This is a genomic window from Streptosporangium sp. NPDC005286, from assembly GCF_040607515.1.
Classification (GTDB): Bacteria; Actinomycetota; Actinomycetes; order Streptosporangiales; family Streptosporangiaceae; genus Streptosporangium.
Genome location: NZ_JBEXGU010000050.1, coordinates 1 through 55086, shown reverse-complemented (window position 1 = coordinate 55086; position 55086 = coordinate 1). Strand labels below are relative to the sequence as shown.

Here is a 55086-nt window from a genome sequence, read left to right as displayed (position 1 = left end):
GCGTGATCGGCGAAATTCCCCACGGTCACTCCCGGCACAGGCACTCGATCAGGTACCGGCTTCACTTCGGCGCCCATGCCCGCCAGCTCCGGGCTTGATCCACAATCGCGCGCCGTTTATCCCGAGATCGCCGGGCGGACCGCTGCAAGCTCCTTACGCAGGCTTTTGGTGTCGTGGTTCATCCGCCGCGCTCACGACAAGTAGCGCTCAAAGGAATTCCCCCTGCTCGTTCCGTCGCTGTGCGGACAGCCACGGTCGAGCTGGAACCGGCCGGCCGGCCTTCCTCGGTGGATCGCGACAACCTGTGGCCATGAGCGTGCCGCGACGCGGTCGCTACCGGTGAGATAGGACCAGGACGCACCCTGGTCCTATCTCACCGGCGGGCCACGCCGAGAACGAGATAGGACAACGGCGTGCGAACGTCGGAAAACAGGAACCGTTCCAGCCTCTCAAGGGTGAATCCGGACCGCTCGATCACCGCCGCGGTGTCGCGGCCGGTGTGGCAGCCCCCGAACAGGCCGGGCCATATCGTCGCGTCCAGCAGACGCTGGACGCGAATCATGCCGGGCGAGTCGGCCCGGACGTGCTCCAGGAAACGCAGCTGCCCTCCGGGCTTGAGCACCCGGCGCACCTCCCGCAACGCCGAGCCCTGGTCGGGAAGCGAGCACAACACCAGCGACATGACCGCGGCGTCGAAGCTCGCGTCCTCACCCGGCAGCCGGTCGGCGAGGCCGTCGACGACGTCGATCGGAACGAGTGCCTTGCCGGCATTGGCCCGTGCGAGCCGACGCAGACACGGCTCCGGTTCGACCGCAAGCACCCGGGTGACGGCCGGCGGGTAATGAGCAAAGGTCAGCCCGTTGCCGGCACCCACCTCGATCACCTTTCCCGAGAGCCCGGCCAGCAGCGCCTCGCGACGCTCGGCCAGCCCTGCGCGTTCCACCACCTGGCTGACGCGGGCATAGAACCGCGCGAAGATCGGATGGCTTATGCCGGTCTTCGTCATCATCTCCTCCCGCTCCCATCATCACCTGCCGGCTCACCGGCGGCTCTGCCCCCCCTCCCCCCGAGCTGGAGCGATCGAGCCACGGCCCGCGGGAGACCTCAGCTCGAGGCGGGACGGTAGATCACGGAGAACCGGCGTCCTCCGTCTGTTGACTCCACGACGGTTGCGTCCTCCATGGCCGCGAGGAGACGCTGCCGGTCGACAGCCGCGAAGGCGGCGACCTGGCCTGGCAGCCGGCCCGCCACCTGCCAGGTCCTGCCGGAGTCCCTGCTGGTGTGCACCTGGCCGTCGGTCCCGGCTCCGACGAGATCGTCTTTGCCGACAGAGTCCACGTGGGACATGAGCGGGGAATCGGCGAGCGCGGTGAAGTTCACGCCGCCGTCATCGCTGACCCGGAGCCCGGTCGGTGTGGTCGCGTACACGCGATTCGGCTTCTCGTGATGAGCGGCCAGATCGATCACCTCTGCTCTCGCTCCCGGCACCCAGCTCTTGCCTTGATCACCGCTGCGCCGTATCTGCCCCTTCTGGCTGTCGTAGGCGTAGAGGGTGGCGCCCGCCGGTTGAATGGCGTGGAAGTCAGCGGTGCCCGCCTCCGACACCGAGGTCCAGGTGGCGCCGGCGTCCGTCGTGCGGATCAGCCCCAGGTGCGGGGAGACCCCGGATGAGGCATCGGCCTCCCCCGGGTGTCCGCTGGCCAGGAAGGTCCTGGGCCCGACGACGGTGAAACCCATGTGGTCCTGGATCCGATCGGCCATACGCCGAGCCGTGTTCGTGGACCGGATCTGAAACAGGCCGTAATGCCCCGCGACATAGACCGTGCCATCCGCCGGATCAACACCGAGACCGTGAACGTGCCCGATTCCGGGATCGGCCGAATCGGCGGCGCCCGATGAGGGCTCCTCGGTGCACGCCGTGCCGGCAAGAGCCAGGAAGGCCAGGGCGACGCCCGTACGCAGGCAAGGACGCCGGTTGATGGAGACCATGACAGCACCCTACCGCCACCTACTATCTACCATCGTAGTTAGTAGGTGGCTAGAACAGTGAGACGCCGTGGCAGTGATGGGCCAGGAACGAGCCCACCCCGGGAATCGCCGCCACGGCCGCGGGGCCGATGAGAAGGAGGGCGACCGCGGCCAGACCCGCGACGCGTTCCCGGGCTCCGAGCGGAGCCGCCGGGCTGAGCATGCGCCGAACACGGGTGAGGGCCGTCTCGCCACCCGCGCCCAGCGCGAACGCCGGTGCCCGCCCCGTGGCGAGCCGGACCAGCGCGGCGGCGATGTGGATACGCGGGTGGCGGCGGGCCGCGACGTCGTCGGCGAGGAGCTCGATCAGCCGTGCGATCTCGCTCCGGGCCCGGGCGAACAACGGCAGATAAGGGAGGGCGCGACAGAAGGCCTCGGCGGCGGCCAAGACGAGATGATGGCGCCCGCGCAGGTGCGCCTGCTCGTGAGCGAGGACAGCGGCGACCTGCTCGGGAGCCAGGGACCGCAGGGCCGCGGTCGTGATGACCGCTCTGCCGTCGCGGCCGGGCAGGCAGTAGGCGGCGGCCTCGTCGTGATCGAGCACGACCGCGTCCAGCGCGCCGTCGTGGCGGCCGAGGAGGTTCAGCATCTCGGCGTGACGTCGCCGTTCCCGTCGTGCCCTGACCAGGATGGCCGCTCCGCAGTAGGCGATCCTGCCCGCGATCAGCCCGGCGCCGAGCAAGGCGGCGCGAGCGCCCGGGGCGGCAAGGGACGAGCCGTCGGAGAGCATGTCCGCGCACGCCTCGAAGAACTCGGCCAGGCCATGGCCGATCACACTGGCCGGGATCGCGACAGCGAGCATCGAGAAGATCGCAGAGGCGGCCACGGAGGCGCAGCCGGCCAGCCAGACGGAGATCGCCAGACGAGGTGCGCGATCAGCCCATTCGCCCCGGCCCAGCAGGCGGGGCAGCACGACCACCGCGACCACCGCGTACAGGGCCAGGACGGCCGCGGCCATCATGTGCGCCCCCCGGGCGGATACACCTTCAGGGCGGCCTCCAGCGCGGTCGCCTCCTCGGGGGTCAGCCGCTCCAGGAAGTGCACCAGCGTGGCCGCCTGGTTTCCGCTGGAGGCGAGACTGCTGCGCATCAACTCGGCGGTGTATGCCTCCTTGCTGGCCACCGTCTCGTAGACATACGCCCGGCCGTTCGGCTTCCTGCGGAGCAGGCCTTTCTTGTGCAGCTTGTCCATCACCGTCATGACGGTCGTGTAGGCGATGTCCCGCTCACGACGAAGATCTTCGAGCACGTCCCTGACCGACGCCGGCCGGTGATACGACCACAGGCGCTCCATGACCGTGGACTCCAGGTCTCCCAGACCACGCATCAGGTGAGACTCCCATCTACCAGCGGATCACTCAATGCTACCGGCCGTCGTAGATGTCCGGCCGTGCATCACTTCCACCGTCGGCCCGCGAATCGCCGGGATCGCGATCCGGGTGAGCCCGAGTCCCGGGGGCCTTCCGGCGGAAGAGACATCGCCCGTACACCTCCAGCCGTATACGGCAGCCGGAATTACCCAGTCGGGTTGCGCAAGGTAGGCGCCGACTGGCACCAGGAGATCGTCGGCGTGGACCGGACCGGCAATCGGTCGCGGCTGCTCGCGGCCGGCGCACCTGGTGGTGGAGGACCTGGTGGCGATCTTCTACTCACAGCCCTTTCTGTCCGGGGTGCAGAGCTTGACCTCGAGGTAGCGTGGCGACGGCGGGTGACTCATCGCGGCCGGAGCCGATCGAGTCGCCGCCGCTGATCGCCGCTCAGCCGCAGGTTCGCCGCGGCGACGTTCTCCCGCAGGTGGTCGATGGTGGCGGTGCCCGGAATCGGCAGCACGACCGGTGAGCGGTGGAGCAGCCACGCCAGCGCGACCTGCGCCGCGGTGGCGCCGAGTTCGGCCGCCACGGCGGCGATCTCGGCCGTCGCCGCCGATACCGCGGGGTGGACGGGCCGCCAGGGCAGGAAGGCGATCCCCGCCGCGGCACAGGCCTCGAGCACGGCCTCGTGCTCGCGATCGAGCATGCTGTAGCGGTTCTGCACACTCGCGACGTCGATGATCTGCCGTGCCTCCTCAAGCTCGGCGACGGTGACCTCGGACAGTCCGATGAGGCCGATCTTTCCCTCGGTCTGGAGCTCGCGCAGCGCCCCCAGCTGGTCGGCGAGCGGCACCTCCGGATCGATGCGATGCAACTGGAGCAGTTCGAGCCGTTCGACGCGAAGCCGGCGCAGGCCCTGCTCGACCTGATCCCGCAGGAAGTCCGGCCGGCCGCAGATCGCCGCATCGTGCGGAGGGTTCGGCGGCGCGATCCCGACCTTCGTCGCGATGAGCAGGTCGTCCGGATAGGGGTGCAGCGCCTCGGCGAGGAGCTCCTCGTTGGCGCCCCACCCGTACAGGTGCGCGGTGTCGATCAGTGTGACGCCCAGGTCGACGGCTCGTCGGGCCACAGCGATGGCTGCTTCCCGAGCCGGTCCGGGTTCGGTCGGCAGTTGCATGGCCCCGAAGCCGAGCCGCCGTACGTCGATCGCGCCCCCAATGCGGAAGGTACTCGATGTCATGTGTCGGTTTCGCCTCTCGCTCAAAGTTGATCAAGATAACAGTGCCGGTGATCGTCATATCCGGCGGAGGGTCGCCAGACGAAGGCCTGCTGACACCGGCAAGCGATTACACAGAGCCACTTTCCGCTTCATGGCACCCACCCCGAGTGCCGAGCTCACCAGGAGGACAGGCCGGCCCCGGCAGGCGGCCTTCTGCGGTCAGCCGTTGACGACGCGGAGCGTGCCGGGGTGGCGGCCGGCCAGGCGATCGAGCGCGGCCGACGACGCCTCGTCCGCCGGAAGGTAGGCGATCAGGCGCTGGTCGTCGGCGAGTTCGAGGGCCTCGTACGCGAGGCGCAGTTCCCCGGCCTGCGGATGCGCCCAGCGCTGGACACCTGCCCGCTCGGGGACGCCCGGCGTCGTGAGCCGCTCGGCGAAGGGTCCGCCGGCCGTGACGGTGAGCTCGTCGGTGAGGGCCGCCACGTGCGGGTCGGCGAAACCGGCCGCGCACTTGAGGGTGGCGACCTGCTGGGTCGCGACGGCGTCCCAGTCGGGGTAGATGTCGCGGGCGCGCGGATCGGTGAACACGAATCGTACGAAACTGGGCTCGGCCGCGTCCAGGAGGCCGGTGGGCCGGGCCAGGCGCTCGAAGCCTGTGGTGTACGCGAGCACCTGTGTCATCCGGTTGATCAGCACCGCCGGGGCGGGTTCCAGCTTGTCCAGCAGCGCCCGCACCGTCGGCCGGACGGACACGACCGGCGGCTGCGCCGAAGGGCAGACGAACACGCTGCCGCCTTCGGTCGCCTTCGCCAAGAGCCTGAGGTGAAAACGTTCGTCGGTGGACATCCGCAGGGCGTCGGCGAGCGCGCCGAGCACCTGCGGGGACGGATGCCGGTCGCGCCCCTGCTCCAGCCGTGCGAGGTACTCCACGCTGATCCCCGCGAGCGTGGCCAGCTCGGCGCGGCGCAACCCGGGGGTCCGCCACCGGAACCCGGCGGGGAGCCCTACGTCGGCGGGACTGATGGCCTCCCGGCGGCTCCGCAGGAACGCGCCCAGCTCGTTGTCGCTCACACCCGCAACCTACCGGCCCCCGGCGCGCTCATCGTCGCCCTGTCAGGGCCAGCCTCAGCCCGGCCTCGTTGGGAGCATGACTGCCAAGACCACCACGACCACGACCGCTGGAGGGACCTGCAAATAGCCGCGCTTACCTGCGCGAACGTCAACGCGCGTAGCCGGCGACAGCAGTCTTCCGGCTCCGCTGCGGCCGTCCGGGCGTCCCTCGCTCGGTCAGACGCCTTCCGCGAGGAGGCGGAGGCTTTCGCGGGCCCAGTCGGCGCGGGCCTGGGCGACGGCGATCTGGCCCGTGAAGACGTGCGCCTTCAGCCCGGCGATGCGGTCGTGCTCGGCCGGCGGGCGGTTCTTCAGCCGCTCCTTGAGCAGGTCAGTGTCCTTGGCCAGCAGCGCTTCCCGGTGCGCGCGCCACTCCGTGATCAGCTGCTCCTGCTCGGCGATGTACGCCTTGAGCACGGACGCGGCCCGATCCGTGTCGATCATGTCGAAGAAGAGTGCCTGCAGGAAGAACGAGTCGCGCACCGGAGCCAGGGCGTGGCCGGTGCCCAGCCAGGTCCTCAGCTCCTCAAGCCCGCGCTCGGTGATCGAGTACACCGTCCGCTTCAGCCGCGTGCCACGGATCTCCTTCTGACCTTCGATGAGCCCGGCCTGCTCCATCTGGCGAAGCGTCGGATAGATCTGGCTCTGCGGCGCGGACCACACCCAGCGCGGGGCGGCATCGAAAAAGCGGGTCAGTTCGTACCCATTCATCGGGCGCGCCTCCAGGACGCCGAGCAGTGCGTGCTGAAGCGACATGCCCTCAGCATAGGGGCGTCCAACTTGCCCTAGAACATGTACAAATATACATGTATTGTCCTGCCTGTTTTTGTAGATGCGCACGGGCAGAGAGGTACTGGTGTGAACACAGGGCTGGCGGACGCCGGGCGGGCGCTGGCAGCAGCCGGGCTGGTCACCGCGTTCGGGCACGTGTCGTTACGAGTCGGGGACGATCGGCTGCTGATGACCCCGCCGGTGCCGCTCGGGACGCTCGGGCCTGACACGCAGCACGCCGAGGTCCCGCTGGATGCCACCGACCTGCCCGACGGCACGCCGCGCGAGGCGTGGATCCACCTGGAGATCTTCCGGGCGCGACCCGGCGTGCGGGCGATCTGCCGGGCACAGCCGCCCACTGCCACGGCTCTGGCCTCGGCGGGGGTGCCGATCCTGCCGCTGCACGGGCAGGGGGCGTTCCTCGGGCCCGAGGTGCCCGTGTTCGACGACGCGACGCTGGTGCGCGACCGCACGCGCGGGCGGGCGCTGGCCGAGCGCCTGGGTGAGGCGCCTGCCCTGATCATGCGGGGCAACGGCGCCGTGACCGTCGGCGAAAGCGTCGGCCAGGCCGTCGCCCTCATGTGGGTGCTGGAGGCCTCCGCCCGCATGAACGCCACCGCCACCGCCTCCGGCACCCCCACCCCCCTCACGCCCGCCGAGCAGGAGGCGTGGCGGGCCGTGCGATCCGAGTTGTCCAACCGCATCTGGTCCTATCTCCGGGAGTTGTCATGATCGAGCTCGACGACATCGCCTACGTCCGGTCCGGCGCCGCCGACCTGGACGCCGCTATACGGTTCGCCGTGGACATCGTCGGCCTGGAGCTCACCGCCCAAGAGGACGGCGTCGCCTACCTGCGCGCCGACCAGCGCCACCACTGCCTTGCCCTGGTCGAGGGGGAGTCCGGGGTCATCAGCTCCGGGTTCACCGTCCGGGACGAGGACGCGCTCGCCGCCGCCGAGACCGAGTTGGAGAAGGCCGGCGTCACCGTCGTACGGGGCGACGCCAAGGAGGCCAACTCACGCCGGGTCCGGGACTTCCTGTCGTTCGACGACCCGTTCGGCAACCGCATCGACCTGGTGATCGACCAGGTGGCGCTAACCGCACCGGTCCGCTACGGACGCGAGGCCGGCATCACCGAGTTCGGGCACCTGTGCCTGGACGCCCCGGACGTGCGCGAGGCGTACCGCTTCTGGTCCGGCCTGTTCAACGCCCGCGTGTCGGACTGGATCGGCGACTGGGCCTGTCTCATGCGCATCGACCAGGTCCACCACAAGCTGGCCGTGTTCCAGGGCAGCCAGCCGGGGCTGTGTCACATCAACTTCCAGGTCGACTCGCTCGACGCGTTGATGCGCAACTGTCACTTCCTGGAGGCCAACGGGGTCGAGATCGAGATGGGCCCCGGCCGCCATCCGCAGTCGACGGCGGTGTTCGTCTACTTCAAGGGGCCGGAGGGGATCACGTACGAGTATTCCTGGGGCGTGCGGCTCATCACCGACGAGGACGCCTGGCGGCCCCGCTACTTCGACCCGGCCGAGCCGGGCTCGATCGACATGTGGCAGGGCCCCACACGCCGCGTCCACAGCCAACCTCAGATCCGCCGCCCTCTCGGCCAGAGCTGAGCCCTCTCCCCTACTCCCCCGCGCCTCACCCGGCCGAAACGGCGGCCACCGGAAAGTGATCGATCGCATGAGTGAATGGACCATAGAACGCACCGCCGAGGTGCTGCTGGAGGCCGGGCGGAACCGCGCCGACCACGGCCCCACCACCGAAGAACGGCCGGGTCCGGACCTGGCCACCGCCTACCGGGCGCGGCACGCGCCGCTGACGAGCGAGATGACCGGCGCGATGCCGCTCCAGCGCGGCTCGTCGGTGACCCTGCGCTTCAGCGGCCTCGGCTCCGTGTCCGTGGCGGGGGTGTGACATGCCGCTGGTCGAGGTGACCTTGACCGAGGGCCGCGAACCCGGCGCAATCCGGGCGCTCATCCACGAGGTGCACGCCGCCGTCGAGCGCTCGCTCGGCGCCCCTGCTCAGAGCATCCGGGTGATCGTACGCGAGGTGCCGCGCACCCACTGGGCGGCCGGAGACCAAACGCTCGCCGAACGCGACGAGATCAACAAAGGTGATTGACATGGAATTCTTCGGACACGTGATCGACGGTGCTGAAGTGAAGTCCTCCGGCGGCGAGACGTTCACCAGCGTCGACCCCTACACCCGCGAGCCGTGGGCAGAGGTCGCGCTCGGCGGCGCGGCCGAGGTGGAGCGGGCCGTGGCGGCGGCGCGGCGGGCATTCGACGAGGGGCCGTGGCCGCGCATGGGCCGCGCCGAGCGCGGCAGGCTGCTGCATCGCCTCGCCGACCTCATCCTCGAACACGCCGACGAGCTCGGCCTGGCCGACACCCGCGACATGGGCAAGCCGATCGCCCAGAGCCGCGGCAACGATGTGCCCCGCGCCGCCGACAACTTCCGCTTCTTCGCCGACCACGCCCGGCTGACCACGGCCGAGACGCTGCCGATGGACTCCGGCCATCACGCCTACACCCGCTACGAGCCCGTCGGGGTCGCCGCCGCCATCGCCCCGTGGAACTTCCCGCTGATGCTGGAGACCTGGAAGATCGCGCCCGCACTGGCCTGGGGCAACACGGTCGTGCTCAAGCCCGCCGAGGACACCCCCGCCTCCGCCACCATCCTCGCCAGGCTCGCGCTGGAGGCGGGCCTGCCGCCCGGGGTGCTCAACGTCGTCCACGGCCACGGCCCGGACTCCGCCGGGCAGGCGCTCACCGAGCACCCTGGGATCGACCGGATCACGTTCACCGGCGAGTCCGCGACCGGCCGGGTCATCTCGGCCGCGGCGGCGAGGCACCTCGTGCCGGTCAGCCTGGAGCTCGGCGGCAAGGGCGGCAACGCGGTCTTCGCCGACGCCGACCTCGACAACGCGGTGAGCTGGTCCATCAAGGCGATCTTCACCAACGCCGGGCAGGTGTGCCTGGCGGGTTCGCGTCTGTACGTCCAGCGTCCGGTGTTCGACGAGTTCATCGCCCGCTTCACCGCCGCGGCCGAGGCGATGTGCCTGGGCGACCCCAAGCTGGACTCCACCCAACTCGGCCCGCTGGCCTCGGAGACCCATTACCGCAAGGTGCGCGGCTACGTCGAGACCGTCGCCGAGGAGGGCGGCTCCATCCGCTCCGGCGGCCTCGGCGACGGCTGGTTCGTCCGTCCCACGGTGATCACCGGCATGCCCGCCACCGGCCGCCACCAGCGCGAGGAGATCTTCGGCCCGGTCGTCACGGTGACACCGTTCGACACCGAGGACGAGGTCGTGACGCTGATGAACGACACGCGCTACGGGCTCAACGCGATGCTGTTCACCGAGAACCTGTCCCGGGCGCACCGAGTCTCCGCCCGCCTGCGGGCCGGGACCGTCTGGGTGAACTGCTTCTTCGTCCGCGACCTGCGCGCCCCGTTCGGCGGGGCGGGCGACTCAGGTGTCGGGCGCGAGGGCGGCACCTTCAGCCGCGAGTTCTTCACCGAGCCGAAGGCCGTCGTCATGCAGATCGACTGATCCACGGCGGGACCTGACTGCGGCGAGTGGCGTTTGCGGCGTCACAACCAGGTGGGTGGGGCCGCCGGCGAACCGTTGCCCGCCACCGTCAGAGCGGCAGCGGGATGCGATCGAAGAACCAGTACAGGCTGACCGCCACGACGGGGACCGAGATCGCGGCCACCACCCAGCGGGCCGCGGACGCCCGGCGCAGCAGCACCAGCAGCGGGAAGAGCACAGCGATGATCGCGAGCTGCGTCGCCTCGATGCCGAGGTTGAAGCTCAGCAGCGACAGGAGCAGCTCCCACGATCCGCTCTCTTTGATGTCCAGCGCGCCGGCGAAGCCCAGCCCGTGCACCAGGCCGAAGACGAAGACGATCGGCAGCCGCCATCTGCCCAATCTGTCCTCCCCACGGCCCAGGAGGTTGGCGACCGCCACGACAATGATCGACGCTGCGATGACGGGCTCGACGATCTCCCCAGGAACGTCCACGACCCCCATGGCCGCCAGCAGAAACGTGATGCTGTGGGCGGCAGTGAAGGCGGAAGCCGTGACGACGACGTCACGCAGCCGGCGCGCGCCGATGAGCAGCGCGAACAGGAAGAAGAGATGGTCGAGGCCGAACAGCAGGTGCTCGGCACCGAGCAGGAAGAACTCCCGGACCTGATACGACGCCGGATACTCACCGATCCGCAGCGTCGGGTTCTTGGCGACCAGGACCGCAGAGCCCTGCTCACCGTCGAGGTCGTAGCGGACGATCGTCTTCGTGCTGTGCACGAAGCTCTCGGCGTCGGGGAACAGCGCGCTTGAGATCGCGTGGACTCCCCCATCCCCGCCCGCGCAGGCGTAGGCGTAGGTCAGCACCGCGAAGGCCGCCTTGCCGCGGACACGGACGTCCGCGTCGCCCACCGGCGTGGGCGCGCACGGCTCGTCGTGGTACGCCACGGCGAAGCGGCCCGTGACATAGCCGGTCACGGCATCGCGGTTGATCTTGAGCTGGTGGAGCTGCTCGGTCCGCTCCTTCGCCTCATATGCCTCCGCGTAGAGCCAGGCCGACTTCATGAGGAGGTCGTACTCGAGGTCGAGCACGACCTCGACGTTCGCGCCCGTGCCGGTCACCTCGGCGTGGGCGGCCGTGGTCGCGTCGTGCGCCGCCGCCGCCGGAGCGGGACGCACCAGGCCGGCCGGCACACCGCCGAGAATGACGGCGAGGACGACGGCGAACAGCCAGCGCCTGCGGGACATGTCTCGTCTCCCCAGATCCGGGATGAGTGAATGCCGCCCCGGACCCGGTCCGGGGCGGCGGTGATGGGTCAGCGGCGGAACCAGCGGTACATGGGCGAGTCAGGTCCCCACTTGCCGGGACGGCCGCGCTCGTCCTTCGTGACGAAGACGCTCGGCTCGGAGGCGGTCACGCCGCCGCCGGCGGAGCGTGCCGTGACGAACCAGGCGTAGGCCGTGTCGTCCTTGAGACGGTCCCAGGTCACCGAGGCGACCTGACCCGACGCGACCTTGCTCCTGCCGACGACCCGGGTGGGCTTGTAGAGCGCCAGCGAGTCGGTCTGGAAGCTCGTCGTGCGGGAGGTGAGATCGACCGGCAGCACCATGTTGTCCTCGTGCCCGTTGTAGCGGCGCAGCGGGTCGAACTCGGTGGCGCCGAAGTCGTTGAGCAGCGGGGAGTAGGTGTCCACGGTCAGCTCCGCTCGCTCGACGTCGAACTGCAGCAGCCGGAAGAAGCTCGCGCCGAACTGGAGCTGGTCCGTCGGGTTGTACCCGCCGATCTCGGTGAGCCCGAGCCGGTCGGCCGACACCGTGTAGAACTGGTAGTCCGCCAGAAGTTCGACCACGCCCTTGCCGACCTGGCCGACCTTCGGCTTCACGTTGGTGCCCACGCCGTGCTCGTGTCCGGCCAGGATGAGGAAGACGTTCGAGTTCTTCTCAACCACCGTCTTGTAGAGCATCGAGCCGTCGGGGGCGGAGAATCCAGCGCCGCGCCCGTCGGGGTTGGTGCTCGGCACGATGTAGTCGTGCGAGAGCAGGATGCCGTTGCGGTCGGGGAACTTCTTGAAGATGGAGTCGGCCCATTCGGCCTCCTCCCTGGTCACGCCGTACGACAGGCCGACCACGACGAAGTCCAGCCCGCCCGCGGAGAACAGGTCGTAGTGGTTCTGGTTGTCGCCTTCCCTCCACGGCCCGCCGTAGTTGGCGTGCTGCCAGCCCTGTGACGCCTCCTGATACCGGCTGGGGCCGTAGTACTTGTTGTAGATCGCGTCCGGCCCGTTCTCGGTGCCCGACTGGTTGTCGTGGTTGCCGGCGATCACGCCGTTCGGGATGTCCGCGTCGTCCAGCACGCGCTGCTGCCTTGAGGACACCTCGAACTCGCCGACGACCTGCTGCTGCATGGCCTCGTCGGCGGGCTTGCGGATGTTGTTCTCGATGATGTCGCCGGTGTGCGCGACGTACGAGATCTTGCGCTGGTCCTTGTTCGCGCCGATCCAGTCGACGATGCCGGCGTAGGCGGACTCCCACACCGCGCGCTCCTCGGCACTCTCCTGCTCCACCGCACCCTCGGAGATGTACTGCGTGTCGGTGAAGTGGACGATCGAGAAGTCGTAGGAGGCGGGGTCGGCGAAACCGTTCGGGTCACCGGGCTCGATGTCGTCGGCGAACGGGTCCTCGCCCGTCACCATGACGTGAACCTGCTGCTTGTCGATGTGGTCCCCATCGACGACGGCCGTGAGAACGGTCTTGCCCTCGGCGGCGCCACGGGCGCTCGTCAGCAGATCCCATGCCTTGGTCCTCGTGTTCCACGCCCGCAGCGAGGCCAGGCGCTCGGGGTCGATGACGCCCTCCCAGCGCAGGACCGGGGAGTCCACGTGCCCCTTCACCTGGACGTCGTACCGCTGGTAGGTGACGTCCTGGCCGGCGGGCGCGTCGAGCGTCCTGCCATCGGCGGGTTCGAGCCCTTCGGCCTTGACCTTCCTCTCGCCCGGGACCTTCAGGGTCGTGGGGACGGACCTGGCCGTGCCCTGGAACACCTGGTTCGGCGTCAGGATCTCGGCCTCGGAGAACGTCGCCGTCACCTGGCCGCCATCAGGTTCGGCCACCTTCGCCGAGAGGGTGACGGGATCCGACACCCCGACGGCCCCCAACGCCGGGGTCAGCTCGGTGGGGACGTCCGGGATACCCGCGGATTCGAACACGATCTCGCGGCTCGTGGTGTTGCCGAGCCCATCTGTGCCGGTCACCGCCAGGGTGTGCTTACCGGCGTGCAGGCCCGGGCCCACCTGGGCGCCCAGTTCGATCGGCCGGCCGTCGAGTTTGACGTCCGGCCCGGACACGACGCCGGAGGCGTCCTCGAGCTTGACGTCCAGCACGACCGAGGCGTTGATCTTCTCACCCGCGGCCGGGACGCTCTTGGCGACCGCCGGCGCCGAGTTGTCGGTGATCAACAGGCGGGTGGCGACCTCGCCCGTGGTCGACGCCGCGGTGAGGGTGTGCTTGCCGTCCTTGATGGCGGTGGTGTCGAGGTCTGCACGCAGGCCGCGGGCCGGCGCGTCCACCAGGAATTCGAGGTCGATCTCGGTCAGCGGGTTCACGTTGTCGCCGCAGTTGCCGTCGCCCATGCCGTACGAGGTCTTGAGCATCTGGCCGGTCGCCGTGCCCCGCACCGGGGTCAGGACGATGCTCGAGATCGCGAAGTCGTCGCGGTTGTTGCCACACGACGTCGGGAAGGTGCCGGTCACGAAGTCGATCGTGTTCCAGCCGGGCACGAGGTACTCGTTCGGAATCGTGAGGTCGACGCGCCGGCTCACGAAGTCGCCGTCGAGTACGACCTTCTGGCCGTTGACGAGGACGAAGTTCTGGTAGCGCGCCTCGATCGAGTTGCTGCCCACGTTGAAGCTGAGAGTGGCGTTACCCGAGCCGAGCGTCTCGATGACGTTCACCGCCGGGGCGTCGATCGTGTAGCGCAACTCGACCTCGCGAAGGAGGGTCTGGCTGCTGCCACAGTCGCCGTCGCCCATGTCGTACGACGGCTTGACGTCCTGGCCGGTCACGGTGGCGCCGTCAAGGGCGAGGTCCAGGTTGGCGATCGTGAAATCGTCGCGGTTGTTGCCGCAGGACTCCTTGAAGTCACCGGTGACGACCTTGATCGTGTTGTCGCCGGGCACCAGGAACCGGGCCGGAACCGCGATGGTCACGCGCCGGCTCGCCCAGGAGCCGCCCAGGTCGATGCGTTTGCCGTTGACGAGCAGGAAGTTGTCGAACTTGTCGTCGATCGAGTCCGATCCCACGTCGAAGCTGAACTTCGCGGCGCCGTTGCCGAGCGTGGCCTTCGCCGCAGGCTTGTCGCCGTCTACGGTCAGGGACGCGACGCCGCCCTCGCCGCCGGCCGGGACCGTCGCGAAGACCGGCTTGGTGCCCGCCACGAGCGTGCCGTCCACGGGCAGCAGCCACGGTGCCCCGGCCGGTGCGTTGTTCACGGTCACGGTGTTCTTGACGGTCGCCCCGGCCGCGGTCGTGGCGGTGATGACGTGCTCGCCGTTGGCCAGCTCCGTCGTGTCCACGTCCGCGGTGAGACCCGTGGTGCCCTGCGGGTCGGACTGGACGAAGAACTTTAGCGTGGCGCGCTTCAGCAGCGAGGAGTTCGTGCCGCAGCTGCCGTCGCCGAAGGAGAGGGTATAGGGGTTCTCCTCGCCGTCCGCGACCTCACCGAGCAGTTCGAGGCCCACATCGGACAGCACGAAGTCGTCGTAGTTGAGGCCGCATGAGGACTGGATCGTACCGACGACGATCTCGACGGTGTTCTCTCCCCTGACGAGGTGCTCGTTCGGGATCTCGATGGTCGCCCGCTCGTTCACATGGTCGCCGATGTCGCTGCGGTACCCGCCGTTGACGAGCACGTAGCTGTGGTACTGCGCCTCCGTCGAGTTCGAGCCGACGTCGAAGCTGAGCTTGGAGACGCCCACCGTCCGGGTGGCGTCGAGTGCGGTGTCGTCGATGGCGAGTTTCGTGACACTGTCACCGGCCGCGGCCGGGACCGCCGCGACCTTCGCCGTGCCCACGAGGTACGAACCGTTGGCGGGGGTGAGCGTCGGAGGGATCTGCGAGCTCGTCGGCGTCGGGCTGGGCCGTCCCCGATTCTGTTCCCCCGGTCCCGGGTCGGCGTAGGCCGCTGTCACAAGGCTGCTCACCAGCAGCACCGCGATTGCGCCGGCTGCGGCGAAACGCCGTCGGCTCCCCAGGCCACCCAGTAACTTTCGCGCTGCCACTGGCTGCATCAGGTGCAGTCCCTTCTATTCCGACAAGCACCGACCGAGCGGTTTGCCCTTCGGGCGGACACACTGGAGCGGGCGAGTGAACGGTGTGCATGAAGGGACTGAAGGGAAGCGAAACTATCGACTCATTCTGGTCATCTATTACGAGGCGGGACCAAATAGGTCACAAGGTCGGCAAATAGCCATATATCTGAACATTGACATCGGCGGCTGACCGAGAAACCCGTCACCATCAGGCCCCCGGATCGGCGGCGCTGGAGTACCGCGTCGCGGAGAGGGTGGTGGTGTGGCCGTCCTGTTCCAGCAGCGAAGGCCCAGGACTCCCGAAGCTGCTAATCCGCGCGTAGGCACCTGGACTGATCGTGGCCATCCGGCGACGTAAGCGAGCCTGGGATCGACGAAGAATCCGCACACGACTCCCGGCGGTTTCCGAAGGCGGCGAAACGCTCCCAGCGCCGGCGACTTCAGGCGCGGTCGTGTTTCAGTCCTTCCAGCCCCACTCGCCGGGGTTCAACTCCGGGAAGTACTTTTGTCTGGGGTCACGTTCGGGAGGGGCCCCAAACGCTCGGTGCGCCACGTCAACAACATCCTGGCCGCCCTCGACGACTTCCATGTCCGGCGCGGCCTGGGCAAGGCCGACATCGCCCGCGAGGACATCCCCAAAACAGCGCCCAAAGCGATGAACGTCCCCGCCCGGATTCGCTGGCTGCGCGCCATCGAGGACTGGCCGCACCCCGCGACCGCGCCCTGGCCCCCCTGGGAGAAACCGGTCACCATGATCCGCTTGTCGAGCGTGACCTGCTGCTGCCAGGCGAGCCTTCGGGCGGCCTTGAGGAGGTCGACGGAGGCTCCGGCCTCGGTGGCGGTGTGCATGTACGGGTGCGCGCCAGGCCCTTCGCCCAGGCCGAGATAGTCGGCTGCGGCCGCGGCGAAGCCGTGCGTGGCGAAGTAGACCGGCAGGTAGCGGCCCTCCCCCGTGGACGTCACCGAGGGTGCCTCTCGCCTGTCTGCCATTGTGCCGTGGCTGTAGCTGACGACGGGAAGCTCGTGGGCGGGGGTCTGGGGCAGGACGAGCGAACCTGTCGCCGTGGTGGGCCTGCCCTTCACGTCAACGGTGCGGTAGGTGACACTGTAGACGTCGACGCCCTTGGCGTTCTCGATCGAGGGAAAGCCCGCCTGGCCGAGGAATGCGTTGACCTCGCCGCCTGTCATGCGGGCCAGAAGACCTGGGTGTACGGTGGCCTGCGCATCGCTGACGGTCACGCGGTCACCATGACCGCCGCATCGCGCAACAGTATCGGCTGGCAGCGCTTCCTGGCCCTGCTGGAGAAGGCCAACCCGGCCGGCTCAATTGTGGTGATCACCGACAACCTGTCCAGCCACAACAGCGTCTCCACCCGCGACTGGCTCACCGAGCACCCGCGGATTCAGCAGGTGTTCATCCCCAAGGGGGCCTGCCGGCTCAACCTGCAGGAAGCCTGGTGGCGCATCTTCCACCGCCAGGCCCTGGCCGGGCAGACCTTCGCCGACCCCGACGAGATCGCCTACGCCACCGCTGTGGCGACCACCCAGCTCAACACCCGCGCCCGCCCCTGGACCTGGGGTCGCCCGGCCCCCGAGCCTCGTCAGCGCCGACGTCGTTTTATCTACCTGCTTTGAGGAACGGAGCACTACATCGGCCAGGTCAAGATGACGGCCCCGTCCGACGAGCAGGCAAGCGCACATGGAAGCGTCGAGGCCCTCTCCTGGGGCTGGATCGGTGATACATCAGCGCCGCTTCAGCACGCCGATCAAGCTCGTGAGGCTGTTCTGGCTGTGGCCGGCGGTGACGCCTTGGCGGAAGATCTTCAGGACTGCGGCGGGAAGTGAGTCATCAACGCCGGATGCCTGGGTGGTGCGCAGCACGTGTTCCACGCTCGCCACGCCCATGGAGATTCGGTCAACGTCCCCCTCGTGGTTGCCCGCGGTGATGCGTGGCGCGTAGAACTCCAGGAAATAGCGGAGGTCCATGGTCTTGGATTCCGGTGGTATCCAACGAGTTTCCAACGTAAATACCGGCCAGGAGCTCTTCCAAGGTTGGCCTTGGAAGGTCGTTCGCCGAGGGTCTGACCAGCATATACGTTGCCTTTGCGGCGATTACTACCCGGACTCCGCCACCGGTCGCGCCCTCGTCAGCCGAGGTCGAGGTCAAGGTCGAGGCCGCGAAGCTCAGCGCGCGTGGATATCCCGAGTTTGGGAAACGCCCGATACAGGTGCGAGCCCACCGTCCGCGGGCTGAGGTGCATCCGGCTGCCGATCTCGCGGTTGCTCAGCCCCTCGGACGCCAACCTGGACACCTCCAACTCCTGCGGGCTGAGCAGCACGGCGACCGCCCTGCTCTTGCGGGGTACGGCGCCGCCGGCCGCACGGAACTGGGCGACCGCGCGCCGTGTCCACGGTGCCGCTCCCAGCGCGTCGAACGCCTCGCCTGCGGCCCTCAGCATCGACTGGGCCTCCGCCCTACGGAGGTTGCGGCGCAGCCACTCGCCGTAGAGGAGTTCGGTCCGCGCCCGGTCGAAGGGGCGCTGGTCGAGTCCGCCGCTCGCCAGCGCGCTCCGGTAGTGCGACTCGGCCTGGGCGTCGTCCGCCAGAATCGCGCGGCAGCGGTGCTTCCGGGCCAGGGCGGCGGGCCCGCGGATACCGCCAGTCCGAGGTTCCATGGCCGCGGCGACCCGCTGGGCCGGCTCCGGGCCCCCGGCACCCACGGCGGCCTCGATCAGGTCCGGGAGCATCGCGAAGGCGACGAAATCATTGGATCGAGGCGAACCCCGGTCGACCAGGCGCATCAGCTCCGCGAACGCCTCCCCGGGCGCGCCCTCCCCCAGCGCCAGCAGACCTAGGGCACCGGTCGCCATCGCCGCGGCGACGCGCTCGCGCAGCGGGAGCGCGATCTCCAGCGCCTGCCGGGCATACCTGCGGCATTCCGCCGCCTCGCCGCGCACTGCGGCGAACCGGGCCAACTGGGCGAGGAAATTGGCGGTCCATCCCTGCTGGCCGGTCTCGTAGCCGAACCGCAGGCCCTCCTCGGCATGCGCGGCCCCTTCCAGCCAGCGCCCGAGCCGGAACTCAATGTCGGCGTGGTAGAACAGCACCTCGGTCAGGAGCGCGGGAGAGCCTGCGGCGTGGACCCGGCGGCCGGTGGCTTCGGCTGGCCGGAGGGCCTGGTGGTCGTCGGGCCCCATCCAGCCGATCACGGTCGCCCACATCCACGGCCGCTCACCGCCCCCGTTCCGGCCCTGGGCCTGGGCCAGAGCACCCGGCAGTTCCCACAGCTCGGCGCCGGCGGGACATCTCCTCTCAGAGGATAGGAGAGGAGATCAATCGGGTGAAAACCCGCAAAGTGATCCGGCGCCGGATCACATATCTTGCTGGTGTTGAAACCGGCTCTCGACCCCGTCGGGCTCGCGAGTCGATGGGTGTCCGTTGCAGTTGAAGGTGTCGTTGTTCGCGTGTGGTTGTCGTTGCTGGTGTCGGTGTTCAGGTTGAGTTGTCGGATTCCGCTTTATCTCTGATCTTGGTGTTGCAGAATGCTTGGCGGCCATGACGGCTTTGCGTGCGCTGGCTGGCGGGCTAGACGCTCCTCACCGACGGCGCGTTCGAGGTCCGGTACGTCGCGGAGGGCGGCGGGTTGTGCGGTGTCCTGTTGGATGAGGCAGGTTGCAGTGCGCGGGTTGGATTCACAGGTTGGCGGGAGGCCGTCCTCACGTGGGGCAGTGCTCGCCGACCGGGTCTGGAGGCGTGATCGAGAAGCGATCGTATGCGTTGACCGCGACCATGGTGGCGAGCTGGATCGTGGTCGTGACCGGACGCTATCTGCTGTGGCTGGAGTACTACGGCCGGATCAGCGAGCAGCTGACCCTTGGGATCGCGTTCATCGTGGCCGTGCTTTCCACGTCGTGGTGGGTGCAGAGGCTTGTACGCCGCCGTGGTGACATCCGCGGTTACGTCGCGGTCGGTGCGGCGGTCGTCCTGTGTGCTGCCGTTGTGCTGCTGCCCTGGAATGGGATCTTCGGGCGTACGTGGTTCGCGGTCCATCACGGCAAGTTCACCGCGCTGGCCCAGCTGGCCAAGGACAGGAAGCTGTCGGCGGACATGCCTTCGGGTGGCTGGGTGCATCTGCCTGATGAGTTCGATGTCCTGCATTTTGATCATCTCAATACGCAGGATGTGCCGATCGAGCTGTATCCCGGACGTGTTCTCATGATGGGTCTGTCGAACGAAGAGGTGTCGGAGAACATGTTCCTCTACATATATGACCAGCCTGACGCCGCGCGGGTAAGTCCCTGTGATCTCACCGCGACCACGTTCGACGATTACTGGTGGTGCAGCCGGCTGAGTGACGGCTGGTGGTGGTTGGCGCGCAAGCCGAACTATCCGGACGTGGACGAATAGGCGCGCGAGGCTGAGCGGGGCCGGTTATCGCAATATCACCGCCGCGACCACGGCGGCTGAGCCCTAGTTGTCGACGCCGCCTGAAAAAAACTGAACCCGTGGCGATGATCACTCGAGTTCACCTGCACCACCTCAGCCGTCGTACTGTGCCAGAGTGACCGTGCCCGCTGACCCAATGCCCACCGCCCTGGCGCCCTTCGTGGCGACGCTGGGTGCGTACGAACTTGGGTCCGGCCCGGTCGCCGTCCATCGCGGACTTCCCTCGTCCACGGTGTCGATCACGATCCCCGAGGAGGACTCGCTCGAGATCTCTTGGGTCGGGCGGCCCGGCTCGAGCCAGCGGCGCCGGGCTGTTGTGGCCGGGCTCTATCTGGACGCGGCCGAGCTGAGGCAGGTGGGATGCACGCGCGGGGTGTGGTTGACGCTCAGCCCGCTGGGCGCCGACGCACTGCTGGGGCTCCCGGCGTCGGCGCTGGCCGGGCACATCGTGGATCTCGCCGACGTCGTCCCGGCGATGGCGGACCTGCCGGAGCGGCTTGCGGCCTGCCGGACATGGCCGCAGCGTCGCGCCCTCGTCGCGCAGTCCCTGCTCACCGGCCTCAGCCGGCACGGCGAACGCGCCAACCACCACGAACTGCGATCCGCGATCGCAGCCTTGTCCGGGACCACCCGGGTGCAGGAGGCCGCTTACCGGCTCGGGTGCTCCCGGCGGCACCTGAGCAGTCTGGTTCGAGCCGAGTTCGGGGTGACGCCGAAGGAGTACCAACGGCTCGTCCGCTTCGAGACTGCCCGGGGCCGGCTCGTGGACGCCGCTCGTTCCAGGGGGGTCGGTCTGGCGGCGGTCGCCGCCGCGTCGGGATTCGCCGATCAGGCGCACCTCACCCGGGAGTGGCGGGCCATGGCCGGGTGTACGCCCACTGAGTGGCTACGCGCCGAAGGCCTGGCCGTGCAGGGACCGCCGGTCGGCGACCGGTAGCCAAACGAAGAGCGCGCGTTCAGGTGACACCCCATCCGGGTGCGGTTCGTTCCCAGATGTTCAAGACCCCGTCGGCACCAGGCCCAACGATGGGTCCATGACACCGAACACACACATTTGCCCTCGTCTTATCGTGCCCGACCCAGACCGTGCGTCGGCGTTCTACCAGGACGCCCTTGGCGCCGAGGAAGTGTTCCGTGCTCCCCTGAGCGACGACGGCCGACCCAGCGTCGTTCATCACCGCATCGGTGGTTCGTCCTTCCGGGTCTCCCCGGCCGTCTCCTCGTGGGGGTGGCTCTCACCCGGTGACCTCGGCGGCTCCGCGGTCCTCCTCGAGATCGAGGTCGACGCCCCGGACGTGGTCGGCGAACGCATGATCGCCCACGGCGCCGAAGTGGTCGTGCCGATCGAGAACCGGTCCTACGGCAAGCGTTCGGGCCGCGTCCGTGACCCGTTCGGCCACCTGTGGATCATCACTGGTGGGCTTCGCTGAGGGTGGGCCGGGCGTAGGAGGTGGACACCCGGTCCAGGACCGACCCGACCCGGCCGCGGAGCTCTCGGTGGTGCCGTCCATCAGCAGTTCCGCGGCCGGGATCGGGGCTCGGAGTGAATCGGAACGGAAACCGCCGTTAGCGGAGTTCTCGCAGGTCCGGGGCGGGTCCAGATGATCGCGAGCCAGGTCTCGGTGTTCATTTCTGGCTGGAGCTATCCGGTACGAGTGGTAGGAGGATTTCATAGAGGTCGCGAAGCTGGTCAGCGTCGACCGGGGGAAAGACGACAGTTGCTCCAACCGCGAGCAGGTAGGGCAACAGGGCCGCCGTCCGGGCCTCCTCGTCGCTGGCGACGGCTGATCGCCACACCCGCTGGAGTGCAGACAGTCTGGCCTCGTCAAGGCGAGTCTGCACGGCACGCGCATCCGCATCCCATGTCGCCCATGCCCTCAATGCGATATCGATTTCTGGACGATAGAGTCCTGTGCCGCCAGGGCGAACGAGTTTCGTCAGCCGTGCGAGGATTACACGGGCTCCGGCCGATTCCCCGACGTCGGCAATTGCATTCTCGAGAGTTTCGATCGATAGGTGCTCGAAATGGGCGAGAAGTGCTTTCTTGTATCCCTCGGCGCCATCGAAGTGATGGTGGAACGACCCTTTCGACAGGTTAAGTCGAGCGGCGATCCGGTCGATTCGAATCCCTGCTGCACCTTCTTCTGCGAGGACCTTCAAGCCTTCGTTCAGCCACCGCTCGCGTGCCGTGCTCATCCGGCAAACGTACCACCAGGTATGGAGCGGTCCGCGCTCGCCGAGGCGCATACGAGCTTCATGCCATGAAGCTGTAGAAGCCGACTGCGATGCAGATCAGCAGCATGGCGGTGGCGTTGAGGAAGAGGTTACGGCCGAAGTCTCGGGCCGCGATGTGCATCGCGATGGCGACCATGAAGTAGAGGACGAGCGCAGCACAGGTCGCAGCGCCGAGATACGGAAGCCAGATGCCCAGGATCAGACCGGCCGCGGCGGCGAACTTCAGCGGTGGCATGATCCACCAGTAACGTCGCGGCCAGTTCACGTTTTCGAAGCACTGGGCGATGAACGGAACGGGCTTGATGCACATGACGGCGTCACCGGCCTGGATGATCGCTAGGACGACAACCGGCCAAACCGGATCGGGCAATGCCGACATATCTCTCCTCGGACGATGAGTTGATCACGATGCATTCGGACCATACTATACCGTATGGTACGGTTGTTTTATGAGGACTAGCCTTGCCGGAGCCAGACGTGGGCGATCTTGTCCTCAGCGGCCATCTCGCGGCTGACCGGGCACCGGATGGGCGATGCGCCGGTCCTGCCGCCTATGAGGAAGAGGTGTGCGTGACACGATCGACTGTGCGCGTTTGGGAGAGAAAGAGTGCGCGGCGCAAAGTGGCGCAGTCAGCCACAACGCTGATGTCGGCGGCAGTCCTGATGTGCGCGGCGGAGCTCTCTTCACGACCGCGGCCGCTCAAGCGGAATCAACGCAGCGATTTCAGGTCCAGACCTCGATCGAAGCCGTGTGGGCGCCTTTCGCGAACTACCCCACGCACGAAGGCTGCAGGCAACGCGAACGCGACATGACGGGCGCTGGAATCGTCATCGACTACAAGTGCGACTGGGACAGCGCTTGGTTGCTACGGGTTCGCATTGAGTAAGTAAGGACCGCGTTCGAACGACCGCAGCGCGCCGGTGACGACGAGCTGCCGTAGCTCGCCGTCCCCACTCTGCACGTATTACCCAAGGCCATCCGAAAAAGGGGTCTCTAATGCAAAGAAAGCTACGGTCTGCAGGCCTCGCTGGTGCAATCCCTACCGGGACCAGCGTGCAGGGGTACGCCCCGCACGCGATCGTCAAGTCGGTGATGGACGTGGTGGCTCCGAGCTCGTTCCTGGTGGTGTCGCATGCGCTCGCCGATGCGCGCGGCTGACGGGCGGCACACCTCAGGCCGGGACGTGTGCACCGCTCTCACGCGGCCTGAGCACCAACATTTCGGAACGGATACATTCTCCCCCATGCCTAATCGGATCCTGGCCCTGACCGCCGTACTCACGTTGGCAGCGGCCGGGTGTGGGGTGCTGCCGATAAAGGAAGCCGCGCCCCCGCCCGCCACCACCACCACGCCGACGTCGAGTGCCCCGGCCACCAGCGCTCCGCCCGCCACCGCCACGGCATCAGGTCAAGACACCCGGCCGGCCCTGGCCGAAACCCGCAGTACCATGACCGAGAATCTCAAGGTCGAGGTCGTCGGCCTCAATAGCGTCAAGGGCAAGCACCTCATCGCCCAGATCCGTCTGTCCAACACCGGCACCGAGAAGCACCTGTCCTGGGCCGGCGAGATGGGCGACCGGACCCGCCCCCTTGGCGAGATCAAGTGGGCCTCCGGCATCGGCGTCCTCGACGCGCAGGCCCGCACCTGGATCCTGCCGTACAAACCCGTCGGCTCCCCGTGCCTCTGCAGCGACCTCGACCGCGACGGCCTCGGCCGCTTCATCGACCCTGGCCAGTCGATCACCGTCTACGCGGTGCTGCCCGCACCGGCGGGCAACCCTGCGACGACCACCGTCGTCACCCCCGTGGGCCCGCCGATGCTCAACGTGCCCATCAGCGACGAAGCTCCGACCGGCGACTTTCCCGACCCCGATGCCGAGCCCGTCACCCCGGTCACCCGCCGCCTCATCCTCCCCTCCGAGTCCCTGGACAAATCAGAGGAGACCGCCGATGACGGCAAGGACCTGCAGGTCAACCTCTCCTCCGACGTGCTGTTCGCGGTGGACAAGGCCACCCTCACCCCCAATGCCAAGACGATCATGGCCCGCACGGCCAAACTCATCGACGCCTCCCCCTCCACCGTGGTGACGGTGGCGGGCCACGCCGACTCCTCCGGCAACGACGCCATCAACGACCCACTGTCGCTGCGCCGCGCCCAGGCGGTGCAGCGCACCCTGTCGGCACTGCTGTCCCGGGACGGGGTCCGCTTCCAGGCCAAGGGGTACGGCTCGCGCCGCCCGCTGTACAACAACGACAGCGATGAGGGCAGGCGCCGCAACCGCCGCGTCACGGTGACCTTCCCCAAACCTCAGCCCGCTGCCCAGGAACCGGTGGCCACGACCTCCCCCGGCGCGACCGGCCTGACCGGCACCACCAAGACGGACGGCCAGCCCATCGCCATGGAGGTCACGGGCCTGCGCCGGCTGCCCGGCGGCCTCGGCCTGCTCACCTACAAGATCACCAGCGAGGGATCGGCCGAGACCTGGTTCAACGACCTTCACCACGCCCAGGACTGGGAGGCGTACAAATACCAGGCCGCAAGCAACGTCCGCGTGACCGACGCCGCCGCCCGCCGCCAGTACCTGCCCGGCCGCCTGGAGGTCCCCACCGACGACGGCGTGGACTCCTACTGCGCATGCACCGACGTCTCCGGCGTCCGCATCAGCACCGAGAAGTTCGCACCGGGCCAGACCCGCCAGTTCTGGAACCTCTTCGCCCTGCCCGACACCGCCGACACCCTCAAAGTCAAGATCGGCCCGTTCCGCGACCTCCAGGTCCCCATCCGGTAACGGCCGGGGGGATGCGGCGATCGGCACAACACAGATAGTGATTCGACGTGTAGGCCCTCCACTCGGGTCGACGCCACCAGAGGCAAAGTAGCTGTGAGTGATCGCTACATCATCAACAGAAGTCCGCGATGGTGTCGGTGAGGATCTCGGCCACTCGGTGCAGGGAGGCGATGTCGGCCCACTCAGTGGCCGCGTGGGCACCCCCGCCGTCGACACCGAAGAGCAGGCAGGGAATGCCGGCCCGATCCAGCAGCGCACAGTCGGTCCAGAAAGACTCGGCTCGCACCACAGGCGGATGGCCGAGGGCCCTTGTCGCGTGGCGCGTGAGGGTGCATACGATCGCGGCCTGCGGGTCGGCCTCGAAGGGCCGGCGACACAGACCGCGGGACAGCCGGTAGCGGAAGTCCGGGACCACGGCGGCCAGGTGGTCGAGGACCGCGGTCAGCTCCCGTTCCACGGTGTCGGCGTTCTCGCCGGGTACGGTGCGGCGCTCCAGCGTGACGCGGCAGCGCGCCGGGTAAGTGGACGGCTCCTCCCCACCCTGGATAACGGAGGCGTGCACCGTCCCCGTCCCCAGAAGCGGGTGCGCCGGCCCCTGGGCGAGGCGCTGCCCCAGTTCCTCCAGCGCGACGAGGAAGTGACCGGCCTTGACGATGGCGTCGATGCCCAGCTCAGGACGGGACCCGTGAGCCGCTCGCCCCTCGATCTCCACCTCGAACCAGGCGAAACCCTTGTGCGCGAGGGTCACTTCGAGATGACTCGGCTCGGTGACGATCGCCGCGTCGGCGCTGAAGGAGTTGAGGACCTCTTCGGTGCCCAGGCTGCCGTGCTCCTCGTCGGCGACGCAGGCGAGGACGACATCTCCCCGGAGGCGCCCCTGGGCCGTGGCGCGCGCGGCGGCGATCATCATGGCCGCGATACCGCTCTTCATGTCGAAAGCTCCGCGACCGAACATCTTTCCGTCACGGATCCGCGGTTCGAGCGGGTCGCCCTCGTAGCCGGCCAGGCCGACGGTGTCGAGATGGCCATTGAGCATCAGTGACCGTCCACCGCCGGTGCCACGAGCGATCGCGACCAGTGAGGGACGGCCGGCACGCTTCTCCAGGCGGTGCACCTCGAAGCCACGGGTGGCCAACCATTCACCGCAGAAATCGGCGATGACCGTCTCGCCCACACCGCCGGGCACCAGTTCGGGGTTGACGGAGTCGATGGCGATGAGCCTGGCGAGGAGGGCAGCCGGGTCTGACGTATCGGGGAGCATGCGGACCTTCCACAGCACTGTCGCCTCCCTGGCACGGGAACGGGCGAGACGGTAAGGAGTGCGAGACGATCTACCTTCGAGCACCGTGCACCACTCGTTCCACCTCGTCCAGCGAAAAATTCTGAGCAGTACGCTTCGGAAGCCCCGAACGGTCGCCGTCTCGAAGCCGGGAAGGGCCTGCGTCGACGTATGCGGACCGGCCCGACAGGCCAAAACAGATGAGCTCAGACATCCGGAGTGGCATGCGGATTGGCCGCACTGCCCTCGGTGCACAGCAACACCACCGTCGAGGCAGGACCAAGCCCCAGCGTGGTACGGCGCTCGCCGGCGCCGTCGCCGGTGAGCACAGCGCGGACGCCGGCGAGCGAGGCCGCACCGCAGGGGCCACAGGAAACACCGAGGGCGGCGAGGTCACCGGCTGCGCGGGCGCTGTCGGCATCGGCGATGGCCACGGCGGCATCCAACCCATCACGCAGGTAAGGCCAGGCGATAGTGGAGGGTGTGCCGCAGTTCAGACCGGCCATGATGGTCTCACCGGTGGTAACGCTGACCGGTTCGCCACGCACGAGGCTCTCGATGACACAGGGGGCGGCCACAGGTTCCACCGACAACAGCGCCGGGGCCGGCCCCGCCGGACGACTGCGGTAGTGGGTGACGACGGCCTGGGCCAGCGAGCCCACGCCCACCGGGATGGCGACAAGATCGGGCATCCCGGCTCCAGCCGCCGTCAACTGCTCGTCGATTTCGGCACAGAGGGTGGAATAGCCCTCGACGATCCAACCGGGGATCTGCTCATAGCCCGGCCAGGCGGTGTCCTGGACCAGAACCGTATCCAGCGCGGCGGCCGCCTCGGCCGCCCGGCGCACCGCCTCGTCATACGAGCCCGCGACCTGAACGACCTCGGCCTGCTCGGCGGCGATGGCCGCCACAGCCCTCGGATGAACACCCCACGGGATGAAAACGCGGGCGCGCTGGCCGAGCAGACGTGCCATATGAGCCACAGCGCGGCCATGGTTGCCGTCGGTGGCGGTCACCAACGTGACCGGACCCGCCCGCTCGGCAAGGGCACGGTGCACCGCCCAGGATGCGCCCAGCACCTTGAAAGCGGGAAGCCCCAGACGAGACGACTCATCCTTGACGAAGACCCGCCCAACCCCCAGCTCGACGGCGAGCCAGGGAAGTTCGATCAGCGAGGTAGGGGCGTACTCGAACAGGGAGGCATGGAACTCCCGCACCTCAGCGGGGGCGGGCGCACAGGTCCAGAACCTGGCGGCGGGCCGCGCGAACCACGGCAGCGTACGGACGGAAGAAGCGATCTCAGGCATCGCAGCCAGCGTGCGGCACACAATCCAATCGGTCCAGCGAATGTTTCCGACCTATATTCATCGGAGAAACCAACTGATCAAAAGCTCGCCGCGGCGACGAAGAGAACGGTCCGCCGATGTTCGACCTGCACCGACTACGCCTGCTGCGCGAACTCAAGCACCGCGGCACCCTCGCGGCCGTCGCCGCCGCCCTCTCCTACAGCCCTTCCTCCGTCTCCCAGCAGCTCTCCCAACTGGAGGCAGAGGCCGGCGTCCGGCTACTGGAGCCGATCGGGCGACGCGTGCGGCTGACCGAGCAGGCGGAGATCCTCGTCGCCCATACCGAAGCGGTGCTGAAACGCCTGGAGCGCGCCGAGGCGGACATCGCCGCCTCCCTGACCGATCTGACCGGGACCCTGCGCGTCGCCTCGTTCCAGACCGCCACCCTCGCCCTGATACCCAGCGCACTGAACATCCTGCGCGATCTTCACCCCGGCCTTCGGACCCACGTCACACAGATGCCGCCGGAAACGGCCCTGCCCGCACTTCAGGCCCGCGACTTCGACCTGGTCATCGCCGAGGAGTACCCGGGCAATCCCAACCCCCGGCCCGCCGAACTGGAACAGGAAGACCTGCTCGACGACTTCCTCCGCCTCGCGCTGCCCGAACCGGCCGATGACGCGGACGGCCCCACGGCGTCGCTGCGCTCACTCGCCGACCGTCCCTGGGCCATGGAACCCGAGGGTACGGCAGCCCGCCACTGGGCCATGACCCTGTGCCGGAACGCCGGCTTCGAACCCGACGTACGGTTCGAGACCACCGACCTCCTGATCCATCTTCGCCTCGTCGAACAGGGCCACGCCGTCGCACTGCTTCCCGACCTCGTATGGATCGGACAGTCCCCGACCGTCACACTGCGGCAACTTCCCCGCGGCCAGCGGACACGCCGCATCTTCACCGCGGTACGCCGAGGCCGCAGCCGGCACCCCGCCATCAAGGCATGCCGCCACGCACTCCGGCAGGCCGCCACAGAAGCGACGGCCCCGATCGACACCTGACAGGGAGGGTACGCAACCACGTCATCAAGGCCGCCACCGTCGAGTACCGGATGCTCGGCTGCCTGCGGGGCCGCAAGGTCTACGACGAGCTCGCGGCCTTCCGCCGCACGGTGCACCGGTGTCAGGCGGTCGGCCCCGCCTGATCTATCCTGCGGCTCATGCCGATCATCGACGTTGAGCTGGCCCTTACGGCGGCGCAGGCGGGAGCAGCCGTCGTGCGCACCATGTTCGGCGCGCCGCTGACGCGCCTGGAGAAATCCGGTGGTGACTTCGCCACGGCCGCCGACGTGCAAGCGGAGCAGGCCATCCTTGATGTCATTCGCACCGCCCGGCCCGGTGATGCCGTGACCGGCGAGGAGAGCGGGCCTACGGGCCCGGCGGGAGCGGAGCGCATGTGGCTGGTCGACCCTCTGTGCGGCACGCTGAACTACGCCGTGCACACCATGCTGGCGGCGGTGAACGTCGCCCTGCGCGTGGGCCCGGACATCACGGTGGCGGCCTCGGCCGACCCGTTCGCCGACGAAGTGTTCTGGACCGACGGCGTCCGCGCCTACATCCGCCGCGGCGGCCTGGACGAGCCGCTCAAGCCGTCGCCGAATTCGCGGCTGGTGGACGTCAACCTCGACCCGCCGTTCCCGAACTCACCCGCCTTCCGTGCTGCCGCCCTGCTCGCCGATCCGGGGTTCGCCGAGCGGTTCCGCCCGCGCGTCGTCTCCACCACCCTGGCGGTGGCCTGGGTCGCCGCCGGTCGGCGAGCCGCCTACGTCACCGACGGCCGGCTCCACGACAGCGTGCACTTCGCCGCCGGGATCGCGTTGTGCCGGGCCGCCGGCTGTGTGCTGACCGGCCTCGACGGCCGGCCGCCGCATACCGGCGCGGGCGGGCTCATCGTCGCGGCCGACCGGGAAACCCACGCGGCGCTGCTGGACCTCATCCGCAACCAGTAGTCCCGTCAGCGGGAGCGAATCGAGAGCTCGTCCACAGAACCGTACATCGCCGCAGGTCAACTGTTGTCCGAGTCCTGACCGCTCAGCCCGCGGACGGACCCGGTCCGTGTCGCACAGGCTTCAGGAGGTGCCGCCGAAGTCGACATCCTTGGTCTCGACCGTCCCGGCCGTCCGCCCCGGCGCCGTCTGGTGGGTCCAGTACAGGTTCGTGTGCGCGATGACCCGGTCCGGCGGCGGTGCCCCCCATGCCGTCTGGTCCTCCGTCGTGTGGGCGTCGCCGACAAGGGTCGTGTCGTATCCCCTGACGAACGCGCCATGGAGCGTCGAGCGGATACACCAATCGGTCTGTGCGCCGACGACGACGAGTCGCCCGACGCCAAGGCCCGACAGCACGGTCTCCAGAGCGGTGTCTTCGAAGGAGTCGCCGTAGTTCTTCTCGACAAGCGGCTCGGCGTCGCCCGGAGTCAGCTCGGGGACGATCCGCCAGTCGTCGCTCCCTCTCGCGAGCTGCTCATCGGAGTGCTGGATCCAGACAACGGGGACCCGTTCCCGCCGTGCCTTCTCGACAAGGCTGCCAACGTTCGCGACGACCGCGTCGCGCTCGTGAGCTCCCACGACGACACCGTTCTGCACGTCGACGACGAGAAGTGCGGTGTTCGGCCGGTTCTCGAGGGTGGTCATGATCTCCCCTTACTCACGCTGGGTTTCTGTGCCCACTCACGGTAGACCGGCCCACCGACAACGGGCGGAACGAACCTCGGACCGCCCCGCCCAATGACACGGAGGTGAGGAGGAAACCCTCCCGCGGCCTTCGCCCTCGCCTGCGAACCGCGGGCCTCCGGCGTCGCGTCACCCTCGTCCGGTGGGGCCGCCGACCTGATCGAACACCTCGGCGTGTCCCTGGCCTCGACCCCGGAGCAGGCGGCACGGGAAGCCGCCGAAGCGGGCATCACCTTCCTGTTCGCCCCGAACTTCAACCCCGCCCTGCGCCACGTCGCCGCGGTACGCCGGGAGTTGGCCGTGCCGACCGCGTTCAACATCCTGGGACCGTTGGTCAATCCGGCCGACCCCCGGCACCAGGTCGTCGGCGTGGCGGATCCGCGGATGACACCGGTGGTGGCTGAACTCCTGGCCGCACGCGAATTGTCCGCTCTGGTCGTTCGGGGGCACGACGGACTCGACAAACTCACCACTGTGACCACGTCACAGGTCTGGGTGGTGTGCGACGGCGATGTCACCGAGACCTTGCTCGACCCTCGCGACCTCGGTGTGCCGCGTGCCGAACCCTCGGCGCTGCGCGGCGGCGACGCGGCCGGCAACGCCCGCGTCCTGCGGGCCGTACTCGGCGGAGAACGCGGACCGATCCGCGACGTCGTCCTCCTCAACGCCGCGGCCGCCCTGGTGACGGTCACCCCTCCTACGGCTCCCCTCACCGACCGGCTCGCCGCGGGGATGGCACGCTGCGCCGAGGCCGTCGACAACGGAGCGGCCGAGGCGACACTGGGCCGATGGATCTCCACCAATCACACCGATCGGCCTTCGCGGACCTGACCTGACCCGGCCGCCGGGCCGGTCATCAGGGAAGGGACCTGTTCGGCGTCATGGACAGGCGGCTCGACCTGGGGTTTCCGGTCAGCATGTCACTCGCGCTCTGCCGAGGCAGCCGCGTCGGCAGAGCCGAGCGGCTCACACCGGTCAGTCCGAAGGCCGGGCCGCCCGTGCCGCCATGACCCTTTCTAGTGATCGGCCGGGGCCGGGACGAGGCCGTCGGCGACCAGACCGGCGAGGACCGCCTCGCCCAGGGCGTGCACCGCGGACTGCGGACGGACCATCACGGTGAACTCCTTGATCCGCTCCTCGTGGTCGAGATGCAACAGGTCGATGCCGTGAATCTGCCTGCCGTTCACGGTGGCCCGGAAGAGCAGGACCACCGACGGGGCCTCGGCACCGTCGGCGCAGGTCTCGGCGGTGCCGTCGAAGTGCCCGATGTAGCGGAAGTCTTCGAAGGTACGCATGAGGACCCCGAAGAGCCCCAACACCATCGGTCTGCCCTCGAAGGGACTGAACTTCACCGGACTGTAGAGCCGGACGTCCTCGGTGAACAGGTCGTCCAGAGCGGTGAGGTCGCGGCTGTCGACAGCGGCGCGGAAGCGGTCCGCGGTGGCCATGGCTTCTCCCAGATAGTCATGGATGTGATTAGTCATTTTTTTTACTATCATAGGCGTGAGTTCCGTGGACAGAGGTGGAAAAGAGGTGGTCCGATGGCTTTGCGTCACGCCGTGCTGGCGGCGCTTCTCGACGAGGAGCTGAGCGGATACCAGTTGGCCAAGGCGTTCGACCTGGGGGTGGCGAACTTCTGGCACGCGCTGCCACAGCAGCTGTACGCCGAGCTGACCAGGCTGGAGAAGGAAGAGCTGATCACCGGCCGTGAGGTGGTCCAGGAAACCCGGCCCAACAAGCGCCTGTTCCGGGTCACCGACGCCGGACTGGCCGAGCTGGAACAGTTCGCGGCGAGCACCCCCAAGCCCTCCTTCATCCGTGACGACCTGCTCGTCAAGGTCCAGGCCGCCGGCCACGTCGACACCGAGATACTGATCGCGCAGCTCACCGAACGGGCCACCTTCGCCGAGGCCAAGATCGCGCTGTTCGACGCACTGTTGCGGAAGATACGCGGTGACCGCAGCGAGGAGGATTTCCTGCGCCACGGCGAGCGGATCGGGTCCTATCTGACCTGCCTGCGCGGCCTGGACTTCGAACGGGGCAACCGGGACTGGTGCGAACGCGCCGTGGCGATCCTGCGGGAGAGGCGGGCGGCCCATGCCCAGCGATGACCACCTGCGCTTCGTCGCCCTGGGCGACAGCCAGACCGAGGGGCTCGGCGACGGCGACGACACCGTGGGCCTGCGGGGGTGGGCCGACCGGCTCGCCGAGCGGCTCGCGCTGCACGACCCCGGCGTCCAGTACGCCAACCTGGCCGTACGCGGCCGCCTCGCCGCGCAGGTTCACCGGGAACAGCTCGCACCCGCCCTCGCGCTACGCCCCGACCTGGCCACCGTCGTCGCCGGGGTCAACGACCTGCTGCGGCCCCGATTCGACGCTGACGAGGTCGCCGGCCACCTGGAGGCGATGTTCGCGGCGCTCACCGCCCAAGGTGCCCGCGTCGCGACCGTCACCTTCCCCGACGTCGCACGGATCACCCCGCTCGCCCGCCCGATCAGCTCCCGCGTCATCGCCCTGAACCACCGCATCCGGCAGGCGGCACACCGGCACCGCGTCGTCGTCGCCGAGACCTTCCACCATCCGGTGGTCACCGACCCCCGCCTGTGGTGCCCGGACCGGCTCCACGCCAGCCCGCTCGGCCACGAACGGATCGCCGCCGCCGTCGCCCACGCCCTCGACCTGCCCGGTAGCGACGACTCCTGGACCCAGCCGCTGACCGACCCGCGAGCAGCCGTCCCCGCCGGCTGGCGCACCGCGGCAGGCGAACTACGATGGGCCGCCTCCTTCCTCGGTCCCTGGCTCGGCAGGCGCCTGCGCGGCCGCTCCTCCGGCGACGGCCGCACGGCCAAACGCCCGAATCTCCTTCCCCTGCACGCTGCTTTCGCAAGTGGCGAGACGAAGGAGAACGACACACGCCCCGGCGACGCTCCCCGGCTCTCATGAACGATCCTTTGTCCGAATTCGAAGGTGGTCAGGGTGCCGCATGCGAACCCGCTTCACCGGCACCCATCTGGAGCTGAACGACGGCCACATCGCACGGCTCCAGGAGGCCGCGCCCACAGCTTGCTGAAACCCCGCGGCTCACCCGCATGGCGAGGCGTAGGAGTTGTCCGGAAGGTACTGTCCCCATTCCTTCCTGGTGATGGGTGTGCCGGAGGCCGCGCAGATCCTCTTCTCGGCCAGGGTGACGTCGGTGCTCCAGAACTGGGCGGTCATGTCCGCCGAGGTGGTGGCAAGGGTGCCGGTCCTGGGATGGAACAGTACGCTGGACACCTTTCCCCAGTGGCCGGACAGGACCGCCCAGAGCCGCGGATCCGTCACGTCGTCCACCTTCCAGAGGCGCACCGTCTGGTCGGCGGAGGCGGTCGCCAGCATCCGGTCGTCGGGGCTGAACGCCACCGACTTCACCGCCGCCGAGTGGCCGCGCACCTCGGAGAGCTGCCGCGGATTGGAAGGGGTGGACACATCCCATACGCGTGCGGTTCCGTCGTTGGACGCCGTGGCCATGCGGGTGCCGTCGGAGTTGAAGGTCACGGAGTTGACGTCGACGGAGTGGGCGGTGATCTTGGAGAGCATCGAGAGGTGACCTGGGTCCGAGGCGTTCCATATCGTCACGGTCCTGTCGGCGGACGCGGTGGCCAGGTATCTCCCGTCTGGACTGAAGGTGATGTCCCAGGCGGCGTCGCCGTGTACGCGCCTGTCGAACAACAGTTTCGGCTTGGCCGACGTGGACAGGTCCCACAGCTGGACGGAACCGCACCCGCACGCCATGGCCAGCAGTTTCCCGTCCGGGGCGAACGCCACCGCGTCGGCCCTGCCGGCATTGCTCCTGAGCGTGGACAGGAGCCGGGGTTTCGCGGGATTCGCGATGTCCCACAGGCGCCCAAGCCCACAGCCGCACGCCGTGGCCAGCAGTTTCGCGTCGCGGCTCAGCGCGACCCCCTCGATGGTGTTGTTCTCTTCCTGGAGGCTGGCCAGGAATGTCGCCTTTGAGAAGTTTGAGATGTCCCATAGGCGAGCGGTGCGGTCGATGGACCCGGTGACGGCGAACCTTCCGTCGGCGCTGAGCGCCAGGCTCGTGACGGCGTCGGTGTGCCCCCTGAGTGTGGGCAGGGATGTGATGATCCCGGGGCCGTCTATGTTCCACAGGCGGGTTGCGCCGTCCGAGGAGGCCGTCGCCAGGGTATGTCCGTCCGGGCTGAAAGCCACCTGCTGAACCTCCGCGAGGTGACTGCCCAGTGCCAGGAGAAACAAGGGTTTCTTCGGGTCGGCCACGTTCCACAGGTAGGCGAGGTTGTCAGCCGAGGCTGCGGCGACCATGAACCCGTTCGGGCTGAACTCGACTCCGTAGAGACGCTCCTTCGCGGGGTAGGAACTGCTCAACCTCGCCGGCCGAGCTGGTCGTGACACGTCCCACAGGGACATGCCCCAGTCTTCTGAGGCGCTGGCCAGGGTTTTCCCGTCAGGGCTGAAGGAGACGGCGCTCACCGCGTTGACGTGCCCCTTCAGTATGGAGACGTGCTTGGGCCGCCTGCCGTCCGAGATGTTCCACAGCCGGATGGTGGTGTCGTTGGAGGCCGTGGCCAGCATCCGCCCGTCTGTGCTGAAGGCGACTTCCCGCACTCCGGCCCGGTGGCCTTTCAGCGTGGAGAGGAGCCCGGGTCGCCCCGGGTCCGAGACATTCCAGAGCTTCGCCGTCCCGTCCTCCGAGGCGGTGGCCATCGTCCCGACGGCACTGAAAGCGATGCCGGTGACCGTTTCCCGGTGCCCGGCCACAACAGCCGTCATCTTCGGCCTCCCGGGAACGGTGACGTCCCAGAGCCGGGCCTCGCCACCGCTGGAGGCCGTGGCGAGCAGGTGACCGTCTCGGCTGAACGCGACCCCGGTCACGGGGCGGGAATCCACCTTCAGTTCCGCCAGCTTCCCCGGCCGGCTCCGGTCGGAGATGTCCCACATCTCGACCGCACCGTCCGCGTAGGCCACGGCGACGCTTCCCCCCTGAGGGGCGAACGTGACATCGTACGCCTGGGCGTGATCGGCGATGATCCTGGTCGGCATGGCCCGCGAGAGGGTCGACAGCAGCGCTCCCCGCGATTCGGGGGTCACGCTGACCTGGTACGCGGCGAGATTCAACTGGGCGCCCAGCGTCCTGTCCGTGAGCCGGTTGCCGATGTCGGCGGCCCGTTGCGAGGTCACGTCGTCGCGTTGTTCCTGGACGGTCCTGCGCTGCAGGAAGGCGGTCCCTCCCGCCCCCATGGCGACCAGCAGGAGCAGGGTGAGCGCCGCGATCACCTGGCGGGTGATCCGCGTGCGGCGGCGACCCAGCCGGGTGCCCGCCTCCAGGAAGGCGGTCTCCAGCGGTTGGAGATCCCCCTGCTCCAGCTCGGCCGTGATCGTCCGCGCCGCGACCAGGCGGGTGTCGGTGTAGAGGTACGAGGGGTCGCGGCCGTGCTGGTCCCAGGCGGCGGAGTCCTCCGCCAGCTGCTGCTGGATCATGAGGTTCGACCGGTTGGCGCCGATCCACGCCCCCAGCTGGGGCCAGGCCCGGATGAGGGCCTCATGGGCGATCTGGACGGTGTTCTCGTCGACGGTGACCAGGCGCGCGGCGACGAACTCGTCCAGCGCTCGCCGGGCGGGCGCATGACCGGCCGAGGCGGGCGGTGGGAGCAGGTCAGGCAGCGCGACGACCCGGCGGGTGTCCTCGGCCCCCTCCTGAATATGCACCAACCTCAGCAGGATCCGCCGTGCCGTTCTGGCACCGTCGTCGTCGAGCCGTGACAGGGCCGCGTCCGCGCTGGCGGCGATGGCACGGTCGATGCCGCCGGTGGCGTGGTACCCGGCCAGGGTCAGTACCTGTCCCTCCCGGTGCTGCCAGGTGGCGAGCAGCGCGTGCGAGAGCAGGGGCAGGGAGGCCCCCGCGCTCGCGGCCATGGCGCTGCTGGTCGCGCCGAGCTCGCGCAGCAGGAGATTCACCAGGCCGTCCTGCAGAGCCAGGCCGGAGAGCATCGCCGGCCTCTCGATCGCCTCACGCAGTTGGGCGGCGGTCATCGGCCCGACGACGATGGGCTGTTCCAGGGCCGCGACCAGCCAGGGGTACCGGCTGCAGTGGCCGTAGAAGTCGGCGCGCACGCCGATGACGACGGTGGCCGCGGGCTCTTCCCCCTGCTCCCCGCGGCAGGCCGCGCAGATCGCCTCGACGAAGGCCCGCCGCGCGCGCTCGTCGGCGCAGGCGGTGAACACCTCCTCGAACTGGTCGACGATCACCACCGGCCTGCCGGACACGCGAGGCACTTCTCGCAGGACGGCGCTCAGCGCATCCGGATTCTTCGCGATCTCGGTGGGCGGAACACGGGACGGCTCCGCCGGGAGCCTCGACATGCGTTCGGCCAGTCTGCCCAGAGGGTCGTCACCGGGGGTGATCAGCAGATGCGGGCGGCCGGCCTGCCGGAGGGCCGGGATCAGCCCCGCCCCCAGCAGCGACGACTTCCCCGAGCCCGAGGACCCCACCACCGCGAGCGGGACACCACCGGCGGGGCCCTCCATCACCCGGGCCCGCAGCACCTCGGTGAGCTCGTCACGGCCGAAGAAAAGGTGGGCGTCCTGCGGGCCGAACGCGGCCAGTCCCTGGTAGGGGCTGAAGCCATCCGGGCCGCCTGCCTCGGACGGCAGGTCGGGGGGAACGGGAGCCCGGTAGGCGGGGTTGGGGGCCAGTGGAAGGGTGTCGGTGTGATCGGTGGCCTGGCGGCGTGGCCGTGGCAGTCCCTCCCCGGCCAGGGAACGATCCAAGGAGCGGTAGAGCGCGTCAAGGGTGAACTCGCGCGGACCTCGGGGATCTCCCTCGGTGAGCAGCCGGATCAGCTCGCCGGTGAAGGCGGTGTGCGGCTGCCCCGGACGGGTCCAGGCGCTTTCCTGCCCGCTCGCCGAGGCGAGCAGGTAGGTGCCGTGCCGCCAGGTGGTCCCAAACACCTCGTCAGTCGCCGCCGCCACCGGCCCGGACGCCCTGCCGGAGAAACAGCAGTCCAGGCCGATGACGATGAGACGGGCCCGGCAGCGGGACAGGACCTCTCTCACCGTCGGGAACGGCAGTGCCTGGTAGGCCGCCACGCCCCGGCTCAGATCGACGGTGGCCCGCGTGGCCAGATGCAGTTCCCGGTTCGGGCCGATCAGGCCGTGCCCCACGTAGTAGAGGAAGAGCACGTCGGTGGCCGACTCGGCCGCCGACACCAGGGCGGCGCCGATCGCGTTCGGGGTCTGGGGGTCCATGACCCTGGTCAGGTTCAGCGGGTCGAGTCCCGCCCGTTCCACCAGGCAGTCGGCGAGCGCCGCGACCGTCGTCGCGACCGACGGGACCGGCTGGAGGATCGAGTCGGGAGAGTGCGTGGAGGATCCGACCAGCAGGGCCCGGGAGCCGGGGCCGGCGAGCATGCCCGGCATCCTAGGCACCTCCCTCGTCAGGCATCTGGCCCTCGACGGCTCGGACGACCTCCGACACCAGCGCCTGGGTGCCCGCCGCGTCGAGGGCCTTCACCCGTTCCGCGAGCACGTCGACTCTGGACTCCCCGTCCTTGGTGACGATCGTGATCGTCACCTTGCCCGTCCGGTATCGCAGCCAGGCGACCACCAGGGTGGCCAGCACCATCACCGCTCCACCCGGTTCGAGCGCGATCCGCAGCGCCTCGGTCAAAGGCCCGAGGGTGCCCGGGACCGGCGGGGTCTCAAGGGAGCGAACCCGGCCCGCGAGCTCGGGTTCCTCAACCAGCCATTCGTACAGATCGTTCGCGGCGTCTACCGAATCCGGTTCGGAAACGGAAATCTCAATATCCATGGGCTGCTCGTCTCGCGCTTATCCGATGAACGCACTGGAAATACCGGCTGCGGGCCGCTTTGAATGTGAGGCACCTGGAACTCCAGGCTGACGCTTATCTCTGGCACGACCTTCGGGTCTCCTCGGCTTCACGGCGCGGCCAAGGAGGTTTTGTTTGTATCCGAGGATGCCGTCACAGGCTCGTTTTGTAAACGGATTGCGTTCGGTGCGCATGCCCTTTCGTGACACCACCACCGGAACCGCCGGGCGGCCGGGTTCGGGCGGAGGCCGACGGGCACCTCGACGCCAAAGGACGGGGGCTCCGGACCTCTCGCTCCGCACAGGTCACCGATTCTTCCGCGGGAGCCCCGGCAAAGGTCCGGGCGAGCAACCGCGTCCTTCCCATCACGAAACGGCGGAAGGCCGGGACGGCCTTGACCATCGCGTTTTGTGCCGGGCGAAACGAGGTCGACGGCGCCCGCTGTTAAAATTGTTCCGGTGGAAGTTCGATTGATTCGGAAAGAGCTGTCTTTCTCGGCGGATCGCGGCGGCGCGCACTCCTGAGACGTATTTCCAGGCCAGCGGACCCGGCCGGGCGCGACGACGCTTTTCTCTTCCTCTCCCGCCCCATGGGGCGGCCCGTCCGTACAGCGGATTACTGTGAGCAGGTTATTCGTTTCATGCTGAATATTGAAATTATGTCCGCCGTTTCCCAGAGAAACACGAGCCGCTACCGTCCCACGAGTCCAGCTTGCCGAGCCGCGGGGGAGCTTCGAGGTGGCGGAGATGTTTGCCCAGCGTAAGGCGGGTATGCCCCCCTGTCACAACGCACGAAGGGAACAGCGGATGGAACGGGACAACGCCAACGACAGGCAAAAACTGGGCACCGATCGTGCGCACCAGCCAGGCTCACCCGAAGGGTTGAGCGCGCAGGAGATGGACAGCCGAAGCGACCTGGCCACCTGGATCAGCGGCACGCACGCGTTTCCGGCCGATCGCGAGACTTTACTGGAGCGGGCGCGCGCCCAGTCGGCACCCGACGAGGTGCTCTCGGCCATCCGGTCGCTGCCCGATCGCACCTACGAGAACATGGAAGGCGTCGCCCAAGAACTCGGCCTCGGCGGGGGGCAGCACGACTGACCGCACCGCTCACGGCCGTTCGGACGACTCATGGCTTTCCCCCTGGCCAAGTAGGTGACCCGAGCCCAGGCGGCAAGTCCAAGCTCAGAGATCAGGATTCCGTCGGGAGCACTGGGACGACCTGACACGATAGGGCGCATGTCTGAGCTTCGAACCGGTCAGCGGAGCGTGTGGATCGATGACGACAGCCCGCTCCCCCCTGACTCCTGGGGACGCGCGGGGTCCGCGAGAAGCGCTCTGCCATGGGGGTTCACGCTCGTCATCGTGCTGCTGGTGGTGGGCCGATTCACGTTGGCGCCGCACCTGACGGCGCCCGCGCTGCAGACGTGGGCCACGATCTTCGTGGCGATCTGTGTGCAGGCGCTGCCGTTTCTGGTCTTCGGGGTGGCGCTGTCGGCGGCGATCACCGCGTTCGTCCCGGCGTCGTTCTGGACCAGGGCACTGCCCGCCAACCCGGCCGTGGCCGTGCCGGTCGCCGGGGTGGCGGGGGCGGTGCTGCCGGGGTGCGAGTGCGCGTCCGTCCCGGTCGCCTCGGGACTCATGGCCCGGGGGGTGACCCCCGCCGCCGCGCTGGCGTTCCTGCTCGCCTCTCCCGCGATCAACCCGATCGTGCTGGTCGCGACCGCCGTCGCCTTTCCCGGGCAGCCGCTGATGGTACTGGCCAGGTTCGGGGCATCGCTGACCGTGGCGGTGCTCGTCGGCTGGCTCTGGCTGAGGTTCGGCCGCAGCCAGTGGCTGCGGATTCCCTCCCGCCCGCACGGCGACGGCCACAAATGGGTGCGGTTCGGCGAGGCGATGCGGCACGACCTGCTGCACGCGGGCGGGTTCCTCATCGTCGGCGGGCTGGCCGCGGCCACGCTGAACGTCGCCGTTCCCCGCGAGTGGCTGACCACGATCGCCGAGGTGCCATGGCTGGCCATTCTGGTCATGGCGCTGCTGGCGGTGCTGCTGTCGATCTGCTCGGAGGCCGACGCGTTCGTGGCGGCCTCGATGACCGCGTTCTCCCCCACCGCGAAGCTGGCCTTCCTGGTGGTCGGGCCGATGGTCGATCTGAAACTGATCGCGCTGCAGGCCGGCACATTCGGCGGCGCTTTCACAGCCAGGTTCGTCCCGGTGACCTTCGCCCTCGCCATCCTGGTCAGTGCGCTTTTCGGATGGTTGCTGCTGTGACGTCCTCCCGGTCTTCGAAGGACCGCCGGTCCAGGTTCGGCCTGGCGAAAGGGACTCGCGAACTCCGATGAACCGTGTCACCCAGAACCTCGTCCTAGCCCTGCTGGGCTGCGCTGTGCTCCGGATCTCGGCGTTCTCCACGACCTATCTCAACTATGTCAAACCCGGCTTCCGACCCTTCCTCATCGGCGCCGTACGGTGCTGGTGCTCCTCGGGGTCATCGGGCTGTTCCAGGCTGCAGGCACCGCCCACCGACACGTGGGTCGAGGTCACGGGCACCTGGATCCCGCAGACGTTCAAGAAGATGCCCACCGGGGTCGTCTACCCCCAGCTCACCGGAAAGGGTCTCACGAGGATCGAGCCCCCCGAGGAGCCGTACGAGTAGGCCGGTCAGGTCCCCCGGCAAAAGACACGCGCCCTTCTTACCCGCGCCAAGGCCGCCGGGCGACCCCCTGCCGGTCGCGAAGCCTGGTCGGCGTCCTCGCTCGCGGCCGATGGACCGTCGGGCCGGGTCAGGCGGCGCCGGTTCGCGCCGCGGTGACCGCCAACGTGGTCGCCACCTCGACCTCGAATCCGCCGCGTCGCGCGAAGTCAGCCATCCGCGCGTCGGGCTCGACCCCGAGCACCCTGCAGCCGGCCGTCGAGGCGACGCGGCTTCGGGCTCGGAAATCCATTTGTCGTCGGCGCCGCCTCCTTGGGAGGATCCTGTCTTCATGAGCCGCCCTGTCATCTCCGAGGTCCCGATCGGTCCCGTGCCCGTCCCCGACGTCGTCGCGGCGCTCGCCGACGGCGACACCGTCACCCCGGTGTGGCGCAACGAACTCGGCGGCCTGACCTTCCGCCTCGAAGACGGGCGTGACGGCGTCAGGTACGTCAAGTGGGTCGCCGCCGGCACTCCGGAGATCGATCTCCCCGGCGAGGCGGAGCGCCTGGCCTGGGCGCGGCGCTGGGTGACCGTCCCGAGGGTCATCGAACACGGTACGGACACCGACGGCACGTGGCTGGTCACGGCGGCGGTCCCCGGCCGCTCGGCGGTGGATCCCCGGTGGATCGCCGACCCGCCGGCCGCGGCGGCCGCGATCGGCCGAGGGCTGCGCCTGCTCCACGACGCCCTGCCCGTGGAGCAGTGCCCGTTCGACTGGGCCATCGATCGACGGCTCACCCGCGCCGACGAGCGCATCACCGGCGGGGAGGGACCGGCCGACTGGTTCCCCGAGCACCGGCACCTGGAACTCGCCGAAGCCCGGGCGCGAATCGGCGATCCGCCCGCGATCGACCGCCTCGTCGTCTGCCACGGGGACGCGTGCGCCCCCAACACCCTGCTGCACGACGACGGCGTGTTCGCCGCGCACGTCGACCTGGGTTCGCTCGGGGTGGCCGACCGGTGGGCGGACCTCGCGGTGGCCGCGTGGAGCACGGAGTGGAACCACGGCCCGGGGTACGACGGCATCGTGTACGACGCATACGGGATCGCCCCGGACCCGGAACGCATCGCCTACTACCGCCTGCTCTGGGACATGGCGTGACCGGTCACACCCGATCGGCGCCCGTACTCACGGTGGTACGGCACCGGAAACCGGTGCCGTACCACCGCGACTCTCCGCTGAGGCGGTCCGGATCCCCCCGGGGCCACGTACACCCCACCCGCCCAGGCGTGGGCGGGCGGAGCGACGGTGACCACCAGGACGATCGCGGCGATCACCGGTCCGAAGGCATCGGCTCCACCGCGCGAGACCTGAGCAGGAACCCGGCTCCTGCCGCGGTGAAGAACATCAGCACACCATAGGTGGCGGCCGGGACGGCCATCTGGGAGCTGTTCAGCAGGGAGAGCGCCACCGCGATCGACAACGTGGCGTTGTGGATCCCGATCTCCATGCAGGAGGCGACGGCCTGGCCGCGCTCCACCCCGGCCAGGCGCGGCGCCCAGTAGCCGACGGTCAGGCTGATCACGCTGAACACCAGCGTGATCAGGCCCACCGACTGGATGTAGCCGCTGAGGTTGTCGAGCTCCTGGAGCAGGGCGCCGGCGATCACCAGCGCCAGGATGACCGCTGAGGCGATCTTCACGGGCGTGTTCATCCGTTCGGCGAAGCTCCGTGCCATGGCGCGGACCGCCATGCCGATGGCGACCGGAACCAGCACGACCGCCATCACCTGCAGGCTCTTGTCGAACTGCAGGCCGAGCGTGCCCGAGCCGACCTCGAAGTAGGACAGTGACAGGTTGGTCACCAGTGGCAGCGTCACGACCGCCAGCACCGAGTTGATCGCGGTCAGCGTCACGTTGAGCGCGACATCACCGCCGAACAGATGACTGTAGAGGTTGGCCGTCGTGCCGCCGGGCGAGGCGGCCAGCAGCATCATGCCGACGGCGAGCGCCGGCGGCAGGTCGAAGACGACCACCAGACCGAAGCAGATCGCGGGCAGCACCAGGATCTGGCAGCCGAGCGCCACGACGGTGGCCTTCGGATAGACGACGACACGGCGGAAGTCGGAGATCGTCAGGCTCAGCCCGAGGCCGAACATGATGATCGCCAACGCGATGGGCAGGAGGGTTCCGGCAAGGGCCATGGGGGGTGCTCCTTATCAGCGATCTGTCGCTGGGGCGGCGTAGTGCCATAGCTGAGGTACCACCCATACGATCATCGTCACGGTTATGGCGGTGGGCAACCCACCGGCACGGATCGTCACCTTGGGCCGTACACCGCCGCCGCGGTCCCATGCGGCAGGTCGGCGACCGCGGGCCCCCGATCAGGACGACGATGCCTGACGTGATACAGCAGCGGGCCGGGGTGCCGGTGCTGATCTGCGACCCGGCCGGGCCCCGGTTGGCCACCATGCAGGACGCGCTGGACCTGATCGGCGCGGCCTTCCTCGGCGCCGAGGTGGTGGCCCTCCCCGCGAGCCGACTGGACGAGCACTTCCTCTCCACCTGCACGACCGCTCCCGCATCAGGGGTCGAGGAGGGGGCGCGCGCCTCGCCCGGCGAGCCTGTCACCGGGATTGACCAGCAGGCACTGGTCGAAGGACAGGCAACCGCAGCCGATGCACTCGGTGAACCGATCGCGCATGCGCTCCAGCTTCTCGATGCGGCCGTTGATGGCCTCGCTCCAGCACTCCGACGCCTTCAGCCACAGCTCCCGGGTAGGCGAGACATCGTGCGGCAGGTACTCCAGGACGCCTTCGATCACCGACAGGGGGATGCCGACGTTTTGCGAGGCGCGGATGAACGCCAGCCTGCGCAGCGTGCTGCGGTGGTAGCGACGCTGGTTGCCGGTGGTGCGGCGGCTGGCGATGAGCCCCTTGCGCTCGTAGAAGCGCAAGGCGGAGGCGGGCACGCCGCTGCGCTCGGACAACTCTCCGATGGTCAACTCCGTGACGATCACTTCGGAATCCGGCATATGGCCAACCTAGCTTGACCTAAACCTTGGTTTAACAACGAACCTGGTCCGCGAGGCGCCGGAAGGACGCCGCATATCCCTTGTGACCGGTGGAGGAACTGTTGTCCGAAGAGCCGCTTCAACTCACGGTGATCGTCGGCGGCGTACGGGACGGCAGGCTCGGCCATGCCCCGGTCCATCGGCTACGCCATGTCCAAGGGCACGCTCGACGTGCTCACCTCGACGCTCGCCAAGCGGCTCGGAGCGAGGAATTCATCATGCGGGGAGCCGTCATTCACGCTCCTGGGGACGTGCACTTCGAGGAGCGTGCCGATCCGAGGACCATCAACCCGACGTGATCATCCGGACTGTCGCCACCTGCGTGTGCGGGTCCGACCTGTGGGACCAGCACGGCGTCAACGCGGTCTCCGGGCCGCCGCCGTCGCCCCGGCGGCGGCCCGGCAGACGGTGTTCTACCTGGCCAGAAGGTCACGCAGTGCCTTGACGACATCGGCGGGGGCCTCTTCGGCCATGAAGTGGCCGCAGGAGACGGTGGCGTGTTCCTGGTGGGGCGCCCACGCCTCCCACAGGGCGGCGGCGTCGAAGCCGAGGGCCGTGCCCCAGTCCTGCTGCAGGACGGCCACCGGCATGCGCAACCGGTTCCCGGCCTGGCGGTCTGCCTGGTCGTGCTCGACATCGATGGCGGCCGATGCCCGGTAGTCGGCGACGATGGAGGGGACGGCTTCGCGGGAGGCCTTCAGGTAGGCGGTGCGGATGTCGACGGGGATCGCCTCCGGATCCCGGGTCCAGATGTCCAGGAAGTAGCCGAAGAAGACGTCCGCGCTGGCGCTGATCATCTGTTCGGGCAGGCTGGGCGGCTGGGCCATCAGGTAGAGATGAAAGCCGACGGCGGCGGAGGTGCCGTGCATCACGTCCCACATGTCCAGCGTCGGCAGGACGTCGAGCGAGGCGAGATGAGTGATCGTATCGGGGTGGTCCAGCCCGGCGCGGATGGCGACCAGGGCGCCCCGGTCGTGGCCCGCCAGGGCGAAGCGCTCGTGGCCGAAGGCGCGCGCGAGGGCGACGATGTCGGCGGCCATGGTGCGCTTGGAGTAGGTGTGCCCATCGGTGTCGGCCGGCTTGTCGCTGTCACCGTAGCCGCGCAGGTCGGGGCAGATGACGGTGTGATCGGAGGCCAGGTCGGCGGCGACGTGCCGCCACATCAGGTGGGTCTGGGGGAATCCGTGCAGCAGCACGACGGGGCTGCCGGAGCCGCCGACGGCGACGTTGAGTGACACGCCTTCGGTGACGGTGACGCGCTGGTAGTCGAATCCGGTGATCCTGGGTTCCACGGCGAGGACCCTTTCCGCTAGGCCTGTCTGTTCTTGTCGAGCGACTGCGACCAGCCTGCCCGCCGGCGCTCAGCAGCCGGTCAGCGGCGGCTGAGCGGTGACCGAACGGCGCTGCCGACAAGGGCCCACCCGAGACGCCCGGATAACATCGGGTGACATGACCAGCGAGGCGACGGCACGAGCGGTGACCTTCGGTGTGCTGGGCCCCCTGGAGGCTTCTGACGAGCACGGTCCGCTTCCGTTGAAAGGTCCCCGGCATCGAGCGGTACTGGCGCGGCTGCTGATCGCCAGGGGCAGGGTCGTCCCGGTCGACCGGCTCGTCGGCGACCTGTGGGAGCGACCCCCGGACGGGGCGGTCGGGGTGATCCAGACGTTCGTCTCCGCGCTGCGCCGCGCTCTGGAACCCGACCGCCCTCCCCGGCAGCCCGCCCGGCTGCTGGTGACGGCCTCCCCCGGCTACGCGCTACGGGCGGAGCGGCGGTCGGTGGACGCCTGGCGGTTCGAGGCGGTGGCGGGTGAGGCCGGCTCGCTGCTGGCGGCGGGACGGCCTGGGGAGGCGTTGGTCGGCCTGGAGGAGGCGCTGGCCCTGTGGCAGGGTCCGGCGTACGCGGAGTTCGCGGAGGAGACGTGGGCACGCGGAGAGATCGCCCGCCTGGACGGCCTGCGGTTGCTGGCCGTGGAGCGGCGTGCGGAGGCGCTGCTGGAGCTGGGGCGGGCCGCCGAGGCGGTGCCTGACCTGGAGGCCCACGCCGCGGGCCATTCGTTGCGCGAGGACGCCTGGAGGCTGCTGGCGCTGTCGCTGTACCGGTCGGGCCGGCAGGGCGATGCCCTGGCCGTCCTGCGCCAGGCCCGGGAGGTGCTGGTCGGGGAACTGGGCGTGGATCCCGGCCCCGGGCTACGGGGGCTGGAGGCCGACATCCTCGCCCAGGCCCCCCACCTCACCGCCCCCGCCAGGGCCGGCGGCGGTACCGGCATCATGGTGTCACCGCGGGAGGCGGCGGCGTACCCGGCGCCCCCTGATCCTGCCGGACGGCCGTTCGTCGGACGCGCGCAGGAGCTGGGTCACCTGGAAGAGGCCGCCGCGGCCGCCATGCGGCAGGGCAGGATCGCCCTGGCCCTGGTCTCCGGCGACGCCGGCGCGGGAAAGACCGCGCTCGCCGAGGTGCTCACGGGCACGCTGACGGCGCGGGGCTGGACCACGGCATGGGGCCGCAGCCCCGAGCATGACGGGGTGCCCGGCACCTGGCCGTGGACACAGATCGTCGGGGGTCTGGCCGCCGCCGGGGCCGAGCCCGCCCCGGCCTCGGCCCTTGTGCCGGACGGCGCAGCGACCACACCGTCCGCGGCCCGGTTTCGCATGCACCACGCGGCCGCCTCCTACCTGGCCGCGGTGGCGAGGCGAGCACCGGTGCTGTTGGTCTTCGACGATCTGCACCGGGCGGCAGAGGAGACTCTGGACCTGCTGGCCACCCTGGTGACGGAACCCGTCGCCGGGCCGATACTGCTCGTCGGGACCTACCGGGCCACCGAGATCTCCCCCGCCCTGACCGACGCGCTCGCCGGGTTCGCCCGCGTGGAACCGGCCCGGGTGTACGTGGGCGGCCTGTCCGAGGCGGCCACGGGCGAGCTCGTCCGTGCCGTCGTCCAGCGGGACGTGGACGCACGGACCGCGCGGGTGATCCACCGGCGCAGCGGCGGCAACCCGTTCTTCGTCCGCGAGCTCGCGCGGCTGGTCAACGCTGAGGGACCCGCGGCACTCGACGCCGTTCCCGCGGGCGTGCGGGACGTCATCCGCCACCGGCTGGCGCGGCTGCCGCAACCGGCACGGGCGGTGCTGCGGCAGGCGGCCGTGATCGGCCGGGACATCGACGTGGACGTGCTGGTCGCCCTGGCGGCAGACGAGGACCTCGTGGTCGACGCCCTGGAGTCCGCACTGCTCGCGGGCTTTTTGACCGAGCGGGAACCGGGTCGGCTGCGGTTCGCCCACGCCCTGGTGCGCGACACGCTTTACGACGACATCTCCAGGCCACGCCGGGCGCGCTGGCACGCCGCCGTCGCCGAGACGATCGAGCAGCTGCACCCGGGTGACATCACCTCGCTCGCCCACCACTTCGGCCACGCCGAGAGCCGGCCTACGGCCGCCCGAGCCGCCCGCTACGCCCGCGCGGCGGCGCTGCAGGCCGAGCGAGGATTCGCCCCGCACGAAGCCGCACGACTGTGGCGGCAGGCCCTCGCCGCCCACGACCGGGCAGAAGAGGGCGACGTGCGCAGCCGGCTGGAGGCGGTCATGGGCATGGTGCGGGCACTGGCCGTGACCGGCTCCCTGGAAAGCGCCAGGCAGTACCGCGCGGAGGCGATCGCCACAGCCGAGGAACTCGGCGACCCGCACTTGACCGCCGAGGTGATCAGCGCCTTCGACGTGCCCGCGATCTGGACCCGCAACGACGACGAGGACCTCGCCCGGCAGATCGTCCATGCGATCGAACGCACTCTGACCGCCCTGCCCGAGGGCCAGGCGGCACAGCGCAGCCGTCTGCTGAGCACCCTCGCCCTGGAACTGCGCGGCGCCCCCACCGACCGCGGACGTCAGGCGGCGCGGGAGGCGGAGGCGATCGCCCGTCGGCTGGGAGACCCGGCCCTGCTCGCCTTCGCCCTCAACGGCCGCTTCATGCAGGCCTTCCAGCAGGCCGGAATGGCCCCGCGACGTGCCCGGATCGGCGATGAACTGGTCGACCTGGCCACCCGGCACCACCTGGTGACCTTCGAGGTGCTCGGACACCTCATCCTGATCCAGGCCCACTCCGCGCTCGCCGACTTCGTCACGGCCGACGCGCACGCCGCAGCCACGGAGCGTCTCGCCGAACAGCACGACATCCCCCTCGCGGGCGTGTTCACCCAGTGGTACGCCGCTCTGCGGCTGGCCGTCACCGGCCATCTGGTCGAGGCGGAGGCCGCCTACCGCGCCGCGAGCACCGCACTCGCCGGCAGCGGCATGCCGGGGATGGAGCAGGGCATTCTCCCCCTCGCCCTGCTGTGCCTGCGCATCCAGCGGGGCGAGCGACCAGAGGCGGACGAGGAGGCGGACTGGGGCCCGTACGCGCCCTGGGCCCGCCCTCTGATCCTGCTCGCCGCGGGCCGCCGCGACGAAGCCGAAGTGGCCGCGAAGACCCTCCCCGACTCACCCCGCGACCTGCTCTGCGAGGTCCGCACCTGCCTCGCCGCCCGGACGGCCATCGGTGTCGGCGACCGATCGGCGATGGAGCGTGCCTACGCCCAGCTACGATCCGCCTCGGGGGAACTGGCCGGAGCGGGCAGCGGCCTGCTCACCCTCGGCCCCGTAGCGCTCCACCTCGGCGATCTCGCCGTCGCTCTCGGACACCGCGACGATGCCCCGGACCATTACCGGCAGGCGCTGACGATCGCGAACAAGGCCGCCGCGCCGCTCTGGACAACCGCCGCCCGCGACGCGCTCGACCGCCTTGACAGCGGACGGCCGGACACGTCTCTCGCAAACGGCCGCCGGTGAGAGTGGCGTCTGTGACAGCGGCCGACTTCGGCCCGACGCACGTGCGTGATCTTCGGCGTTGACAGACGGCCGACGGGTGTGTGTAATGGCTCCGGTGTCGTGTGACGCCGACCAAAGAGCAGTGGGCCGGTCGGCGATCGGGCGAACACCCTTCACGCAGAGGACCCGCCATGAGTTCGTACTCAGCGCCCTGTATCTGACGTAGCGCAGCCGCACGTCGTCTCTCACTCTTCGAGTTCCGGGCACCGCCATGCGTGCCCTGGGCTTCCGCACCGCGTCAGGCCGTCAGCGGCGGCGCGTCGTCCGCTGTCCGCGTACGGCGGGAGGCGCGGCGGTCCCGTACCGCGCGTATCACCGCCATCCACCATCACCGCAGTCACTGCGGATCCACGTACCTTTTCCGGAGACAGAAAACCGTATGCCCATGTCTTTCGACCAATCGGTCATCGAGGAGTTCCGCGCCAACGGAGGGAAGGTCGGTGGCCCCTTCGAAGGCGGGGATCTCCTGCTGCTGACGACCACCGGCGCGAAGTCGGGGACGGAGCGGACCACTCCCCTCGGCTACGTCCGCCACGGCGATTCGCTGCTGATCGTCGGATCCAACCTCGGTGCCCCGTCTCACCCCGGCTGGTACCACAACCTGCTCGCCCATCCCGTGGTACGGGTGGAGGTCGGCACCGAGACCTTCGAAGCACTCGCGGTTCCCGCCGAAGGGGCGCGACGCGAGGAACTGTTCGGACATGTCGTGCGGGTGGCGCCCGGATACGGCGACTACCAGGTCCGGACCACCCGGCCCCTGCCTGTCGTGGTGCTGGAGCGTGCCGAGCCCGACGCCTGGGAGGGTCCCCGCGAGGTCCACAGCCTCGCCGACAAGCTGATGGAGGTCCATACCTGGCTGCGTGCCCAGTTGCGTCAGGTGAGAGCGGAGGTCGACGCCCACTTCGCCGCACGGGCGGCCCATCATGGTCCCGGCGAACCACCGGGACCGGGTCTCGGGCTGCAGATCCGGCAGCGCTGCCTGGCGTTCTGCCAGTCTTTGGAATTCCATCACAGCAGCGAGGACGCGCACCTGTTCCCCGGAATCGCTGGCTATCACCCCCATCTGGCCGACATCTTCGACCGGCTCCGCGACGAACACCGCACCGTCGCTGACATTCAAGGCCGGCTGGTGGCCTTGCTGGCCGACATCGGCATCGCCGACCCTCGGTGTTTCCGCGCCGAGCTGGACCGGATGTCGGCGGAGCTGAACGCGCACCTCGACTACGAGGAGGAGTCGCTTCTCCCTCTCCTCGCCGAGGTTCCGTGGCCTCCGGCACTGAGAACCGGTCTTGCGGAAGCGGTTGACGGAGATCGGCTACGGGCCTGATCAGGTTCTGCCCTCGCGGTGCGAGGCGGGCCAGGACGGCGGTCTGCGCATGATCAGGCGGGTCGCGCCGGCCTGCTCGTACAGCATGACCGACCGCCACCCCCGCCTGCGGTACAGGCCCAGCGCCGTGGTCGCGGCCGAGTGGGTGGTGAGCCACGCCGGTCCATCACCTTTCATGGCGAGGACGCTGTCGTGGAGGGCGGCCCCGAGGCCACGGCCGCGGCAGTGCGGAAGCACGCCCAGCTCGCGGAGGGTGAAGTCGTCGTGGGGCTGCCCGCAGGTCAGGGTCGCCAGCCGTGAGCAGCTCACCCCGTAGGCGAAGCCGCACACCTCGTCATCGCTGTCGCCGTCCACGGCGACGGCGAGGACGAACCCTGGTCGGCGGCTGTCGGCCAGCAGGCGGGCCGCGACCCCGCGCGCCGACGGGTACGGCTCACACCACGGCGGCCGGGTGAACACCTGCCCGCCCACGTCGGCCACGGCCGGAAGGAACGGCCGTACCTGGCCGGCGCGGACGAGCCGGATCTCATGACGCGCGGCACCCGCCGCACCGGCCGTCCGGTGGGCGGGCGCCGCGCTCATGGGGTCAGACGCCCTTGGCCGCGGTGAAGCGGGCGATGACGTCGTTCCAGTTGATCAGGGTCCACAACTTCTCGACGTAGTCAGGGCGCACGTTGCGGTACTGCAGGTAGTAGGCGTGCTCCCAGGCGTCGAAGACCAGCAGCGGGGTGGTGTTGAGGCCGACGTTGCCGTGGTGGTCGTAGACCTGCTCGACGACCAGGCGGCGACCCAGCGGTTCCCAGGCCAGGATGCCCCAGCCGGAGCCCTGCACGCCGGCGGTGGCGGTGGTGAGCTGCTTTTTGAAGGCCTCGAAAGAGCCGAAGTGCTCGTCGATGGCCGCGGCCAGTTCCCCGTCGGGGCGGTCGCCGCCGTCGGGTGAGAGGTTCTGCCAGAAGATCGAGTGCAGTACGTGCCCGGACAGGTTGAAGGCGAAGGTCTTCTCCAGGCCGACCAGCCCGCCGAACTCGCTCTTGTCGCGGGCCTCGGCCAGCTTCTCCAGGGTGTCGTTGGCGCCCTTGACGTAGGCGGCGTGGTGCTTGGAGTGGTGCAGCTCCAGGATCTCCCCGGTGATCGCGGGCTCCAGGGCCGCGTAGTCGTAGGGCATATCGGGAAGGGTGTACTCACCCATCGCTTCTCTCCTCTGACTTGCTCCTGCAAATAATATGCAATAACTCTAGCCATGCAACTACTTGCACAGAAGCGGGCGTGCCGGATGATCCTCAGGACTTCCCGCAGCCCTCACACCGGCCGCACAGGAGCCGACCGGCCGTATCGAAGGCGAAGCAGGGCCGTCTCCATCGGCTCGCCGGCGGGGATCTCATCGACGCCACACCCGGGAACATCTAGTGCATCACCGATGGGCTGTCTGTCCGGAACCCTCGTAGCACCCCAATGCCGACGAGACGCAGAGCGGGAAGGGTGTCCTCGGCCGCTGACGGTCTTGAACGGTTGTGCTGCCGGAGCCCAGATCCATAGCTGAAACTTCTAGTTTCTAGCAGATCCATCTGTTGGACTTCTGATCGGTGAGCGACCAGGCTAGTGGGCACCGAGGTCCAACATCAGGAGGAATCCATGCCGGAGTACGAGAAGGCCATGCGGCCCGAAGACATCACCCGCCTGTTCGTCGAACGGTCCAACGCCGGTGACGCGGCCGGAGTGGCCGCGCTCTACGAGGAGGACGCGGTGATGGCCTACCCGCCCGGCGGCCGGACGGTGGGCCGGGAGGCGATCCGCGCGCTGTGGGAGAAGGTGCTGGCCGGCCGTCCCCGCTTCGAGCAGGAACAACCGCTGCCGACGCTGATCAGCGGCGACATCGCCCTCACCTCGACCCCGCCGAAGGACGGGAGTGGCGCCCGCGCGCAGGTCGTCCGGCGCCAGCCCGACGGCAGCTGGCTGCGCCTGCTCGACCAGCCCGAGTTCGTTCCCCCCACCCGCTGAACCGCCGGGGTCGGGGAGGCCGAGCTCCCCCATGGACGCGTCGGCATCGCGCGCTCCAGGATGGCCCTGATGAGCACGCCCCCGGCTACGGGTGCACGGGGAGGTCGCGCGGGCTCGTTCCGGCCTGGCCGGGCCGATGGACGTCGCCCAGGGCGGCGCGGATGTCACGGAGGTGGGCCGTGGTCTCGACGGCCTGGGCGCGGGTGAGGTCGGCCAGGCCGAACGAGCTCTCGTTGAGCGCCTCGGTCGCCTGCCATGCCAGGGTCTGCCCGGCGGAGGTGATCCTGGCCAGGACCACGCGCCGGTCGTCGGGGGAGACACGCCGTTCCACGAGCCCGCGCTGCTCCAGACGGGTGACGACGTTGGTCACGGAGGCGGGGTGCACCATCAGCCGCTCCCCCATCTTTCCCATCGGCAGCGCCCCCCGCGCGAATGCCAGCAGTTGCAGCGCCTCGTAGGCGGCGAAGGTCAGGCCGTACGGCTTGAGGGTCTCCTCGATCCGGCTCAGCAGCAGTTGCTGCACCCGCATGACGGAGGTGACGGTGGCCATGTGGTCGGCATGTTCCGGCCAGCGGGCGTTCCACTGCCGGTGAGCTTCGGCGATGGAGTCGAAAGAGGGTGAACTAGGCACCGGCTCACGGTACTTGACCGGATCCCGATCACCTATGTACTTTAATGCCAAAATATTTGATGTCCAAGGATTTATTACCCTCCAGGAGAGTCCGGTGCCACGCTCCGACGACCGCTCCCGCGTCAACGGCTCGCTGCACGTTCCCACCCACCCGGTGCGTTTCGTCACCGCCGCCGCGCTGTTCGACGGGCATGACGCGGCGATCAACATCATGCGGCGGATCCTGCAGGCGCAGGGAGCCGAAGTGATCCACCTGGGCCACAACCGCTCGGTGCGGGAAGTGGTCGACGCGGTCATGGAGGAGGACGCCCAGGGAGTGGCGGTCAGCTCCTACCAGGGCGGGCACATCGAGTACTTCGAATATCTCGCCTCGGCGCTCGGGCAGGCAGGGCTGGGACACGTCCAGATCTTCGGCGGCGGCGGTGGCGTCATCGTGCCGGAGGAGATCGCCCGGCTGGCCGAGTCGGGGGTACGGATCTTCTCCCCCGAGGACGGCCAGCGGTTCGGCCTGCCGGGAATGATCAATCGGCTCATCCGTGAGTCGGACGTCGATCTCGCCGCGCGGCCGGCGCCGGTCGAGAGCGTGCTGGCGGGTGAGCGGACGGCGCTGGCGCGCGTGATCACCTGCCTGCAGGGCGGGACACTGCCGGAGGCCGACCGGCGGGTACTGGCGGACGCGGCCGCCGGTCGCCGGGTGCCGGTGCTCGGCATCACCGGCACCGGCGGGTCTGGCAAGTCCTCCCTCACCGACGAGCTGGTACGCCGGTTCCGCACCGACCAGCAGGACAAACTCCGGGTGGCCGTGCTGGCGGTGGATCCGACCCGGCGCCGTGGCGGCGGCGCGCTGCTGGGCGACCGGATCCGGATGAACACCCTGGACGGCGACCGCGTCTTCTTCCGATCCCTGGCCACCCGGGGCGCCCACGAGCTGCCCGAGAACATCGGCGCGGTGATCGAGGCGTGCAAGGCCGCCGGATACGACCTGGTGATCCTGGAGACTCCGGGCATCGGCCAGGGCGACGCCGCGATCGTCCCTCTCGTCGACGTCGCGCTGTATGTGATGACGCCCGAGTTCGGCGCGGCGTCCCAGCTTGAGAAGATCGACATGCTGGACTTCGCCGACGTGGTGGCGATCAACAAGTTCGAACGGCGTGGCGCGGCCGACGCGCTGCGCGACGTGTCACGGCAACTGATCCGCAACCGGGAGGCTTTCGGCGCCCGGCCCGAGGACATGCCGGTGTTCGGTACCAGCGCGGCCACCTTCAACGACGACGGTGTCACCGCCCTGTACCAGCACCTGAGCGGCCTGCTGGCCCAAGGCGGCCTGCCGCTCCAGCCCGGTGTCCTGCCCGAGGTGAGCGGCCGCGCGTCCACCGGCGCGGCCCAGATCGTCCCACCCGGCAGGATCCGCTACCTCGCCGAGATCGCCGAGACCGTGCGTGGCTACCACACCGAGACCGCCCGGCAGATCGAGGCCGCCCGGCGCCTGCAGCGGCTGACCGAGGTGGTGGCCGAGCTCACCGGATCGCCCGCCGCGGCCGTCGCCGAGCTGGCCGACCAGGCCAGAGCCGACCTCGCACCGGCGAACGCGGAGCTCATCGACGGCTGGCCGGCGGTCGTCGAGGCGTACTCGGGCCAGGAGCAGGTGGTGCGGGTCCGCGACCGGGAGTCGCGCACCCGGCTCACCCGCGAGTCGCTCTCGGGCAGCACGATTCCACGGGTGGCGCTGCCGCGCTACACCGACCACGGGGAGCTGCTGCGCTTCCTGCGAAGCGAGAACCTGCCCGGCCGTTTCCCGTTCACGGCCGGGGTCTTCCCGTTCAAGCGCGAGGGCGAGGACCCGGCCCGGATGTTCGCCGGCGAGGGGGACGCCCTCCGCACCAACCGGCGCTTCAAGCTGCTGTCGGCCGACAGCGAGGCCACCCGGCTGTCCACCGCGTTCGACTCGGTCACCCTGTACGGCCGCGACCCCGGCCAGAGCCCCGACGTCTACGGCAAGGTCGGCACCTCCGGCGTGTCGATCGCGACCCTGGAGGACATGAAGGCGCTCTACGACGGGTTCGACCTGTCCGCACCGGCCACGTCGGTGTCCATGACCATCAACGGCCCCGCCCCCACGATCCTGGCCTTCTTCCTCAACACCGCCATCGACCAGGCGCTCGATCGCCACCGCGACTCACACGGCCGCGAGCCCTCGCCCGAGGAGGCGGCCAAGCTGCGCGCCCGGACACTGGCCACCGTGCGCGGCACCGTGCAGGCCGACATCCTCAAGGAGGACCAGGGTCAGAACACCTGCATCTTCTCCACCGAGTTCTCGCTCCGGATGATGGGCGACATCCAGGAGTGGTTCATCCACAACGGGGTGCGTAACTTCTACTCGGTGTCGATCTCCGGCTACCACATCGCCGAGGCCGGGGCCAACCCCATCAGCCAGCTCGCCTTCACGCTGACCAACGGCTTCACCTACGTGGAGTCCTATCTGGCCCGAGGCATGAACATCGACGACTTCGCGCCCAACCTGTCGTTCTTCTTCTCCAACGGCATGGATCCCGAGTACAGCGTGCTCGGCCGGGTCGCGCGGCGGATCTGGGCGGTCGCGATGCGGGAGCGCTACGGCGCGAACGAGCGGTCGCAGAAGCTCAAGTACCACATCCAGACCTCCGGCCGGTCGCTGCACGCCCA

50 protein-coding genes and 1 pseudogene are annotated in these 55086 nt (G+C 69.2%); 24 read left to right on the top strand and 27 right to left on the bottom strand.

Annotated features, from left to right (window positions below):
- Positions 1-373: 373 nt before the first annotated feature.
- From ABZU75_RS20155 to ABZU75_RS20125, 7 genes are all read right to left on the bottom strand, one after another.
- Positions 374-1009 (bottom strand): methyltransferase domain-containing protein, encoded by a 636-nt coding sequence (locus ABZU75_RS20155; protein ID WP_355556093.1) that lies wholly within the window; start codon positions 1007-1009, stop codon positions 374-376.
- Between the two features lie 95 nt (positions 1010-1104).
- Positions 1105-1989: a F510_1955 family glycosylhydrolase gene (locus ABZU75_RS20150; RefSeq protein WP_355556090.1), complete on the bottom strand. Its 885-nt coding sequence runs from the start codon at positions 1987-1989 to the stop codon at positions 1105-1107.
- A 49-nt stretch (positions 1990-2038) separates the two neighbouring features.
- Entirely contained in the window at positions 2039-2989 is a 951-nt protein-coding gene (locus tag ABZU75_RS20145) for a M56 family metallopeptidase (RefSeq protein WP_355556087.1), read from the bottom strand.
- Positions 2986-3354 carry a BlaI/MecI/CopY family transcriptional regulator gene (locus ABZU75_RS20140; RefSeq protein WP_355556084.1) on the bottom strand — a complete coding sequence of 123 codons (369 nt, stop codon included), beginning with the start codon at positions 3352-3354 and terminating at the stop codon, positions 2986-2988. Before ABZU75_RS20140 ends, ABZU75_RS20145 begins: the two co-directional genes overlap by 4 nt.
- A gap of 386 nt (positions 3355-3740) precedes the next feature.
- Positions 3741-4577 carry an aldo/keto reductase gene (locus ABZU75_RS20135; protein ID WP_355556081.1) on the bottom strand — a complete coding sequence of 279 codons (837 nt, stop codon included), beginning with the start codon at positions 4575-4577 and terminating at the stop codon, positions 3741-3743.
- A gap of 198 nt (positions 4578-4775) precedes the next feature.
- Positions 4776-5627 carry a helix-turn-helix transcriptional regulator gene (locus tag ABZU75_RS20130; protein ID WP_355556078.1) on the bottom strand — a complete coding sequence of 284 codons (852 nt, stop codon included), beginning with the start codon at positions 5625-5627 and terminating at the stop codon, positions 4776-4778.
- 216 nt (positions 5628-5843) lie between these two features.
- Complete coding sequence (locus ABZU75_RS20125; RefSeq protein WP_355556075.1) at positions 5844-6422, bottom strand: PadR family transcriptional regulator; 579 nt, start codon at positions 6420-6422, stop codon at positions 5844-5846.
- 102 nt (positions 6423-6524) lie between these two features.
- Between ABZU75_RS20125 and ABZU75_RS20120 the strand changes: the two genes are divergently transcribed.
- The 5 genes from ABZU75_RS20120 (at position 6525) to ABZU75_RS20100 (ending at position 9997) form a co-directional block, all read left to right on the top strand.
- Positions 6525-7169, top strand: coding sequence for a class II aldolase/adducin family protein (locus ABZU75_RS20120; protein WP_355556072.1), 645 nt, complete (start codon positions 6525-6527; stop codon positions 7167-7169).
- Positions 7166-8056, top strand: coding sequence for a VOC family protein (locus ABZU75_RS20115; protein WP_355556069.1), 891 nt, complete (start codon positions 7166-7168; stop codon positions 8054-8056). Before ABZU75_RS20120 ends, ABZU75_RS20115 begins: the two co-directional genes overlap by 4 nt.
- A gap of 67 nt (positions 8057-8123) precedes the next feature.
- The gene (locus ABZU75_RS20110; RefSeq protein ID WP_355556066.1) at positions 8124-8357 is read left to right on the top strand and encodes a hypothetical protein; all 234 of its coding nucleotides are present in this window, start codon (positions 8124-8126) and stop codon (positions 8355-8357) included.
- A gap of 1 nt (position 8358) precedes the next feature.
- On the top strand, positions 8359-8565 hold the full coding sequence (locus ABZU75_RS20105; protein WP_343969653.1) for a tautomerase family protein: 207 nt from the start codon (positions 8359-8361) through the stop codon (positions 8563-8565).
- 1 nt (position 8566) lies between these two features.
- Positions 8567-9997: an aldehyde dehydrogenase gene (locus tag ABZU75_RS20100; RefSeq protein WP_355556062.1), complete on the top strand. Its 1431-nt coding sequence runs from the start codon at positions 8567-8569 to the stop codon at positions 9995-9997.
- Positions 9998-10085: 88 nt separating this feature from the next.
- Here the strand turns inward: ABZU75_RS20100 and ABZU75_RS20095 are convergent, their stop codons facing one another.
- The 3 genes from ABZU75_RS20095 to ABZU75_RS20085 form a co-directional block, all read right to left on the bottom strand.
- Positions 10086-11222 carry a HupE/UreJ family protein gene (locus ABZU75_RS20095; RefSeq protein ID WP_355556059.1) on the bottom strand — a complete coding sequence of 379 codons (1137 nt, stop codon included), beginning with the start codon at positions 11220-11222 and terminating at the stop codon, positions 10086-10088.
- 68 nt (positions 11223-11290) lie between these two features.
- Positions 11291-15172, bottom strand: coding sequence for a metallophosphoesterase (locus ABZU75_RS20090; RefSeq protein ID WP_355556056.1), 3882 nt, complete (start codon positions 15170-15172; stop codon positions 11291-11293).
- 594 nt (positions 15173-15766) lie between these two features.
- Complete coding sequence (locus ABZU75_RS20085; RefSeq protein ID WP_355556099.1) at positions 15767-16519, bottom strand: hypothetical protein; 753 nt, start codon at positions 16517-16519, stop codon at positions 15767-15769.
- Here ABZU75_RS20085 and ABZU75_RS20080 point away from each other — a divergent pair.
- Positions 16433-16915 (top strand): transposase, encoded by a 483-nt coding sequence (locus ABZU75_RS20080; protein ID WP_355556096.1) that lies wholly within the window; start codon positions 16433-16435, stop codon positions 16913-16915. The genes ABZU75_RS20085 and ABZU75_RS20080 overlap by 87 nt on opposite strands.
- A gap of 108 nt (positions 16916-17023) precedes the next feature.
- Here ABZU75_RS20080 and ABZU75_RS20075 read toward each other — a convergent pair whose 3' ends face one another.
- Positions 17024-17266, bottom strand: coding sequence for a hypothetical protein (locus ABZU75_RS20075; protein ID WP_355556053.1), 243 nt, complete (start codon positions 17264-17266; stop codon positions 17024-17026).
- A gap of 161 nt (positions 17267-17427) precedes the next feature.
- Positions 17428-18501, bottom strand: coding sequence for a LuxR C-terminal-related transcriptional regulator (locus ABZU75_RS20070; protein WP_355556051.1), 1074 nt, complete (start codon positions 18499-18501; stop codon positions 17428-17430).
- Positions 18502-19033: 532 nt separating this feature from the next.
- On the opposite strand from ABZU75_RS20070, the gene ABZU75_RS20065 reads away from it, so the two are divergent.
- From ABZU75_RS20065 to ABZU75_RS20055, 3 genes are all read left to right on the top strand, one after another.
- Complete coding sequence (locus ABZU75_RS20065; protein WP_355556048.1) at positions 19034-19687, top strand: hypothetical protein; 654 nt, start codon at positions 19034-19036, stop codon at positions 19685-19687.
- A gap of 175 nt (positions 19688-19862) precedes the next feature.
- Positions 19863-20663 (top strand): helix-turn-helix domain-containing protein, encoded by an 801-nt coding sequence (locus ABZU75_RS20060; protein WP_355556045.1) that lies wholly within the window; start codon positions 19863-19865, stop codon positions 20661-20663.
- Positions 20664-20796: 133 nt separating this feature from the next.
- Positions 20797-21156, top strand: a complete 360-nt coding sequence (locus tag ABZU75_RS20055; RefSeq protein ID WP_355556041.1) for a VOC family protein — start codon at positions 20797-20799, stop codon at positions 21154-21156.
- 196 nt (positions 21157-21352) lie between these two features.
- Here ABZU75_RS20055 and ABZU75_RS20050 read toward each other — a convergent pair whose 3' ends face one another.
- Positions 21353-21922: a TetR/AcrR family transcriptional regulator gene (locus ABZU75_RS20050; RefSeq protein ID WP_355556038.1), complete on the bottom strand. Its 570-nt coding sequence runs from the start codon at positions 21920-21922 to the stop codon at positions 21353-21355.
- A 58-nt stretch (positions 21923-21980) separates the two neighbouring features.
- A complete protein-coding gene (locus ABZU75_RS20045; RefSeq protein WP_355556035.1) occupies positions 21981-22340 on the bottom strand; it encodes a DoxX family protein in 360 nt (119 codons plus the stop codon).
- Between the two features lie 187 nt (positions 22341-22527).
- On the opposite strand from ABZU75_RS20045, the gene ABZU75_RS20040 reads away from it, so the two are divergent.
- On the top strand, positions 22528-22848 hold the full coding sequence (locus ABZU75_RS20040; protein WP_355556033.1) for a hypothetical protein: 321 nt from the start codon (positions 22528-22530) through the stop codon (positions 22846-22848).
- 357 nt (positions 22849-23205) lie between these two features.
- A complete protein-coding gene (locus tag ABZU75_RS20035) occupies positions 23206-24750 on the top strand; it encodes an OmpA family protein (RefSeq protein WP_355556030.1) in 1545 nt (514 codons plus the stop codon).
- A 112-nt stretch (positions 24751-24862) separates the two neighbouring features.
- On the opposite strand, the gene ABZU75_RS20030 is transcribed toward ABZU75_RS20035, so the two are convergent.
- Positions 24863-26029, bottom strand: a complete 1167-nt coding sequence (locus ABZU75_RS20030; RefSeq protein WP_355556027.1) for an ArgE/DapE family deacylase — start codon at positions 26027-26029, stop codon at positions 24863-24865.
- 206 nt (positions 26030-26235) lie between these two features.
- The gene (locus tag ABZU75_RS20025) at positions 26236-27336 is read right to left on the bottom strand and encodes a diaminopropionate ammonia-lyase (RefSeq protein WP_355556025.1); all 1101 of its coding nucleotides are present in this window, start codon (positions 27334-27336) and stop codon (positions 26236-26238) included.
- A 116-nt stretch (positions 27337-27452) separates the two neighbouring features.
- Here ABZU75_RS20025 and ABZU75_RS20020 point away from each other — a divergent pair, with 116 nt between their 5' ends.
- Positions 27453-28373, top strand: coding sequence for a LysR family transcriptional regulator (locus tag ABZU75_RS20020; RefSeq protein ID WP_355556022.1), 921 nt, complete (start codon positions 27453-27455; stop codon positions 28371-28373).
- A 158-nt stretch (positions 28374-28531) separates the two neighbouring features.
- Entirely contained in the window at positions 28532-29320 is a 789-nt protein-coding gene (locus ABZU75_RS20015) for an inositol monophosphatase family protein (protein ID WP_355556020.1), read from the top strand.
- 120 nt (positions 29321-29440) lie between these two features.
- On the opposite strand, the gene ABZU75_RS20010 is transcribed toward ABZU75_RS20015, so the two are convergent.
- Positions 29441-30001 carry an isochorismatase family protein gene (locus ABZU75_RS20010; protein WP_355556017.1) on the bottom strand — a complete coding sequence of 187 codons (561 nt, stop codon included), beginning with the start codon at positions 29999-30001 and terminating at the stop codon, positions 29441-29443.
- A gap of 162 nt (positions 30002-30163) precedes the next feature.
- On the opposite strand from ABZU75_RS20010, the pseudogene trpD reads away from it, so the two are divergent.
- A pseudogene (trpD, locus tag ABZU75_RS20005) lies at positions 30164-30871 on the top strand (anthranilate phosphoribosyltransferase); the annotation flags it as partial.
- A gap of 185 nt (positions 30872-31056) precedes the next feature.
- Here the strand turns inward: trpD and ABZU75_RS20000 are convergent.
- Entirely contained in the window at positions 31057-31524 is a 468-nt protein-coding gene (locus ABZU75_RS20000) for a nuclear transport factor 2 family protein (RefSeq protein ID WP_355556014.1), read from the bottom strand.
- Positions 31525-31581: 57 nt separating this feature from the next.
- On the opposite strand from ABZU75_RS20000, the gene ABZU75_RS19995 reads away from it, so the two are divergent.
- Positions 31582-32151: a PadR family transcriptional regulator gene (locus ABZU75_RS19995; protein ID WP_355556012.1), complete on the top strand. Its 570-nt coding sequence runs from the start codon at positions 31582-31584 to the stop codon at positions 32149-32151.
- On the top strand, positions 32138-32983 hold the full coding sequence (locus tag ABZU75_RS19990) for an SGNH/GDSL hydrolase family protein (protein WP_355556009.1): 846 nt from the start codon (positions 32138-32140) through the stop codon (positions 32981-32983). Before ABZU75_RS19995 ends, ABZU75_RS19990 begins: the two co-directional genes overlap by 14 nt.
- Positions 32984-33121: 138 nt before the next feature.
- Here the strand turns inward: ABZU75_RS19990 and ABZU75_RS19985 are convergent, their stop codons facing one another.
- Positions 33122-37465 (bottom strand): hypothetical protein, encoded by a 4344-nt coding sequence (locus ABZU75_RS19985; protein WP_355556005.1) that lies wholly within the window; start codon positions 37463-37465, stop codon positions 33122-33124.
- Positions 37466-37475: 10 nt separating this feature from the next.
- Positions 37476-37865: a hypothetical protein gene (locus ABZU75_RS19980; RefSeq protein ID WP_355556002.1), complete on the bottom strand. Its 390-nt coding sequence runs from the start codon at positions 37863-37865 to the stop codon at positions 37476-37478.
- Positions 37866-38690: 825 nt separating this feature from the next.
- Here ABZU75_RS19980 and ABZU75_RS19975 point away from each other — a divergent pair.
- The 3 genes from ABZU75_RS19975 (at position 38691) to ABZU75_RS19965 (ending at position 40539) form a co-directional block, all read left to right on the top strand.
- Positions 38691-38984, top strand: a complete 294-nt coding sequence (locus tag ABZU75_RS19975) for a DUF2795 domain-containing protein (protein WP_355555999.1) — start codon at positions 38691-38693, stop codon at positions 38982-38984.
- 138 nt (positions 38985-39122) lie between these two features.
- Positions 39123-40154, top strand: a complete 1032-nt coding sequence (locus ABZU75_RS19970; RefSeq protein ID WP_355555996.1) for a permease — start codon at positions 39123-39125, stop codon at positions 40152-40154.
- A gap of 67 nt (positions 40155-40221) precedes the next feature.
- On the top strand, positions 40222-40539 hold the full coding sequence (locus ABZU75_RS19965; RefSeq protein WP_355555993.1) for a hypothetical protein: 318 nt from the start codon (positions 40222-40224) through the stop codon (positions 40537-40539).
- Positions 40540-40666: 127 nt separating this feature from the next.
- On the opposite strand, the gene ABZU75_RS19960 is transcribed toward ABZU75_RS19965, so the two are convergent.
- Positions 40667-40828 carry a hypothetical protein gene (locus ABZU75_RS19960; protein ID WP_355555990.1) on the bottom strand — a complete coding sequence of 54 codons (162 nt, stop codon included), beginning with the start codon at positions 40826-40828 and terminating at the stop codon, positions 40667-40669.
- A 39-nt stretch (positions 40829-40867) separates the two neighbouring features.
- Here ABZU75_RS19960 and ABZU75_RS19955 point away from each other — a divergent pair, with 39 nt between their 5' ends.
- The gene (locus tag ABZU75_RS19955) at positions 40868-41680 is read left to right on the top strand and encodes an aminoglycoside 3'-phosphotransferase (RefSeq protein WP_355555988.1); all 813 of its coding nucleotides are present in this window, start codon (positions 40868-40870) and stop codon (positions 41678-41680) included.
- A gap of 172 nt (positions 41681-41852) precedes the next feature.
- On the opposite strand, the gene ABZU75_RS19950 is transcribed toward ABZU75_RS19955, so the two are convergent.
- The 3 genes from ABZU75_RS19950 to ABZU75_RS19940 form a co-directional block, all read right to left on the bottom strand.
- The gene (locus ABZU75_RS19950; RefSeq protein ID WP_350926104.1) at positions 41853-42722 is read right to left on the bottom strand and encodes a bile acid:sodium symporter family protein; all 870 of its coding nucleotides are present in this window, start codon (positions 42720-42722) and stop codon (positions 41853-41855) included.
- A gap of 380 nt (positions 42723-43102) precedes the next feature.
- Positions 43103-43552: a redox-sensitive transcriptional activator SoxR gene (soxR, locus tag ABZU75_RS19945; RefSeq protein WP_350962016.1), complete on the bottom strand. Its 450-nt coding sequence runs from the start codon at positions 43550-43552 to the stop codon at positions 43103-43105.
- Positions 43553-44004: 452 nt separating this feature from the next.
- Entirely contained in the window at positions 44005-44883 is an 879-nt protein-coding gene (locus tag ABZU75_RS19940; RefSeq protein ID WP_355555984.1) for an alpha/beta hydrolase, read from the bottom strand.
- Positions 44884-45040: 157 nt separating this feature from the next.
- Between ABZU75_RS19940 and ABZU75_RS19935 the strand changes: the two genes are divergently transcribed.
- Together ABZU75_RS19935 and ABZU75_RS19930 are read left to right on the top strand one after the other, a co-directional pair.
- Positions 45041-48409 (top strand): BTAD domain-containing putative transcriptional regulator, encoded by a 3369-nt coding sequence (locus ABZU75_RS19935; protein WP_355555981.1) that lies wholly within the window; start codon positions 45041-45043, stop codon positions 48407-48409.
- 424 nt (positions 48410-48833) lie between these two features.
- A complete protein-coding gene (locus ABZU75_RS19930) occupies positions 48834-49775 on the top strand; it encodes a nitroreductase/quinone reductase family protein (protein WP_355555978.1) in 942 nt (313 codons plus the stop codon).
- On the opposite strand, the gene ABZU75_RS19925 is transcribed toward ABZU75_RS19930, so the two are convergent.
- Both ABZU75_RS19925 and ABZU75_RS19920 read right to left on the bottom strand, forming a co-directional pair.
- On the bottom strand, positions 49776-50357 hold the full coding sequence (locus ABZU75_RS19925) for a GNAT family N-acetyltransferase (RefSeq protein WP_355555975.1): 582 nt from the start codon (positions 50355-50357) through the stop codon (positions 49776-49778).
- A 4-nt stretch (positions 50358-50361) separates the two neighbouring features.
- Positions 50362-50964 (bottom strand): superoxide dismutase, encoded by a 603-nt coding sequence (locus ABZU75_RS19920; protein WP_355555972.1) that lies wholly within the window; start codon positions 50962-50964, stop codon positions 50362-50364.
- Between the two features lie 443 nt (positions 50965-51407).
- Between ABZU75_RS19920 and ABZU75_RS19915 the strand changes: the two genes are divergently transcribed.
- Complete coding sequence (locus tag ABZU75_RS19915; protein ID WP_355555969.1) at positions 51408-51773, top strand: nuclear transport factor 2 family protein; 366 nt, start codon at positions 51408-51410, stop codon at positions 51771-51773.
- Positions 51774-51858: 85 nt separating this feature from the next.
- Here ABZU75_RS19915 and ABZU75_RS19910 read toward each other — a convergent pair whose 3' ends face one another.
- On the bottom strand, positions 51859-52404 hold the full coding sequence (locus ABZU75_RS19910) for a MarR family transcriptional regulator (protein WP_355555966.1): 546 nt from the start codon (positions 52402-52404) through the stop codon (positions 51859-51861).
- Between the two features lie 94 nt (positions 52405-52498).
- Between ABZU75_RS19910 and ABZU75_RS19905 the strand changes: the two genes are divergently transcribed.
- Positions 52499-55086: methylmalonyl-CoA mutase family protein (locus tag ABZU75_RS19905; protein WP_355555964.1), on the top strand; the 2588-nt coding region annotated here is incomplete at its 3' end.

What these genes read in the sequence shown, in the direction of transcription:
- ABZU75_RS20155 (WP_355556093.1), bottom strand. Translation starts at nt 1,009, where the DNA reads ATGATGACGAAGACCGGCATAAGCCATCCGATCTTCGCGCGGTTCTAT.
- ABZU75_RS20150 (WP_355556090.1), bottom strand. Translation starts at nt 1,989, where the DNA reads ATGGTCTCCATCAACCGGCGTCCTTGCCTGCGTACGGGCGTCGCCCTG.
- ABZU75_RS20145 (WP_355556087.1), bottom strand. Translation starts at nt 2,989, where the DNA reads ATGATGGCCGCGGCCGTCCTGGCCCTGTACGCGGTGGTCGCGGTGGTC.
- ABZU75_RS20140 (WP_355556084.1), bottom strand. Translation starts at nt 3,354, where the DNA reads ATGCGTGGTCTGGGAGACCTGGAGTCCACGGTCATGGAGCGCCTGTGG.
- ABZU75_RS20135 (WP_355556081.1), bottom strand. Translation starts at nt 4,577, where the DNA reads ATGACATCGAGTACCTTCCGCATTGGGGGCGCGATCGACGTACGGCGG.
- ABZU75_RS20125 (WP_355556075.1), bottom strand. Translation starts at nt 6,422, where the DNA reads ATGTCGCTTCAGCACGCACTGCTCGGCGTCCTGGAGGCGCGCCCGATG.
- ABZU75_RS20115 (WP_355556069.1), top strand. Translation starts at nt 7,166, where the DNA reads ATGATCGAGCTCGACGACATCGCCTACGTCCGGTCCGGCGCCGCCGAC.
- ABZU75_RS20110 (WP_355556066.1), top strand. Translation starts at nt 8,124, where the DNA reads ATGAGTGAATGGACCATAGAACGCACCGCCGAGGTGCTGCTGGAGGCC.
- ABZU75_RS20105 (WP_343969653.1), top strand. Translation starts at nt 8,359, where the DNA reads ATGCCGCTGGTCGAGGTGACCTTGACCGAGGGCCGCGAACCCGGCGCA.
- ABZU75_RS20100 (WP_355556062.1), top strand. Translation starts at nt 8,567, where the DNA reads ATGGAATTCTTCGGACACGTGATCGACGGTGCTGAAGTGAAGTCCTCC.
- ABZU75_RS20095 (WP_355556059.1), bottom strand. Translation starts at nt 11,222, where the DNA reads ATGTCCCGCAGGCGCTGGCTGTTCGCCGTCGTCCTCGCCGTCATTCTC.
- ABZU75_RS20075 (WP_355556053.1), bottom strand. Translation starts at nt 17,266, where the DNA reads ATGGACCTCCGCTATTTCCTGGAGTTCTACGCGCCACGCATCACCGCG.
- ABZU75_RS20070 (WP_355556051.1), bottom strand. Translation starts at nt 18,501, where the DNA reads ATGTGGGCGACCGTGATCGGCTGGATGGGGCCCGACGACCACCAGGCC.
- ABZU75_RS20060 (WP_355556045.1), top strand. Translation starts at nt 19,863, where the DNA reads ATGCCCACCGCCCTGGCGCCCTTCGTGGCGACGCTGGGTGCGTACGAA.
- ABZU75_RS20050 (WP_355556038.1), bottom strand. Translation starts at nt 21,922, where the DNA reads ATGAGCACGGCACGCGAGCGGTGGCTGAACGAAGGCTTGAAGGTCCTC.
- ABZU75_RS20045 (WP_355556035.1), bottom strand. Translation starts at nt 22,340, where the DNA reads ATGTCGGCATTGCCCGATCCGGTTTGGCCGGTTGTCGTCCTAGCGATC.
- ABZU75_RS20035 (WP_355556030.1), top strand. Translation starts at nt 23,206, where the DNA reads ATGCCTAATCGGATCCTGGCCCTGACCGCCGTACTCACGTTGGCAGCG.
- ABZU75_RS20025 (WP_355556025.1), bottom strand. Translation starts at nt 27,336, where the DNA reads ATGCCTGAGATCGCTTCTTCCGTCCGTACGCTGCCGTGGTTCGCGCGG.
- ABZU75_RS20020 (WP_355556022.1), top strand. Translation starts at nt 27,453, where the DNA reads ATGTTCGACCTGCACCGACTACGCCTGCTGCGCGAACTCAAGCACCGC.
- ABZU75_RS20015 (WP_355556020.1), top strand. Translation starts at nt 28,532, where the DNA reads ATGCCGATCATCGACGTTGAGCTGGCCCTTACGGCGGCGCAGGCGGGA.
- ABZU75_RS20010 (WP_355556017.1), bottom strand. Translation starts at nt 30,001, where the DNA reads ATGACCACCCTCGAGAACCGGCCGAACACCGCACTTCTCGTCGTCGAC.
- ABZU75_RS20000 (WP_355556014.1), bottom strand. Translation starts at nt 31,524, where the DNA reads ATGACTAATCACATCCATGACTATCTGGGAGAAGCCATGGCCACCGCG.
- ABZU75_RS19995 (WP_355556012.1), top strand. Translation starts at nt 31,582, where the DNA reads ATGGCTTTGCGTCACGCCGTGCTGGCGGCGCTTCTCGACGAGGAGCTG.
- ABZU75_RS19990 (WP_355556009.1), top strand. Translation starts at nt 32,138, where the DNA reads ATGCCCAGCGATGACCACCTGCGCTTCGTCGCCCTGGGCGACAGCCAG.
- ABZU75_RS19985 (WP_355556005.1), bottom strand. Translation starts at nt 37,465, where the DNA reads ATGCTCGCCGGCCCCGGCTCCCGGGCCCTGCTGGTCGGATCCTCCACG.
- ABZU75_RS19980 (WP_355556002.1), bottom strand. Translation starts at nt 37,865, where the DNA reads ATGGATATTGAGATTTCCGTTTCCGAACCGGATTCGGTAGACGCCGCG.
- ABZU75_RS19975 (WP_355555999.1), top strand. Translation starts at nt 38,691, where the DNA reads ATGGAACGGGACAACGCCAACGACAGGCAAAAACTGGGCACCGATCGT.
- ABZU75_RS19970 (WP_355555996.1), top strand. Translation starts at nt 39,123, where the DNA reads ATGTCTGAGCTTCGAACCGGTCAGCGGAGCGTGTGGATCGATGACGAC.
- ABZU75_RS19965 (WP_355555993.1), top strand. Translation starts at nt 40,222, where the DNA reads ATGAACCGTGTCACCCAGAACCTCGTCCTAGCCCTGCTGGGCTGCGCT.
- ABZU75_RS19960 (WP_355555990.1), bottom strand. Translation starts at nt 40,828, where the DNA reads ATGGATTTCCGAGCCCGAAGCCGCGTCGCCTCGACGGCCGGCTGCAGG.
- ABZU75_RS19955 (WP_355555988.1), top strand. Translation starts at nt 40,868, where the DNA reads ATGAGCCGCCCTGTCATCTCCGAGGTCCCGATCGGTCCCGTGCCCGTC.
- ABZU75_RS19950 (WP_350926104.1), bottom strand. Translation starts at nt 42,722, where the DNA reads ATGGCCCTTGCCGGAACCCTCCTGCCCATCGCGTTGGCGATCATCATG.
- soxR (WP_350962016.1), bottom strand. Translation starts at nt 43,552, where the DNA reads ATGCCGGATTCCGAAGTGATCGTCACGGAGTTGACCATCGGAGAGTTG.
- ABZU75_RS19935 (WP_355555981.1), top strand. Translation starts at nt 45,041, where the DNA reads ATGACCAGCGAGGCGACGGCACGAGCGGTGACCTTCGGTGTGCTGGGC.
- ABZU75_RS19930 (WP_355555978.1), top strand. Translation starts at nt 48,834, where the DNA reads ATGTCTTTCGACCAATCGGTCATCGAGGAGTTCCGCGCCAACGGAGGG.
- ABZU75_RS19925 (WP_355555975.1), bottom strand. Translation starts at nt 50,357, where the DNA reads ATGAGCGCGGCGCCCGCCCACCGGACGGCCGGTGCGGCGGGTGCCGCG.
- ABZU75_RS19920 (WP_355555972.1), bottom strand. Translation starts at nt 50,964, where the DNA reads ATGGGTGAGTACACCCTTCCCGATATGCCCTACGACTACGCGGCCCTG.
- ABZU75_RS19915 (WP_355555969.1), top strand. Translation starts at nt 51,408, where the DNA reads ATGCCGGAGTACGAGAAGGCCATGCGGCCCGAAGACATCACCCGCCTG.